The following is a 54,635-nucleotide window of genomic DNA, read 5'->3' on the forward strand; positions in this document are numbered from 1 at the left end:
GAGGTTCTCCCCTTCCGCAACCCCAACACCGCCACCAACCTCCTGACCGGGTACAACTAGATCGTTCCACCGTGGAATCATGGAGAATCTGTGAGCAGCAAAACGCTCGCTCTGCCAATTCACATATGGCAAGAGTAGATAGGGTCCGTGATGTAGGCCGGCCTGCACTCATTTCTATGCTGAAATCTTAGAGGCCAAAGAGTGAAGATAGCGTAATCTTGATGAGTCGGTTATTGACGGCTAATCATCCTTTGTTGGGGGTGTGTTTTCAATATCTTCAGGCCTGAGGAGACTCCTTGCGCCTATTATTTCTATTCCGATAAGTTGTCCGTTGCCGTTGAAGTCAAGATTGATCTCACCTTCCCCCAGAGGGGGAGTTATGCCGGTGGCGGTGTATTCGACGCCGCCGTTCGAGCTTTGGCTCAGGGGGATATAAGCCGCGTTAGCTTCTGGGTCGTATTCGATATTCATCGGCCGTCTGCGCCTCCTCCGACGTGAGATTTCGTAACGGTAATAATTGCGCCAGTTGTGTTGTTCACGACTGCCCGGACATTATACGCCACAAATATCGATGTATTCTTTTTAGTTCCCCTTGAGTCGCTTCCCTTCTTGGAATGTGCTTCTCACCGAGGTATCAGGGATATTTCGCCCCCCGCTGCATCTTCAGCGCACGGGTTGTCCGCTTTGCGGTGAGTCGGAGCACTGGCATCCACCAAGGATCTGCCGCAAGCGGGTACGACTGCTCCAGTCGCGGACCGCCGCTAGTCCCTCCTCGAGCGCGGGCCGCGGCGCGATGAGCGACACCGGCTCCGGGGGAGCGCTGCGAGCGCGTCGATTCGGGGATGCGCCTGTCCCTGAAAGCCGTCCTGCCCGCCGGCATCCCGCTCGTCGTCATGACCGCGATCTGCCTCTTCCTGCTGACGGGCGCGGTGCTGTGGTCCGTGCTCTGCCTCGTCTTCGGGAAGCTCGGGCCGCGGCTCTCGAGCAGCGCCGCCCGGCACGACGGCGAGGGCTGACCGCCGCACCGCCGTCCCGCGACCGGATGACGCCGGGCCGCGCCGGGCGCGTTCTGCCCAGAGCAGAACGCCCGCGGCGTCCCCGGCCCGCCGGTTAGCATCGAGTATGCGCAAGTCAGTCGAAGAAGCCGGCCGGGTCGTGCCGATCCGCTCCGCGCGCGACGACCGTCCCGAGCCGCTCTGGCGGCACCTGCTGGGCGAGGAGCTGCGCCGCCGCCGGCACGAGCGCGGCGAGCGCCTCGAGGACACGGCCTCGCGGGCGGGGGTCTCGCCGCAGTACCTCTCGGAGATCGAGCGTGGACGCAAGGAGCCCTCGAGCGAGATGATCGCGGCCGTGGCCGGCGCGCTCGAATCGACGCTGCTCGACCTCGCCGAGTCCGTCTCGAACCGCCTCCGGGCCGATGCCGGCGCCGCGGGCGCGAGCCCGCAGACGGGATCCGCCCGGGTGCTCGCACTCGCGGCGTAGCGGCCGCGCTCAGCGGTGCTCGATCACGTGGTCGAGCAGCCCGTACTCCTGCGCCTGTGCCGCGGTGAACACGCGGTCGTGGTCGGTGTCGGTGCGCAGCCGCTCGGCGGGCCGGCCCGTGTGGCGGGCGAGGACGCCCTCGAGCTCGGCGCGGATGCGCACCGCCTCGTCGGCCTGCAGGATGAGCTCGGGGATGGTGCCGCGCCGCCCCTGGTTGCCGGGCTGATGCAGCACGATGCGCGTGTGCGGCAGGGCCATCCGCTTGCCGGCGGCGCCCGCCGCGAGGAGCACCGCGCCGACGCCCACGGCCTGGCCCACGCACGTGGTCGCGACATCGGCGCGGATGAACCGCATCGTGTCGTAGATCGCGAGCATCGCGCTCGGATCGCCGTCCTCGCAGTTGATGTAGAACTGGATGTCGCTGTCGGCGCCGGTCGACTCGAGGTAGAGGAGCTGCGCGATGATCGTGTTCGCCACGCCGGCGTCGATCGCGGTGCCCAGGTAGATGATGCGCTCGGTGAGCAGGTGCGAGTACACATCCATGATCCGATCGCCACGGGGGTGCTGCGAGACGACGTTGGGAATCGTGTAGCTAGTGCTCATCGGTCTGCTCCTGCTCGGTACCGGCCCGATCGGCGTCCGCGTCGGCGACGGCGAAGCCGGTGCTGCGCAGGCCGCGGGGCAGGATCTCCTCGAAGCGCTCGACGATCGCGTCGACGAAGCCGTACTCCCGGGCCTCCTCGGCGCTGTACCAGTGGTCGTGCAGCGAGTCCTCGAAGACCTGCTCCACGGGCCGCCCCGTGTCGGCCGCGGTCAGGGCGAGGAGCGTGTCGCGGGTGTGGCGCAGGTCGCCGGCCTGCAGCTCCACGTCCACGGTCGAGCCGCCGATGCCCGCGGACCCCTGGTGCATGAGGATGCGCGCGTGCGGCAGCGCCCGCCGCTTGCCGGGCGCGCCCGAGGTGAGCAGGAACTGGCCCGCGCTGTACGCGATGCCGAGGGCCAGCGTGGCGACGTCGTTGGGGATGAGCCGCATCAGGTCGCGGATCGCGAGCATGGCGGGCACGGAGCCGCCGGGGGAGTGGATCCACAGCGCGATATCGGCGGCCGGGTCCTCGACGGCGAGCGCCACGAGCTGCGTCGCGAGCAGCGTGCCGTTGTCGTCGTCCAGGGCGCCGTCGAGCACGAGGATCCGCTGCTCGAAGAGTTCGCGCCGCACGGTCTCGGTGAACACGGGAGGCTTGGGTGCATCGTTCATGCCTCGAGCCTGCGGGAGCGGGCGGGCCGGCGGGCCGGATGCTGCTCACGGCGGATCCGCTGCGGGCAGCGGCACGGCCGGCGGATGCGGTCAGCGGTCGCCGGGGCGCACGGCCCCGGTCTCGTAGGCGAGGACGATCAGCGCGGCGCGATCCCGGGCGTCGAGCTTCGCGAGCAGGCGGCTCACGTAGGTCCGGGCCGTGGCCGGGCTGAGGAACAGCGCCTTCGCGATCTCCTCATTGCTGAGGCCCCGGCCGACGAGCGCGAACACCTCCGCCTCCCGCTCCGTGAGCTCGGCCGGGAGCGCGGCGCCGCGGCCCGCGGTCGCGGCGCGCATCACGCGGCCGGCGACGGCGGGGTCGAGCAGCGAGCCGCCCGCGGCCACGGCGCGGATCGCCCTGCGGAGCTCGGCGGGGGAGACGTCCTTGAGGAGGTAGCCATCGGCGCCGGCGCGGATGGCGTCGAACAGATCGGCGTCGTCGTCGAAGGTCGTGAGCACCAGCACCCCGGTCGACGCGAGCTCCGGGTCGGCCGCCAGCTCGCGCGTCGCCTCGACGCCGTTCATCCCCGGCATGCTCAGGTCCATGAGCACCACGTCGGGGCGCAGCTCCCGGCAGCGGGCGATCGCGCTCCGGCCGTCCGCCGCCTCGCCGACCACCGAGATGTCGCCGTCGCGCTCGGCGAGGGGCCGCAGCCCGGCGCGCACGAGCTCCTGATCGTCGACCAGCAGGATGCGGATCACGGCGCCGCCCCCTCGCCGGCGCCGGAGCCGGAGCCGGCGCCGGCGCCGAGCGGCAGCCTCGCCCGCACCGCGCAGCCGCGGCCGGGCCGGCTCCGCACCCGCAGGGCGCCGCCGAGCAGCTCGGCCCGCTCGCGCATCCCCGGCACGCCGCTGCCGCCGCGCAGCGAGGAGGCCCCGGCGCCGTCGTCCACCACCTCGAGCTCGAGGCCGCCTTCGGCTGCGCGGGCCGCGATGCGGAGCTCCCGCGCGCCGGCATGGCGCAGCACGTTCGTCACGGCCTCGGTGAGGATGCCGCGTGCCGCCGCGGCCAGCTCCGGCGGCAGCGGCGGCAGTGCGCCGATGTCGACGGTCGCGAGGATCCCGGCCTGCTCCGCGGTGCGGACGAGGGGCGCCGCGCCGAGTGGATCCGTGTCGAGCGGGTCCGCGCCGAGTGGATCCGCGTCGGGCGCGCCCGCGCCGGGATCGTCCTCCCCGGACGGGTCCGCGCTCGACTCATCCAGCCCCGGGTCTCCCGCGCCGGGCCGGTCGGAGCGCAGCGTCCGCACCGCGTGCCGCAGCTCCCGCAGCGTGCCCGCGTTGGCGGTCCGCACCAGCTCGACCGCCTCGCGGGCCGCGGCGGATGCGTCCGCCGTCTCGAGCTCCTCCGCGGCCACCGAGGCGTGGAGCGCCGCGACGGTGAGGCCGTGCCCGACGCTGTCGTGCAGGTCGCGGGCGATGCGCAGCCGCTGCTCGTCGAGCTGTCGCTCGACGGCATGGGCCTGCTCGGCGGCGACCAGCTCGGCGATGCGCTGGGCCTGCCTGCGGCGCTCGCGCGCGAGCCTCGTGGCGAGGCCGAGGGCGATCGCGGCCGCCGCGAGGGCCACCTCGGTCACGTACTCGTAGGGCGCGAAGCGGGCCGAATCGTCGCCGCCGGTGAGGCGGAAGTAGGTGGCGATCGCCAGCAGCACGGCCGCGCCGCCGGCGGCCCAGATCGTGCGCCCGCGGGCAGCGGCGAGGTAGAGCGAGGCGGTCGCAGGCAGCACCATGCCGAGCGGCGGCAGATCGACCGTGTAGTAGGCGAAGATGCCGAGCACGGTGAGCACGAGCGCGAGGCGCGGCAGTCGCGCGCCGAGCACCGCCAGCGCCCCGAAGCCGGCCACGGCCAGGAAGGCCGCGGGGGTGGCCTCGGGCTCGGCGGCGAGCACGAGCACGCACAGCACGAGCAGGGCGCCGCAGGCGAGCAGCGACTCCACGAGCCGGTCCCGCAGTCGTCCTTCCGCATCGGTCATGCCTCCACCCTAGGCAGCCCGGCGGCGCGACTCGCGGGATCGGGCGCCGCCTCGCCGCATCGTCGCCCCGGGGCGACACCGGATGTCGTCCGCGGGCGACACGAGCCGCGCCCCGCTCCGGATGCGCGGGGCGCGGCGCCGGACGGAGGGTGGCAGCATGCACGACACCGCACCGAACCAGAACCCGAATCCGCACCCGAATCCCCGTCCGATCCGGACCGGGAAGCGCCCGAACTGGCCGCTGATCCTCGGCCTGTCGGCGCTCGGCCTGCTCTGGCCGCTCGCCGAGCTCACCGGCATCCCCCAGGGCCCCGTGCGGGCCGCGCTCGTCCTCGGCATCACGGGCCTCTGCTGGATCGGGGTCGTGGGCCTCGGCGGCTTCCCGCGGCCGGTGCTCACCCTCACCCTCGTGGGCGTCGCGACCGGGCTGCTCTGGCAGCTGGTGGCCCTCCTGCTCGGCGGCGGGGCGCCGGGCTGGGCGCTGCCCTTCGCGATCGGCACGCAGGCCGGCTGGGGAGCGCTGGCCGGGCTCGCCGCCTGGGGGCTGCAGGCGATCCGCGGCGGGGAGCGGCGATGACGGTCCGAGGCCTCCGGGCGCTCGCCGGCCCCGTCGCGCTCGCGCTGCTCGGCGCGGCGGCGCTGAGCGGCTGCGGCGTCATCCCCGGCACCGGCCCGGTGCGACCCGTCGTCGAGCACGGGTTCGAGCGGCCGCTGCCGATCCCGCCGCTCGCCGAATCCCGCGTCGAGGACGGCGTGCGCGTGTTCAGCCTGACCGCGCAGGCGGGGGAGCAGGAGTTCGCCCCGGCGACCGAGCCGGGCACGGCCACGCCCACCTGGGGCTTCGACGGCGATTTCCTGGGCCCCACGCTGCGGGCCGAGCGCGGCGAGCAGGTGGCCGTGGAGGTCGCGAACGCGCTCGACGAGCCCACGAGCGTCCACTGGCACGGGATGCACCTGCCCGCGGCGATGGACGGCGGCCCGCATCAGGAGATCGAGCCGGGCGGCGACTGGCGGCCGGAGTGGACGATCGACCAGCCCGCGGCCACGCTCTGGTACCACCCGCATCCGCACGGCGCGACGGAGGCGCACGTGCACAACGGCCTCGCGGGCATGTTCCTCATCGAGGACGACGCTACGGCCGAGGCGGCGCTGCCGCGGGAGTACGGGGTGGACGACGTGCCCGTCATCGTGCAGGACCGCTCCTTCGACGAGGAGGGCCGGTTCCGGTTCGAGCAGGACGGCGCGGAGCCCGGGGAGCTCGGCGACACGATTCTCGCCAACGGCGCCGTGGGCGCCTACCACGAGGTGACGACCGAGCGGATCCGGCTGCGGCTGCTCAACGGCTCGACCGCGAGGACGTCCCAGTTCACGGTGCCGGGGCACGAGATGACGATGATCGCCGGCGACGGCGGGCTGCTGCCGGAGCCGGTGGGCCTCGATGCGCTGCGGCTCGCACCGGGCGAGCGGGCCGAGATCGTGCTCCGGCTCGAGCCCGGGGAGACCGTCCGCCTGCGCTCCGCCGAGGCGGACCTCGGCGGCGTCGCGGTGCCGGGGGTCATGGGCGGCGAGGCGGCCTTCGACGTGCTCGAGCTCCGGGCCGACGAGGAGCTCGCGCCCTCACCTGAACCCGACTGGCCGGAATCCGCGCACGCGGAGGAGGACGCGCTGCACGAGCAGGACGTGGCGCGCATCCGCGATTTCACGCTCTCCGGCCGCGAGATCAACGGCCGGCGGATGGACATGGAGCGCATCGACGTCGTCGCCCGGCTGGACGAGACCGAGCTCTGGGAGGTGCGCAGCACCGAGCCGATCCCGCACAGCTTCCACGTGCACGACGTGCAGTTCCGGATCGTCTCGGTGGACGGGGAGGCGCCGCCGCCCGAGCTGGCGGGGCGCAAGGACACGGTGTACCTCGAGCCGAACCGCCGCTATCTGCTGCTCATGCGGTTCGAGGACTACGCCGACGCCGAGCACGCGTACATGTTCCACTGCCACATGCTGCTGCACGAGGACGAGGGGATGATGGGCCAGTTCGTCGTGATCGCGCCCGGCGAGGACGCGCCCGAACGGCTGCCCGACGCGGGCGGGCACCAGCACGGCGGAGAATAGGGTCGGCGGCGCCCGAACCGGGGCGCCCGGCTCGCGAACCTTGAAATAGTCATATTGCAATTTGTTTATATGTATGATGGAGTGGGGGTATGGAGATGGAGGCAGGACTGCCCGAGGCGGCGCAGCTCTTCAAGGTGCTGGGGCACGAATCGCGCCTGTGGCTGCTGCGGCTGCTGGGCGAGGAGCCCCGTACCGTCGGCGCCCTCGTCGCCGAGACGGGCATGTCGCAGCCGCTCGTGTCCCAGCACCTCCGCACACTGCGGAGCGCCGGGCTCGTGGCGGTGAGCCGGTCCGGCAAGGAGTCGACCTACTCGCTGGCCGACCTGCACGTCTCCCATGTCATCTCGGATGCGCTGGTGCACGTCCGAGAGCCCGCCTCGGAGCCCGACGGCCCCGAGGTCGATCCCACCCGACACGATCAAGGAGCAGCACGACCATGAGCGCAACCGACACCCACGACATCCACCACGACACCGCCGAGCACGAGCACGGCGAGGCCTGCGGGCACGAGGCCGTGCAGCACGGCGACCACGTGGACTACCTGCACGACGGGCACCGCCATGCCCTGCACGGGGACCACTACGACGAGCACGACGCCCCGGCGGAGCACACGCCCGCGGAGCACGAGCACGGCGAGGCCTGCGGGCACGAGGCGGTCCGGCACGGCGACCACGTGGACTACCTGCACGACGGCCACAAGCACGCGGTCCACGGCGACCACTACGACGAGCACTAGTCCCGTTCGCGGGGCCGCATCGCCGGACGGCGGGGCGCGAGATCCTTCTCGCCCCCGCCGTCTACGCGTTCAGCGGCGCTCGAGCAGGCGGAACGTCGACGTCTCGTCGAGGGGTCGGGCCTCGAATCCCGCCCGCTCGGCCTCGGCGTCGAACGTCTCGGGCGCCGGGTGGTGGTACACGTGCTCGGTGGTCTCCTCAGTGAGCACCCGGTCTCCGTCCAGGGCGATATAGGTCATGCGCCACCGCATCGCCTCGCCGCCGATCGGCCTCGCCTCCGCGATGCCCCGATAGGCGATCTCGCCCACGGTCGCCGCCGTGAACTCGTACGGCTCCACGGGGGCCGGCCGCGCGGGCGCCTGCAGATCGAGCACGACGCCGCCGCCCGCCGGGAGGCGCGCCGCGAGCTCCGCGAGCACCGCGGCGCGCTCCCCGACGTCGAAGTGCCCGAGCACGCCGAGCGCGACCGCGCCGCCGAGCTCGGCCGGGAGATCCCGGTCGAAGAACCCCTCGGGGCGGACGGTGATGCGCGGATGCCAGTCCGGGCGGCCGGCGATCCTGCCGAGCGCCAGGCTGCGCATCGCGGCGCTCGGCTCGAGCGCGAGCACGTGCGCGGCGGGGAGGCGATCGAGCACCCAGCCGGCGTTCGCGCCCGACCCCGCGCCGATCTCGAGGATCGGCCCGCGGTCGGGACGGAACAGCGGCACGGCGGCCTCGAGCGCGCGCTCGATCTCGGCGCGATAGGGGAGGGCGTAGAGGTCGTAGGCGCTCGCGGTCGCCAGATACGGGTCGGTCATCGCTGCGGTGTCCTGTCTGCGGTGGGTGCTGCGGTTGGCGGATCGGGCGTCCGAGCCGCTACTCTACTGATAATAGTTATCATTTCATGACGCTTCGGCGTCTTAGAAAGCGCTCCCATGCAGACGCAACCGCGCGCACTCGACGCGCTGGTGATCGGCGCGGGCCCGGCGGGCATCGGCACCGCCCTCGCGCTCGCGGCGGTCGAGGACCTCCGCTTCGGCGTGATCGACCGCGGCGAGATCGGCCAGACCTTCCTCGACTGGCCCCGGGCCCAGACCTTCCTGACGCCCTCGTTCACCGCGAACGGGTTCGGCGCCACCGATCTCAACGCCATCCATCCCAAGACCTCTCCCGCCTACACGCTGGGCGTCGACTACCCGAACGGCCGGCAGTACGCGAAGTACCTCCGCAGCGTGGCGCATCACTTCGAGCTGCCCGTGCTCCGCAGCACGGAGGCGACGCACGTGCGCCGTCGGGACGCCGGCTTCGAGGTCGAGACCTCGCGCGGGCCGGTGCTCGCGCGGACCCTCGTCTGGGCCGGAGGCGAGTTCCACGCGCCGGAGCCGCCCAGGATCGCGGGCCTCGGCCTCGTGGACCACTCGAGCGACGCCGACGCCTGGCGTCCGCGCGAGGGGCGCCTCGTCGTCATCGGCGGGTACGAATCCGGCGTGGACATCGCCTGCCACCACGTCGAGCGGGGGAGCCGCGTCGCGATCGCGGACCGCGCGACGCCGTGGGACGCCGCAACGGGCGCCGACCCGTCCTTCCGCCTCGCTCCGCGCTCGCGCATGCGGCTGGAGGCGGCCCTCGCGACGGGCCGGCTCGAGCTGCTGGCCGCGAACGCCCTGCGGGTGAAGCCCGACGGCGACGGATTCGCGGTCGCGCTCGACGACGGCACGAGGGCGGCCTCGGACTCCCGGCCCGTGGCCGCGACCGGATTCGGGCCCGGGCTCGGCCCGGTCGCGGAGCTCTTCGAGCGCCGCGAGGACGGCTGGCCACTCGTCGACGAGGAGGATCAGTCGACGATCGCGCCCGACCTCTTCCTCGCCGGCCCCTCGCTGCGCCACGGCGAGGCGAAGTTCTGCTTCGTCTACAAGTTCCGGCAGCGCTTCGCCCACGTGGCGCGCGTGATCGGCGAGCGCCTGGGCCGGAACGTCGACGCCCTCGAGGCCTGGCGCGAGGCGGGGATGCTCACCGAGGATCTCGCGAGCTGCGACGCGGACTGCGAATGCTGATCGACCGGCCGCGCACCTGGCCGCTCACCGTCCTGCTCGCGGCGTCGATCGCCGCGGGGGTCGCGATCGGCGTCCTCCTGCCCTCCGCCGGCGAAGCGCTCGGCGCTGCGGTGGATCCGCTCGTGCTGCTGCTCGTCGCCGCGATCGTCTTCGCGCTCCGGTTCGACGGCGTCGCGGGGCTGCGGGGCGCTCCGAGAACCGTGCTCGCCGCGGTCGGCGTCAACTTCCTCGTCGTCCCCGTGGTCGCGCTCCTCCTCTCCCGGGTCGTGCCCGACGAGGCGCTCCGGCTCGGCGTGCTCGTCTACTGCCTCGCGCCCTGCACGGACTGGTTCCTGGGATTCATCCGCCTCGCCGGCGGCGACACGCGGGCGGGAGCCGCGCTGATCCCCGTGCAGATGGGCCTGCAGCTCGCGCTGTACTCGTTCTGGCTGGCGCTCTTCGCGGGCGAGCAGGCGGGGATCGGGCTCGGCGACGCGCTCGGCACGATGCTGACGTGGTTCGCGCTGCCCGCGGGCGCCGCGCTGCTCGGGCGGGCCCTACTGCGGATCGCGGCGCCCCGCGTGGTGCGGGACCGGGTGATCGCGGGAGCGGATGCGGCCGCGCCGTTCGTGATCGCGGCGCTCATCGTCTGCCTGTTCGCGGCCAACGTCGGGGTGATCCTCGAGGATGCGCGGGCGTTCGGCTGGGTGCTGCTGGTCGTGTTCCTCTTCTTCCTCGCGATCTTCGCGATCGGGGAGGGGGTGACGCGCGGGCTGCGGCTCGAGGGCCCCGCCGCTACGACGGTGGTGATGACGACATCGGCGCGCAACGCCCCCATGATGATCGGGCTCACCGCGGTCGCGCTGCCCGACCAGCCGGCCGTGGTCGCCGCGATCGCCATCGGCATGCTCGTGGAGTTCCCGCACCTCACGGCGCTCACCGCGCTGCTGCGGCGCCGCGCCCGCCGGCGGAGCGACGCGGGGAGCCCGCCGGGGGATCGAGCGCCGGCGGAGCGCTCACGCGTCTAGCCGCGTCGATCGGGATTGCGCGCGCGGCGTCCGATTCCGGCACGGCGGACGACCTCGTCGACGCCTGTCGCGTCGACGAGAACGTAGAATCGGTCCGGATGAGTGAACGCCCCCAGAACGCCGCGAGTATCGACGTGACGCCGTTGTCGCTGCACGTGTCGAACGACGATATCGAGGCGCGATTCGGGAGGGACGCGGGCGAGGACCCCGCCGTCGCCGCGCACGTCGAGTCGCGCCGGAGCATGTTCCGCACGGTCGCGGTCGTCGGGACGATCCTCGTCGCGATCGGCGTCGCGATCATCGCGGTCGACGCGATGACAGGGCTCGACGGGACGGCATGGGGCGGCTCGCTGGCCGTGATCGGGGGCTTGCCGGCGGCGATCGCGGGTACGCTCGCGCTGCGCCGCATGTCGCCGGCGACGGCGTATCGGATCGCACGGTTCGCGGAGGCGAACGGGCTGTCGTTCCGGCGCTGGAAGGCGGGCGCCGGATACACGGGCATGCCGTTCGCCTACGGGCACGGGCACAGCCGGTTCCTCGTGCTGAACGGGCGCCGGAAAGGGCTGCCGGTGGAGTTCGGGAACCTCTCGTTCTCGGAGGGCGCGGGACGGCACGTGTGGCGCCGGTGCGGGTACGTCGCAATCGGTCTGCCGGGCGCGCTGCCGCACATGATCCTCGACGCGCGGCATTCGCAGGCGCTGCTGGGGCTGACGCTGCCGAACCCTCCGCACAAGGACCACCGCGTGGACGTGGGCTCGGGGCGCTCGTTCGCGCTCGTGGCGGCGGAGGGGGCGGAGCCGATCGCACGGGCGCTGTTCACCCCCGAGGTCGTCGAGCGCTTCGCGCGCCTCGCGAAGCGATTCGACATGGAGATCAGGGGCGACCGGCTGTTCCTGTACTCCCGTCGCGACGTCTCGACGGGGTCAGCAGATCGGTGGCGCGAGACGATGGGCATGGTCGACGACGTGGCGGGATCGGTGTCGACGTGGCCGGTGTGGCCGATGGTGCGGGGGATGCGCGGCGTCGCGGACCATCCGCCGATGCGGACGGGGCGCGTGCGCAAGTACCTCCTGCCGACGATCATCGGCGTCGTGCTGTTCGCGCTCCTGCTCTGGTACGGGCTGACGGGAGGCGACGTCGGCGCATAGCGGCGATGGGGCCCGCTACGAGCTCCCGCGCGGCGGCGGTCATCCGGCGGTGAAGCGAGCGCCGTTCAGGCGAGCCACCAGACCGCCGCGCCGATGAGGGCGCTCGACCCGACGAGCACGGCGAGCGCTCGAGGCCGGAGCTGCTCGTCCACGTGGAAGCGGTAGTCGCCCCAGCCCTCGCAGTCCTCTGTGCCGGGGTACACGAGTCGGCGGGGTCGCCAGGTGCAGATGACGAGCCAGTCGACGACGAGGATGTCGAAGAGGGCGAACAGGACGCTCACGACGAGCGCCATGAGCGACAGTTCGAAGAACCCTGCCCCGAGGTGCGTCGCGCCCCAGGACCAGGTCACGCCGCCGACGCCGCCGAGCAGGGCGAGCACGAACAGGATGCCGCCGATCCTCCCGGCGAGCTTCTGCCCGGGGCTCGGCTCGGGCGCGGCCCGTCGGATGTCCTCGGGATAGTCGTCGAGGAACGCGTAGGGGGCCAGGAACTCCACCGCGATCAGCACCGCCCCGCAGGCGAGCGCGGCGAGCAGTCCGAAGCCGAGCGCATGCGCCCACCACTCCGCCGCTGTCGCCGTGCCGATCACCCCTCCGCCTCCCCGGTGCGTCTCCCGGGCTCAGCCTATGCGCGCCGGCCGAAGCGGCCCCGCAGATCGGCCGTGGAGGGCACCCGCTGCCAGGCGCGGAGACCGTAGAGCGGACGGCCCTCGCGCGGGCGCCGCTATCGGGCGCCGGGCGCCGCCTTCGCCCGCCGCGCGCGGGCCTGCCACCGGCCTTCCCGGTGCTCGATCCCGATGGGGTAGTCGAAGCACTCCGTCACGAGCTCGGTGGTGAGCACGTCGGTCGCGGCGCCCGCGGCGAGCACGCGGCCCTCCTTGACGAGCATCGCGTGGCTGGTCGTCTCGGGCAGCTCCTCGAAGTGGTGCGTCACGAGCACCGTCGCGAGCTCGGGCTGCGAGCGGTGCAGCAGGTCGACGGTCTCGAGCAGCTGCTCCCGCGCAGCCACGTCCAGGCCGGTCGACGGCTCGTCGAGCAGCAGCAGCGGCGGATCGGTGAGCAGCGCGCGGGCGATCAGCGTCCGGCCGCGCTCGCCCTGCGACATCGTCGGCCAGGTCGCGCCCTCGAGGGCGCCGAGGCCGAGCATCTCGATGAGGCGGTCGGCGCGCTCCACCTGCTCGTGCGTGGGCTCCCAGCGCATCATCCGCTCGGTCGTGCCGGTGGCGCCGGTGAGCACCACGTCCCGCACCGTCAGCGGCGAGCGCACCGGATGCCGCGGGTTCACGTGCCCGATCGACTCCCGCAGCCTGCGGATCTCGACCCGGCCGAGCCGGTGCCCGAGCACGGATACGGTGCCGCTCGTGGGATGCCGCTCCGCGCCGCATATGCTGAGGATCGTGCTCTTGCCGGCCCCGTTGGGGCCGATGAGCGCCCAGTGCTCGCCGGAGCGGACCGTGAACGCGACGTCGCTGAGGATGCGGCGGGAGCTCCGGACGAAATCCACCGCCTCCAGCCGAAGAATCTCTGCGGAAGTCATGCTGCTGCCACCCTAGCCCCCGCCGTCCGGTTCGCCGCGACCATCACCGCCGCCAGGCTCGCGGACAGCACGGAGCGGTCGCTCGCCGCGGCCCACCCGGTTCCGCCGCCCGCCCGGTCCCGGTACTCGATGATCGTCAGCGCCTCGCTGTCGCTGCCCGCGGCGACGCTGGTCTGGTGCAGCGCCAGCACGTCGAGGCCGACGCCGCGATCGGCCAGCGCCGCCGTGAGCGCCTCGACCGGTCCGACGCCGTCGTGGACGCTCGACCGGGTCTCGCCGTCGATGCGCAGGTCCAGGCGCGTGCGGGGCGCTCCCGCGACGTCGGAGGACTCCGCGCCGACGAGGGCGATCGCCCCATCCGCGGCCGCATACGCGTCGCGGAAGAGCCGCCACAGCTCCTCCGCGGAGACCTCGTCCCCCGTGCGGTCGGCGTGCCGCTGCACGTGGCGGGAGAAATCGATCTGCATGCGCCGGGGGAGCTCCACGCCGTACTCCGCCTCCAGCAGGTAGGCGATACCGCCCTTGCCCGACTGCGAGTTGACGCGGATCACGGCGTCGTAGCTCCGACCGATGTCCGCCGGGTCGATGGGCAGGTACGGGACGCGCCACGCGATCTCGCCCTCCGGGCGGCCCTCGGCCGCCGCGCGGGCGCGGTGCTCGGCGAATCCCTTCCTGATCGCGTCCTGATGCGTGCCGCTGAAGGCGGTGTGCACGAGGTCGCCCACGTAGGGGTGCCGGGCCGGCACCTCGGCCCGGTTGGCGTACTCGACGGTGCGGCGGATCTCGTCGATGTCGGAGAAGTCGATCATCGGGTCCACGCCCTGGGCGTGCAGGTTCAGCGCGAGGGTCGCGATGTCGACGTTGCCGGTGCGCTCGCCGTTGCCGAACAGGCAGCCCTCGATCCGCTGCGCCCCGGCCAGCATCGCGAGCTCGGCGCACGCGATGCCGGTGCCGCGGTCGTTGTGCGGGTGCACCGAGAGGATGACGCTCTCGCGCCGGGCGAGGCGCCTGTGCATGTACTCGATCTGGTCGGCGTACACGTTCGGCGTCGCGATCTCGACCGTGGCGGGCAGGTTGAGGATCACCGGGCGCTCCGGGCGCGCATCCCACAGGTCGGTCATCGCATCGCAGACGTCGAGCGCGTAGCCGGGCTCGGTGAGGTTGAACACCTCGGGCGAGAACTCGAACCGCACGTTCGGCAGGTCGCCCGCGAACTCGAGCACGTCCCGCCCGCCGTCGAGGATGAGCCGGGTCAGCTCCTCGGCGTCGCGGCCGAGCACGGTCTCGCGCCAGACGGGCGCGGTGGCGGTGTACATGTGGATCACGACCGGATTCGCGATGCCGCGGATCGACGCGACCGTGCGCTCGATGAGATCCCGCCGGGCCGGGGTGAACACCACGATCGTCACGTCCTCCGGCGCGAGGCCGGTGTCGGCGATGAGCCGCACGAAGTCGTAGTCCGTCTGCGAGGCGGACGGGTAGCCCACCTCGATCTCCTTGTAGCCCATGGCCGCCATGAGCTCGAAGAGGCGGCGCTTGCGGGCGGGGTCCATGGGCTCCGGCAGCGCCTGGTTGCCGTCGCGCAGGTCGACGGGCACCCAGAGGGGAGCGCGCTCGAGCCTGTGCGTCGGCCATTCGCGCTCCTCGGCGGCGAGCGGCACCTCGACCCGCGAGTAGGCGTCGGCGTATCGGTGTGAGGGCATCTGCGAGCCCCGCTGGCGGTTCCAGGACGGGGCGGCGGCCGGGATGGCGCCGGCGGGGGTGGAGATGCTGGGGAATACTGAGGTGGTCATGGTTCGAGACTTTCTGCTTCGCCGCGCGGGGATCCGCGGCGCCGGGGCGACCGGCCGAGGCGGGACTCCACGGCGGGCAGCCGGTCGGGCTAGGCCCCGCCGTGGCGGCGAAGGAGAAGGAGCTCGGATGGGAACATGGAGAGACCGTATCACAACTCCTCAGACAAGTAGAGGTGCACTATGGCGCAGGTGAGGCGCACCCCGCTCGCGGATCAGGCCGCGGAGCTGCTGCTCGACCGCATCCGCTCGGGCGAATGGGAACTCGGGGCCAGGCTGCCGGGCGAGACGACGCTGGGGCCGCAGCTCGGCGTGGGCCGCTCCACCGTGCGGGAGGCCATCCGCCAGCTCGCGGGCCGAGGCGTGCTCGAGTCGCGGCAGGGGGCGGGCGTGTTCGTGACCGCCCTCGACGTCGCGGAGGAGTGGGGCGAGGTGCTGCGGCGGGCGGCCGTCGCGTCGGTCATCGAGGCGCGGATCGCGATCGAGGCCGAGGCCGCCTCGCTGGCCGCGGAGCGGCGCTCGCCCGCCGCGATGCGCTCGATCCGCCGGGCGTTCGCCGACCGGCGGAGCGCCCCGGAGGAGATCGAGGGGCTCGTGGACGCGGACATGCGCCTCCATCGCTCGATCGTCGCGGCGGCCGAGAACCCGGTGCTGCTCGAGCTCTTCGACTCCTTCGTGCCGAGGCTGCGGCAGGCGATGATCGACATGCTGCGCCTCGGCCGGCACCTCGAGGCGGACGCGGACGACCGCATCCACGCCGAGCTCGTCGAGGCGATCGCCCGGCGGGATGCGGAGGAGGCCCGGGCGATCAGCCGCGCGCACCTGGACGGGATGCGTGCCGGGCTGCGCTAGCACCGGATCCGTCGAGCGCCGAGCTCCGCGTCAGCCCTCCGAGCGCCGGACACCGGGTCCGGGCCCCGTGACGAGCGCGGAGAGGCGGGCGATGGCGGCCTCCAGCGGTCCGCGGCCGATGAGGAGCGTCCACGCCATGCAGCCGATCGCGATGCCGATGGTGAGCGGCCAGAACGGCTCGGTGGCGCGGAACCCGTCGAGGGGGCTCGCGAATCCGGTCTCGCGCAGCTCGGCGGAGATCCAGAGCTGCCAGACCACGAGATGCGCGGTGTACGCGGTGAGCGGCATGGCGCCGACCGCGCGCAGCGGCCAGGAGAGCCATCGGAGGGGCCTCGGCGCGGCGAGGAGCACGCAGAGGCCGATGACGGCGAGGGCGAAGCCGCCGGAGCCGATGGCCTCGCCCATCCCGGAGGAGTGGGGCGCGTCCTGGAGCGCCGCGAGCCAGGATCCCTCCTCGGCGCCGTTGCCGATGGGGCCGATCGCCCCGTAGCCGATCACGGCGAGGACGGCGCCGATGCAGAGCAGCCCCGGCGCGTTCCGCTCGGGCGCGCGCCGGAGCAGGCGCCCCGCGGCGATGCCCGCGGCGAGGAACGCGGTCCAGAGGAGGAACGGGTAGTGCCAGCCGGCGAGCGTCGAGAGCATCTGGCCCCACTGCGAGCCGCCCTCCGGTCCGCCGGTGCCGTCGATCGCGGCGACGGCGAACGGCCCGAGGACGGCGATGCCCGCCGCCGCGCACCAGAGCACCGCATCCGAGAGCCTGACGAGCCCGATGCCGATGAGGAAGAGGATGCCGTAGGCGGGCAGGATGACGTAGACGGGGGTGTCGAGGAGCAGCAGCGCGGCGCCGAGCAGCCACACGAGCAGCGCGCGGATCGCGAGCCGGAAGCCGAAGCCGGTCCCCGGCGGGACGCCGGCCCGGTCGTCCGGGTCCGACGGCGAGGTGAGCGCGAGCGATACGCCCGCGAGCGTCGCGAAGAGGATCGAGGACCTGCCGTCGACGAGGCCGCCCCAGGTCGAGGGCTCCGACCAGAGCAGGTCGGGGACGACGGCGACGTGCGCGGCGAACATCCCCACCACGGCGAGCCCGCGGGCGAGGTCGACGCCGGGGATGCGCTGCGCGGGCCCCAGTCTCGCGAGATTGCGCCGGATGCGGTCGAGGAGCCCCGTCCGCTCCGCCCTCGGCGCGCGGGTCTCACTCGACATAGCCGGTGGCGTGCTCGGCGACGTCGCGCGCATAGAACTGCGGCAGGTTGTAGGCGGTGATGGCGCTGTTCCAGCCGTCGTCGTCGGTGAGATCGCCGCCCTGGCCGCACAGGTACAGGGCGGCGGTGAGGACCGCGTCGTCGATCTGATGCGGATCGGAGACGCCGTCGAGGTTGCCGTCCTGCGCGTTCTCCTCCCACGTGGTGGGGATGAACTGCATCGGCCCCACGGCGCGGTCCCATTCCGTGTCCTCGTCGAGCTCGCCGCCGTCCGTGTCGGGGATCTCCAGCACGCCGTCCGAGCCGTCCAGCGGGATGCCGATGATCGGCGGCTCCACCTGGCCGTCCTCGTCGGTCTGCGAGCCGTCGATCTGGCCATGGACGGATTCCACGGCGCCGATGCCGGCGAGCGTGTTCCAGCCGATGCCGCAGTCGGGGTGCGTCTCGTCGAGGCGGATCGAGGCGCCGGCGTAGGCGGCCAGCACGCGCTCGGGGATGCCGGTGCGCTCGGCGGTCTCGGCCAGCCAGGCGGCGTCGGCGAGCTGCCCGATCGGCACGAGCGCGACGTCCTCGTGGGCGGGGTCCGCGGCGGCGATCTCCTGGGGCGGGGCGACCGGGTAGCCCTGGTCGGTGAAGCTCGGCTGCTCCTCCTCGCCGGGGCCGCAGGCGGACAGGAGCAGGGCCGAGACGCAGCCCAGCGCGGGGACGGCGGCGCGTCGGGCGCGCGGGGGACGGGTGCGTGCGCGGGTGCTGGGCAGAGCCATGGGTGTGCTGCTCCTCGTCTTCGCGGTCTCGGTGGGGCCGTCTGCCGGCGGGCACTCTCGCATCCGCCGGGCCTCCCTCGTGCGGCGCCGGGCCGCATGGGAGGCCTCGACAGTACCCGCCTCGCATCCGAGGCGTCTTGGCGCGGGGCGTCTTGATGCTGGTTCGCGCTACAGGTGCAGGCGCTTGGCGAGCTCGTGGCGGGCGACGTGGCCGCCGGCGACCTGCAGCGCGGTGATCGTCACCGCGCTGAGCGCCACGCACGCCACGCTCGGCCAGGCTGTGTCCACCCAGCCGAGCACGAGAAAGAGGATGGGCACGAGCCCCAGCAGCACGGTGAGCCCGCTGTAGACGATGTGCTCGCCCGTCTCGATGCGCATCACCCACACCGTGATGAGCAGCGCCACCACCGAGCACGCGCAGATCGCCGGCACCGCGAACGTCAGCGCCCAGCCGTGCCATCCCGTGAGGTAGTCCCAGTACACGCAGACCAGGCTCACGATCACGACGAGGTACGCGGTGCCCTTCGCGAGGTTCCTGCGCTTGCGGGCGGCCATGAGCACCACGAGCCACATGGCGCTCACGCCCAGCCAGATCGACCGGAAGACGCCGATGTCGGCGCGATCCCGGCTGAAGAGCAGCTGCGCCGCGAGCGAGAGCACGATCACGGCGAGCGAGGAGAGGAACAGCACCTTCAGCACCCTGCGGCGCGAGAAGCTCAGCGGCACGGCCGGGAACGGGCTCGGCACGGAGCCGCCCGCGAGCGGGGCCGAGCACAGGGGGCAGCGCGCCCAGTTGCCCTCGACGTCGATCCGGCATGCCTCGCAGCGCCTCATGATTCCCTCTCCGCCAGCTCCGCCTCGGTGACCCTGGCCGCGGCGACCGAGACCTCGACGCCGCGCTCGGCGAGCGCTCGGGCGAACTCCCGGATGTGATCCGTCTCGACGAACGGCGAGGTGAAGCTCACCGTGAGCAGGCCCGCGTGCGACATCGCGCAGAACTGCGGCCGCACGGCCGAGACGTGGAAGAGCATCCGCCCCACGTGCGCCTCCGCCGGGTCCGGCAGCGTGACGCGGCCGAGGTTCGAGACCGCCACGGTGAGGCCGCGGTTGTTCGCGAGGTTGATCCAGCCGAGGATGAGGTCCTTGAGCGGCCGCGGCACGATGCGCAGCCCGGGCATCCGCTCGAAGCGGATGAGCCGCCGCAGCTTCTTCTCGAGCGCCTGCGGGGTGGCCTTCGGCTTGAACTGCCGCTCGAGCTTGCGGGCGATCTCGCCGAGCTCCTCGGGCTCCTCGCCGTAGGTGTGGGCCACGCGGATGGTGGCGAAGAAGTTGCGGGCCGAGGTCGAGGGGAAGAACTGCCGCAGGTTCACGGGCACGGAGGCGGCGATGGTGGGGCGCGTGCCGAGCCCGCCCGAGGCGAGGCGGATCGATTCGAAGAAGAGGGCGGTGAGGTACATCGTCAGCGCGACGCCCTCCGCGCGCGCGAGCGCCAGCACCTCCTTCGCCGGCATCGTCAGCTCCACCGCGCGCGTGCGGTTGTCCGGCGTGCGGGTGCCGCGGACGCGGTGGACCCGCTGCGCCGGCCTGCGGCGCCGGGAGCGCGCGGGGCCCTCGGGCTCGGGATCGTGCACCTCGTCCTCGACGGTGAGGGCGGCGGGCATCGCCTCCTCGCTGAAGCTGCTCGGCGCATCCGACCCGCGGCGGCGCGTGCGGCGGAAGTACTGCGCGAAGCTGTCCACGGTGAGGTCGTGCGTCACCGGCGCCGTCCGCTCCTCCGGCTCGATGACCGCGGCGGGGGAGCGCCGCTCCTCCGGCCGTCCCCCGGGGCGCTCCTCCTCGACCTCGCGCAGCCGGATGTATGCGGTCACGAGGTCGGTGAGGAACCACAGCGCGCCCGTGCCGTCGGAGAGCGCGTGGAAGAGCTCCAGCGTGATGCGGCGCCGGTGGTAGAGGACCCGGAACAGCAGGTTCCGGCGGTCGCGCTGATAGATGGGCGCGCACGTGTGCTGCGTCTCGGGCTCGGCCGCGGGCCGCAGGTCGCTGTCCTGCAGGTAGTACCAGAACACGCCGCTGCGCAGCACCGCGTGGTAGAGCGGGTACCGGTCGTACGTGGCGTCGAGCGCCTCCTGCAGCAGCGCCGGGTCGACCTCGTGGTCGACCTCGGCGGTCACGCGGAAGACCTTCGGGTCGACCTCCGTCCGCGCCGCGAGGAAGATGTTCGAGGCGTTGTCGAGGCGCACCCACGCCCGGCGGATCACGATCGCTCCTCCGACGGGCGCTCGGCGGCGGAATCATCGAGGAAGGCGTTGATCACCTCGTACGCCTCGCGGAGCGGCCGGGCGAAGCGCGGCAGCGCGATGAAGCCGTGCAGGGCGCCGGGCACCCGGTGGGTCCGCACCCGGGCGCCCGCCTCCTCGAGGGCGCGCCCGTAGGCCTCGCCCTCGTCGCACAGCAGGTCGAGCTCGGCGGTGAGCAGCAGCGTGTCGGGCTGCCCGGAGAGGTCCTCGGCCAGCAGGGGAGCGACGAGCGGGTCGCGGCGGCGCTCCGGATCCGGCACGTAGAGCTCCATGTAGTCGCGCACCTCGCTGTTCGTGAGCCGGTAGTCGGAGCCGTGCTCGCGCACCGAGGCGAACGGGGAGGTCTCGGGGTCGTGGTCCCAGTAGGTCACCGGGTAGAGCAGGATCTGGCGGCTCGCGCCCCGGTGCCCGCGGCGGCGCAGCAGCAGCGAGACGGCGGCGGCGAGGTTGCCACCGGCGGAGTCGCCCACGAGCACGATCTTCTCGGCGTCGTCCACGCTCGCCCGCTCCGGCTCGTCGAGCAGCAGCGAGGCGACGCGATAGCAGTCGTCGAGACCCGCCGGGAACGGATGCTCGGGCGCGAGCCGGTAGTCCACCGAGGCCACGACGCAGCCGGTCAGCTCGGCCATCGTGGCGCAGGCCGGGGTGTAGCTCTCGATGTCGCCGGTGACCCAGCCGCCGCCGTGGAAGAAGAGGAGGAGCTCCTCGCGCCGCTGCTCCTTGGGGCGGAAGATGCGCACGGGGATGCGGTGGCCGCCGTCCTCCGAGACGATCTGCCGGTCCATGAAGCGATACAGCGGCGCGGGCAGCACCGCGAGCTGGCGCTGCAGGCGCCGCACCTTCGCGTAGTCCTCCCGCATGTTGACCCTCGGGGCGGCGAACAGGCGGAGCACCGCGCGGAACAACCGGTTCATAGGGCGTGGCCGATGCCGGCGGCGGTGAGATCCCATGCCTTTCAGGGTAGGGGGCGCTGCTGTAGCCTGGATGCATGTTCATCCTGCTCTTCCACTAGGCGGCGGACCGGGCCGACCCCTCGTCGAGACGCTCCGAGGTGCGACGGCCACGGCACTCCGGCCTCTCGAGGCCGCCGTTTTCGCGCGCCCGATCCACCGGCATTCCACGCCGCGGGCGCGCCCCAGTGGAGAAGGACGAATGCTGATCACCACCCATCGAACCGCTGCGCGCGCGGACGCGCAGCTCACCATCAAGAACGCCTCCATCGCGCGGGGCGGACGCCCCGTGCTCGACCGCCTCGAGCTCACGGTCGGCCCGGCCTCGCGCATCGCGATCGTCGGCGAGAACGGCCGGGGGAAATCCACCCTGCTGCAGCTGCTCGCGGGCGCGCTGCCCGCCGACTCGGGCAGCGTATCCCGGGTCGGGACGCTCGGATTCGCGGAGCAGGAGATGCCCGCCGGCGAGAACCGGACGGTGGGCGAGGCGGTCGCCGACGCCATCGCCGAATCCCTCGCCGCGCTCGAGGCACTGGATGCCGCCGGAGCGGCCCTCGCGGAGGGCGGAGCCGGGGCGGAGGCGCGTTACGCGGAGGCGCTCGAGCGCGCCGAAGCCCTCGACGCGTGGGACTCGGAGCGCCGCGTCGACATCGCCCTCGAGGCGCTCGGTGCGGAAGCCGACCGGTCGCGCCGGCTCGCCGAGCTGTCGGTCGGGCAGCGCTACCGGGTGCGGCTCGCGTGCCTGCTCGGGAGCGACGCCGACTTCCTCGTGCTCGACGAGCCGACCAACCACCTCGATCGGGAGGCGCTCGCGTTCCTCGCCGAGCGGCTCCGTGCCTGGAGGGGCGGGGTGGTGCTCGTGAGTCACGACCGCGCGCTGCTCCGCGACGTCGCTGAGACCTTCGTCGACCTCGATCCCTCGCACGACGGGCGGGCGCGCGTGTACGGCGGCGGATTCGATGGCTACCGCGAGGGCCGCCGCGCCGAGCGCCTCCGCTGGGAGCAGGCCCATGCTCGGGAGCAGGCCGAACGGGCGCGGCTCGAGGGCGATCTGGCCGCCGCGCAGGATCGGCTGCGCACGGGGTGGCGGCCGCCGAAGGGCACTGGCAGGCACACGCGCGCCACCCGGGCGGACGGACTCGTGCAGAGCGTGCACCGCAGGCGGGACGCGCTCGAGGCGCACGCCGTGCGCGTGCCCGAGCCGCCGCAGGAGCTCGCCGCGCCGGCGCCGGCGCGCGTGCCGAAGGGCGTGCTGATCGAGGCCGCCGGCGTCGCCGTCGCGGATCGGCTGCGGCGACCGGTCGCCCTCGCGCTGCGAGGAGGGGAGCGGCTCCTCGTCACGGGGCCGAACGGGGCCGGCAAGTCCACCCTGCTCGCGGTGCTGGCCGCGCGGATGGCGCCGACCACCGGAACGGTGCGCCTCGCCGAGGGGGTCCGGGCGGGACTGCTGCGGCAGGAGACGGCGCTGCCGCCCGACCTGCGGGCCGCCGAGGCCTACGAGGCGGCGATGAACCGGCTCATCGCCTCCGGCGGGCTCCACCCGGGCGAGGCGGCGAGCCTCGGATCGCTCGGTCTGTTGCGCGGCGTGGAAGCGGACAGGCGGGTCGGCGAGCTGTCCATGGGGCAGCGGCGGCGGCTCGACCTGGCGGTGCTGCTCGCCTCCCGCCCGCACGTGCTGCTGCTCGACGAACCGACGAACCACCTGTCGATGGCCCTCGTGGACGAGCTGGGCGAGGCGCTCGCGACGAGCCCCGCGGCGGTGATCGTGTCGACGCACGACCGCCAGCTCATCCGGGACCTCGACTCGTGGCCGCGGCTCGAGCTGGGCCGGCCGGTCACCCGGGCCGCGGCAGCCGGGCCCGAGTGATGGCCAGCCGCACGAGCGCCTTCGATCCCCACTCCGAAATCGTCGGCGAGGTCGGTCGCGTCCAGCATCGCGTCGACGGCCTCGGCCCAGGGATGCTGCCGGGCGTAGACGCGCATGCGATGCCAGTCCTCGAAATCGCCGCGCTCGAGCGCCGTGACGGACCCCTCGAGTCCCCAGGACTCGACGGGGTCGTCCGGCGTGATGTCGAGGTTGCGGAACCTGAGCTCAGACACCGCTCGGCTCCATTCGCTCGAGTACCGTGGCGATGCGCTTGAAGCTGAGATAGTCGGTCATCGCGATCATATCCAGGTAGTCGCGCATTTGGCCCCGAGTCACGAGCGGGAACGCTTTGCTGCTCAGCAACTCTTGTCGGAACTCGGCCGGGCACTCCTCGATGGGCTCGACGGCCGACGGGACACGCGGCGGCGGATCACCCGGACCCGACGAGTCGTCGGGGAACTCTCCGGGCTTTCGGCGACGGCCTGCATCGGCATCCATCAGGGCACCTTCTTTCCCGTGGCTCCGTTCGAGCTCGATTCTCTTGTCAACCGGCTAGACAGCATCGTCTACCGGCTAGACGGCTGCGGCACGCGGCAGTGCGATCGGAGCGCAGCCCCGAGCCTGGAGCCGTTCGCATCTCGTCGAGACCAGCACGCTGCCGACGAGCAGGGCGACGGACGCGCCGCCGGCCGGCAGCGAATCCATGCCCGCGAGGAGCGCGGTCGATGTGCCGGCGATCGCCATGAGCACGGCGAGCGCGCAGGCCGAACGCCGCGCGAGGGAGGGGAGCCGAGGCCGGAGCCGGGGCGCCGAGGCACGCCGAGGCGGACGGGGTCGCGAGCCGTACCGCGTCGCGAGCACGGCGACGGGCAGGACGCAGACCGCGATCGCCAGCAGCCACGGCAGGCGCGTCGCCCACCAGGCGCCCGAGTGCGGGGCGGGCATCGGCAGCTCGCCGAGCCACATGAGCGCCACGAGCACGAGGATCACCGGCATGTGCCACAGGTACACGCTCATGGAGTGCCGGCTCGCGGCGCCGACGCACGCGGCCACGGCCGGCACCGCGGTGAGCCGGGCGAGCCCGGGGCGGGTGCGCTGGAGCACGAAGAACTGCGCGACCCCGAGCAGCGCGATGGCCGCGGTGGGCGGGTTGAGGTTCTCGATCATGTCGGCCGACCAGCCGCAGCCGATGAGCACGAGGATCGCGGCCAGCGGCACGGCCGCGGCGATCGTCAGCCGGCGGCGCGACCACGCCGCGCACGCGCCGTCGCGCATCGCGAACCCGAGCTGCTGCATGAGCAGCCAGACGAAGGCGAGGTTGAGGTAGCCGAGCGGCTCCGCAAGGGTGCGCGCGAGCACCTCGACCGCGATCACGCCACCGGCGAGGGCGAGCAGCACCGCCCGCGGCGCCCGCTCGTGCAGCCGCGTCATCGCGGGCACGAGCGCCGTGGCGCCGAGATAGACGGCGAGGAACCAGAGCGGCTGCCCGATGCGCAGGCTCGCCTCGGCGAGCAGCGCGGGATCGGCGCCGAGCGCTCCCGCGAGCAGCAGCGCCCCGCTCACCGCCGCGATCATCATCGCCGCGGGCGCCGCGAGCCGCCGCACCCGGCCGAGCACGTACTCCCGGGCAGTCGCGCCGCGGGCGCGCATCGCCCGCCACTGCGAGAGCGCCGCGAAGCCGCCCGCGATGAAGAACATGGGCATGACCTGCAGCAGCCAGGTGATGGGTGCGAACCAGGGCTCGCCCGAGAGCGCGACGCTCGTGCGCAGCGCGCCGTGCGCATCCGGCTGCGCGCCCACCATCAGCGCGTGCAGCACGACGACGGCGAGGAGGCACGCCGCGCGGACCGCGTCGATGCCCGCATCCCGAGGGGAGCCGCCGCGCCTCGTGCCGGTCGGCGTTGCCGAGCTCTGGAACAGCGTCGTGGTCATCAATCCTTCTCCTTCTCCTTCTCCGGAACTGCCGAGGACGCTACGGAGCGGGTCGGCGGCGCGGAGTCACCCGCAGGGGTGAACCGGCGCGAGCCGATCGGGGGAGGGCGGCAGGCGTCTGTGCCACACTCGAGGCATGTCGTGCACCGTGATGACCCCGGCCAGGATCCGCAGAGCGGTCCGCGCGGCGCCCGCCGCGGACCCGACGACCGCCCCGACCCGGATCCTCGACCACGACCATCCCGACGTGCGCCGGTTCCTGCGGAGCATCGACCGCGAGGCCGGCCCCCGGGAGCGCGACCCGCAGGAGTATCTGCGCGCGGCGCACCGACGGATCCGCGACGCCATCCGTCCCGTGTACTCGATGGCCGATACGCGCAGTGTCTCGGGCACGCTCCGCCGGGGGCGGGGATCCTGCAGCCAGCGCTTCGCCGTGCTCGAGGCCGCGGCGCGGGCGCGGGGCATCCCCACCCGCTCGCGCGGGCTCGTGATGGACGGCGAGTTCTGGTACCCCCGCTTCCCGATGCTCCGCCGCGCGGTGCCGAGGTTCGTGCTGCTCGCGTGGCCCGAGCTGCGGCTCGACGGCGAATGGGTCAGCGTCACCAGGGCGCTCGCCGGCCCCGGCCGGGCCGACGCGGGGCCCTCCTTCGGCAACGCCGGCGCCGAGACGCTCTTCGACGCGGTCGGCCGCGGCGCCGCGGACTGGCGCGCCGCCGGCGTGCAGGGCTGCGCCTGCGACGACGCCGCATTCGCGCGCTTCGTGCGGCGCGACCTCGGCACCCACTCCTCGCGCGACGAGCTCTTCGCCCGCTACGGGCAGAACCTCCCGGGCCCCGTCCGGCTCGCCGTCGAGCCGCTGTTCGGGCGATGGTCCGCCGGGGCGACGAGCCGCTGACCGCGATCCGCGGGGCGGAACGCGCCGGCGGGCCGCCCCGGAGGTGGAACGGTGCGGGGATCCGCCGCGATCCGATGGCGAGTGGTGTCCGCGGACGCGGCGCGACGACGATACGCTAGAAGCCATGTCCAAGGTTCTTTCTTCTCTTCCCGTCGGCGAACGCGTCGGCATCGCCTTCTCCGGTGGCCTCGACACCTCCGTCGCCGTGGCCTGGATGCGCGACAAGGGCGCGATTCCCTGCACCTACACCGCGAACATCGGCCAGCCCGACGAGCCCGACATCGAGGCCGTCCCCGGCCGCGCCAAGGAGTACGGCGCCGAGATCGCCCGCCTGGTGGACGTGCAGGAGCTGCTCGTGCAGGAGGGCATCGTCGCGCTGCAGACCGGCGCCTTCCACATCCGCTCGGGCGGCAAGACCTACTTCAACACGACGCCGATCGGCCGCGCCGTCACGGGCACCATGCTCGTGCGCGCCATGAAGGAGGACGGCGTCGACATCTGGGGCGACGGGTCGACCTACAAGGGCAACGACATCGAGCGGTTCTACCGCTACGGCCTCATGGCCAACCCGAACCTGCGCATCTACAAGCCCTGGCTCGACGCGGAGTTCGTCGCCGAGCTCGGCGGCCGCAAGGAGATGTCCGAGTGGCTCGTGGCCCACGGCTTCCCCTACCGCGACTCCACCGAGAAGGCCTACTCGACCGACGCCAACATCTGGGGCGCCACCCACGAGGCCAAGGATCTTGAGTTCCTCGACAACGGCGTGACGATCGTCGAGCCGATCATGGGCGTCGCCCCCTGGGACGAGTCGGTCGAGATCAAGGCCGAGGACGTCACCGTCACCTTCGACGCGGGCCTGCCCGTGGCGATCAACGGTGTCGAGTACACCGACCTCGTCGCGCTCGTCCGCGAGGCCAACGCGATCGGCGGCCGTCACGGCCTCGGCATCTCGGACCAGATCGAGAACCGCATCATCGAGGCGAAGTCGCGCGGCATCTACGAGGCCCCCGGCATGGCGCTGCTGCACGCCGCCTACGAGCGCCTCGTCAACGCGATCCACAACGAGGACACGATCGCGACCTACCACAACGAAGGGCGCAAGCTCGGCCGCCTCATGTACGAGGGCCGCTGGCTCGACCCCCAGTCGCTCATGCAGCGCGAGGCGATCGTCCGCTGGGTGGCCTCGGCCGTCACCGGCTCGGTCACGCTACGCCTGCGCCGCGGCGACGACTACTCGATCATGAACACCGAGGGCCCCAACCTCTCGTACCACCCCGAGAAGCTCTCGATGGAGCGAGTCGGCGACGCCGCCTTCGGCCCCGACGAGCGCATCGGCCAGCTCACCATGCGCAACCTCGACATCGCCGACTCGCGGTCGCGCCTCGAGCAGTACGCGAGCCAGGGCATCGTGGCGGGGGAGACCGCCGAGCTCGTCGGCAAGATGGAGGCGGGCGGCGCGCAGGCGATCGTCTCGGGCGGCGAGCGCGACAACGAGGCGCTCGACGCCGCCTCGAACCACGCGGCCTTCGACGCCGGCACCGACTAGCGGCGCGCGAGAGATCCCCGGCGGGGCATCCGCCGGGGATCTCCCGCGTTTCCGGGCGGGCCTACTCGGGCGCCGCGGCGGTGGTGCGCAGCCAGCCCCGCACCGAGCGCGCCGAGGCGTAGACGGCGAGGACGGCGACGCCCGCGGTCAGGAGGAACACCGTCTGGCGGTTCTCGCGGACGGTCTCGCACCATGCGGGGCCCTCCTCGTAGACCTCGCCGGCGCGAAGACCGTCGACGCCGGTCCACGCGTCATACGCGTCGAGGGCATCGCCGGCGTGCATCGTCACGGCATGGCTCTCGGCGGGCAGTATCGCCCCGTGGTGCAGCGCAGGACAGGCGATGCCCTCGTCGACGGAGGGGGAGATCTTCACCACGGGGCTCGAGAAGTAGAGCCAGCCGCAGAGCACGAGCAGCGCCAGCGCCGCGGTCAGCGCGACGCCGGCCCGCCAGGAGCTCGCGATGACGCGGCGGCGGTGCCGCTCGCGGCGGATGCGGATGTCGTCGGGGTCCATGCGGGCTCCATTCGCGCGGGTGCATCGTTCCCCACCAGGCTACGTGCCGCCGAAGGCTCAGGCCCGCGCCGCGAGCTCCTCCGCCCGGGCGACGGCCGCGTCGAACTCCGCCTGCGCGCGCTCGACGCCGAGCGCGGGCAGCATCGGCGCGAGCGTCCGACTGGTCACGACGGGGACCACCGGGATGCCGAGCCCCTGCTCGAGCACGATGCGGATGGGCGGGATGACGTGGTCCATCGCCTCCTCCGGGCTGCCCGGGTCGTAGGCGGCGCCGCGCGCCGAGACGACGTACGCCGTCCTTCCCCGGTACGGCTGCGTGTCCGAGTCGAAGGGCGCGGTGAGGCCCGGGACGTGGACGAGATCGATCCAGGCCTTGAGCTGCGAGGGCATCGAGAAGTTGTACATCGGGGCGCCGATGAGCAGCGCGTCGGCCGCGCCCAGCTCCTCGAGGACGGCCCGCTGCTGCGCCTCGAGCTCCGGCGGCGCCGTGCGCCCGTCGCGCAGCCGCTCGGGGAAGTGCAGGGCGAGCGCCGAGAAATGCGGCAGCGGGTCCGCCACGAGGTCCCTCGCGACGGTCGAGTAGTCCTCGCCGCGGGCCTCCCAGACGCGCTGGAACGCATCGCCGATGCGTCGCGTGCGGGAGTCGTCGCTGATGGAGGAGTCGATGCGGAGCAGACGTGGCATGCGGCAAGGGTACGCGACCGCGCGATCCGCGCAGCGAACGATCTCCCAAGAATTCCGTCCGCGCTGTCGATATCGCCCCGCCCCGTCCGTCATCATGATGTCGAGCCGCCCGGTTCGACGATGGAGTCCCGCACCGAACGGCGCGACCGCGCTCGCGGGAGGACGAGGAGGAATCATGAAATACGCACTGCTGCTCATGGGGCACAAGCAGGATCCGAGCTGCGGCGCCGAGGGCGGGGCCGACCCCGAGGCGTTCTTCGCCTTCGACCGGGAGATCACCGAGGCCGGCATCGTCGTCAGCTCCTTCGCGCTCGAGGACCCGGACCAGGGCGTCTGGGTCGGCAGCGACGACCGGGGCGAGCGCATCGTCTCGTCGGGGCCGTTCGCCGAGGTGCAGGAGTTCGTCGGCGGCACCTACATCATCGACGTCGCGGACCTCGACGAGGCGATCGAGTGGGCGCGCCGGAGCCCCGGCTCCGAGCCCGGCGGCCACGTCGAGATCCGTCCCGTGGCGCCCTACTGATCCTCATGGATCACCGCGACCCCGCGGGCTCGGGAGCGGGACGCCCCGGGCCCGCGGGACATCCCGAGCGAGGAGCGCGCGGGCGCGATGCGACCGGAGCGGATGCGCGGGCGCGGCGGGCGCTCGCGGGCCTCGGCCGCGACGGCCGAGGCCGCATCCTCGCCACCCTCGCCCGCCGGTTCGGCGATCTCGACCTCGCCGAGGACATGACCCAGGAGGCGATCGCCCAGGCGCTGCGCACCTGGCCGGAGACCGGCGTGCCGGACTCCCCGGAGGCCTGGCTCAAGACCGTCGCGAAGCGGAAGGCGCTCGACGCGGTGCGCAGGGACGCCGACCTCGCCCAGAAGCTCGCCCGGCTGCGGGTCGAGGAGGAGCGCGCCCCGGTGCCCGCCGCCTTCCGCGACCCCGCGCTGCAGGACGACGCCGGGCCGCTCGTCGGCGACGACCGGCTCGAGCTGTGCTTCGCCTGCGCGCACCCCGCGCTGCGGCTCGAGGACCGGGTGGCGCTCACCCTCCGCTTCGTCGCCGGGCTGGGCACGGAGGAGGTGGCGCACGCGCTGCTCGTGCCCGTCCCGACGATGCAGCAGCGCATCGTGCGGGCCAAGAGGCGGATCCGCGCCCTCGGCATCCGGTTCGGCGCGCCGGGCCGCGATGCGCTGGCCGAGCGGTTCGGGGGCGTGCTCCGCGTCGTGTACCTGCTCTACGCGGAGGGCTACGCGCGCCTCGCCGGCGAGCGGCACGTGCGCGACGACCTCACGGCCGAGGCCATCCGCCTCGCGGCGCTGCTGCGCGCCCTCGCGCCGCGATCCGCCGAGGCCCGGGGACTGCACGCGCTGCTCCTGCTCACGGAGGCGCGGCGCGCGGCGAGGACGGACGACGAGGGCCGCCCCGTCCCGCTCGCGCGGCAGGATCGGGGGCGCTGGGATCGCGCGCTCATCGCCGAGGGGATCGGCCTCGCGGAATCCGCCGCCGGGGCCGCGGACGCCGGCCCGTTCGCGATCCAGGCGGCGATCGCCGCCGTGCACGCGGAGGCGGGCTCCTTCGACGCGACCGACTGGGCGCAGATCGCGGTGCTCTACCGATTGCTCGAGGAGCGCGAGCCCGGACCGGTCGTGCGGCTCGGCCGCGCCGTGGCGATCGGCCGCCATCGGGGCGCCGAGGAGGGCCTGCGCAGGCTCGACGCGCTCGGCGGCGATCCCGCCCTGGACCGCTTCCGGCCCTTCCACATCGCCAGGGCGATCACGCTCGAGGAGCTCGGCGAGGCGCGTGCGGCGCGCGAGGCCTACCGCCGCGCGCTCGAGCTGCCGGGCAACGACGCGGAGGACGAGTTCCTGGCCGCAGCGATGGCGGGCATCGAGCGGGAGGCGAGGGGCGCGGGCGGCCCCGGTCCGGCTCCAGCGGCCTCGCCGTAGGATCGGCGGACGAAGCCCGGCCCGGCCAGGGCGTAGCGGGGCGCTGCGCGGCCGCGAATCACGATTGGACACCGATGCACACGACCGGAACGGCGCGCGCCGAGCTCCTGAGCCCCGCCGAGATCGAGGCCCGCCTGGCCGAGGCGTCGATCGCCTACCTGCCGCTCGGCACGCTCGAGTTCCACGGGCCCCATCTGCCGATCGGCCTGGACGCGCTCACGGCGCACGGGGTGTGCCTCGAGGCCGCGCGGCGGATCGGGGGAGTCGTGCTGCCGCCCGTGTACCAGGGGTTCGGCGGCGACCACGCGCGATACCCGTGGTCGATCATGATGCCGGGCGGCGAGGGGATCGCCGGTCACGTGCTGGCGACGCTCGAACGGCTCGACGCGCTCGGCGTGCGCCGCGCCGTGCTCTTCAGCGGCCACTGCGCGCACGAGCAGCTCGAGCTGATCGACGACCTCGAGCGGCGCTGGTCCGGGCTGACCGGCCGCGCGCTCGAGCTGACGGCCACCTCCGTGGACCGATGCGCATCGACGCCGATCGCGCCCGACCACGCGGGGCGCTTCGAGACGACGCTGCTGGCCGGCATCGATCCCGGACTCGTCCATCTCGATCGGCTCCCGCGCGGCGCGGCGCCCGATCCCGACGAGGACCCGTACGGTGAGAGCCGGTTCGCGCCGGGCCATCCGCTCCGGGGCATCCTCGGGGAGGACCCGCGGGACGCCGACCTCGCGGAGGGAGCGGCGCTGCTCGAACGGCTCGGCGCCTGGCTCGCCGACATCGCGGAGCACGGAGGAGGAGCGGGATGACGACCTGGGCGAGGTATCCGTACGAGGGGCGCGCCGTGCTGATCACGGGCGGCGGCTCGGGGATCGGCAGGGCGATCGCCCGCGCCTTCCTCGAGCAGGGCGCGACCGTGGCCGTCTGCGGGCGGCGGCGCGAGCCGCTCGAGGAGACGCTCGCCGGCGCCGAGGCCGGCCGCGGCATCGCGCTGGTCGGCGACATGGCCGAGGCGGACGAGATCGAGCGGGTGGTCGGCGAGGCGCGGGAGGCGCTCGGCGGCATCGACGTCGTGATCGCCAACGCGGGGCTCTCGGAGCCGGGCACCATCGAGGACCTCGACGAGGCCTCCTGGGAGCGGATGCGGTCGATCAACCTCGACGGCCTCATCCGCCTCGCCCGGGCGACGGTCGGCGAGCTCCGCCGCACGAGCGGCGCGTTCATCGCCGTCTCGTCGATCGCCGGGCTCGGCGGAGACTGGAACCAGACCGGCTACAACGCGACCAAGGGCGCCGTGAACACGCTCGTCCAGTCGATGGCGCTCGACCTCGGGCGCGACGGCGTGCGGGTGAACGCGATCGCGCCGGGTTTCACTACGACGAAGCAGACGCGGGAGCGGCTCGAGGATCCGGTGTTCTGGGAGCGGCTGCGCGACCGGCTCGCGCTCGATCGTGCCGGCGTGCCGGAGGACGTCGCGAAGGCCGCGCTCTTCCTCGCGAGCCCGGACGCGTCGTACATCACCGGCGCGGTGCTGCCGGTGGACGGCGGCGTCACCGCCTCCTGCGGCACGCCCCGCCCGCTCTGAGGACGATCGCCATGGCACATGCGACCGTCCGAAACGCCTACTCCGCCCGCGCCGAGGAGTACGTGCAGGCGCTCGGCTCGATCGAGGCGACGGCGGAGGCCGACCGGGCGCTCATCCGGGGGTGGGCCCGCGGCGTCGACGGCCGCATCCTCGACGTCGGCTGCGGACCCGGCCACTGGACGGCGCTGCTCGAGGCCGACGGCGCCGAGATCGAGGGCGTCGACCCGGTGCCCGACTTCGTGGAATCGGCCCGCGCCCGCCATCCGGGGGTCCGCTACCGGCTCGGCCGCGCCGAGCGGCTGGACGCCGAGGACGGCGGCCTCGCCGGCATCCTCGCCTGGTACTCGCTCATCCACATCGAGCCCGAGCGGCTGGGCGCCGCGATCGACGAGTTCGCGCGGGCGCTGCGTCCCGGCGGCGGCCTGCTGCTCGGGTTCTTCGAGGGCCCCGCCGTCGAGGCCTTCGATCACGCGGTGACCACCGCCTACCGCTGGCCGGTGCCCGCCCTCGAGGCCGTGCTGGCGGAGCGCGGGTTCGCCGTGACGGCCCGCGAGACGAGGGCCGATCCGGGCGCCCGCCCCCACGGGGCGATCACGGCCGTTCGGGCCGCGGGGGAGGCCAACCTCCCGTAGCATTGCTGAGGCACCGCACGCATCGACTTGAGAAGGCAGCGCATGAAATTCGTCTCGACCCGTGGCCGGATGACCCCGGCCGGCTTCTCCGACGTCCTCCTCGACGGCCTCGCCTCCGACGGCGGGCTCGTGGTGCCGAGCGAGATCCCCGCCATCCCGGCCGAGCGGCTCGAGGAATGGCGCGCGCTGCGCTACCCCGAGCTCGCCCTCGAGATCATCGGGCTGTACGCGACGGACATCCCGCGGGAGGACCTCGAGCGGATCGTGCGGGCGGCGTACTCCGCCGAGCGGTTCGCCGCGCCCGAGACGGTGCCCGTGACCGACCTCGACGAGCGCATCTCGCTCGTGGGGCTCTCGGAGGGGCCGACCATGGCCTTCAAGGACCTCGCGATGCAGTTCCTCGGCGAGGTCATGCCGTACGTGCTGCAGCGCGCCGGACGCACCCTGAACATCCTCGGCGCGACCTCGGGCGACACCGGCTCGGCCGCCGAGCACGCGTTCAACGGCAAGGAGAACATCCGCGTCTTCATGCTCTCGCCGCAGGGGCGGATGAGCGCGGTGCAGCGCGCGCAGATGTACAGCCTCGACGACGAGAACATCCACAACATCGCCGTGGACGGCAACTTCGACGACTGCCAGAACCTCGTCAAGGCGATCAACGCCGATGCGGAGTTCAAGGCCTCCCACACGATCGGCGCCGTCAACTCGATCAACTTCGGCCGCATCTGCGCGCAGATCGTCTACTACTTCTGGGCCTGGCTGCGGGCGACCGACGACGAATCCCGCCGCGAGGCGCCCGTCTCGTTCGCGGTGCCCTCCGGCAACTTCGGCAACATCTTCGCCGGCCACCTCGCGCGGCGCATGGGGCTGCCCGTGCACCGCCTCGTGCTCGCGACGAATGAGAACAACGTGCTCGACGAGTTCTTCCGCACCGGCGTCTACCGGCCGCGCTCGCGCGAGCTCACCCTCGCGACGAGCAGCCCGTCCATGGACATCTCGAAGGCCTCGAACCTCGAGCGGTTCGTGCGCGAGCTCTTCGGCGAGGACGCGGAGGGCTTCGCCGAGCGCTGGGCGGAGCTCGACCGCGAGGGCGTGCTCGACCTCTCGGATCAGCGCGAGGCGCTCGAGCGCGAGCACGGCTTCCTCAGCGGCACGAGCACCCACTGGGACCGGGTGAACACCATCCGGGCCGAGTTCGAGGCGAACGGGGTGATCGTCGACCCGCACACGGCCGACGGCCTCGCCGTGGCGCGCCGGCTGACCGACCTGCCCGGCCGCATCCTCGTGCTCGAGACGGCGAAGCCCGAGAAGTTCCGCGAGACGATCGAGGAGGCGCTCGGGGACCGGACCCCGCCGCTGTCCGCGGAGCTGCTCGAGCTGCTCGAGCGGCCGCAGCGCACCGTGGACATCGAGAACTCGGCGGAGCAGCTGCGCGACTACATCGACGCGGCCTGCGAGCAGTAGCCCGCCGGCAGCCCCGGCACGGCGACGCCGAAGGGGCCGGGACGTGAGAACCTCTCTCGCGTCCCGGCCCTTTCGGCCTCTCGGGCTCAGGCCGTGGCAGGCGCGGCGGCGGCCCGGCGCTTCGGCGCCCACATGACGTACACCGAGGCGATGATCGAGACGACGAGCACGCACACGCTCACGATGAGCATCGAGGTGAACTGGCCGCCCGAGCCGTCGATGAGGCCTCCGGCCACGAGCGGGCCGATCGCGAGTCCCGTGCCGATCATCAGGTTGGCCGCGTTCATGCCCTGCGGGCCGCCGACCTTCGAGACCGCCGACATGAGGAACGGCAGCAGCCAGCTCCACGCGAACTTGAACATCATCGCGGAGATGGCGAACACGAACGCGGGCACGCCGCCGAGGAGCAGGAGGATGCTCGAGATCATCAGCCCGTAGCCGATGAGCACGAACCAGCGGTACAGCCTGTGCTCGCCGACGATCGTCGTGAGGAGCGCGGAGACCACGCCCACGAGCGTCGCGAGCGACAGCATCGTGGAGGCCTCGTCGAGGGTCGTGCCTCCGGCCACGGCCACGTCGGCCATGTACGTCCACACGCCGCTGAGGCCGATGTAGAAGGTGAGCAGCGCGGCCATGCCGCCCAGGAGCGGGCCGATCTGCAGCGAGCCCGTGGCGGCCGGGGCCTCGGGCCGCGGCTCGCCGGCGGTCTCGGCCGAGGACCGGCCGCGGCGCAGCTCGTCGCCGCGGAGCAGCCAGGCGGCGGGGATGATGAGCACGCACAGCACCACGAGCGTCCAGTAGATCGCCGAGACCGGCTGCGCCGAGAACAGCGCGGGGAAGATCGCGAGGATGAGCGCCCCCATCGCGAGCTGGGAGGCGACGAACACCCCGTAGGCGCGACTGGGGTTCGCGGTCTTCGCGCTGATCGACAGCACGATCACCATCACCGAGCCGGCGCCCAGCGCGGTGAGCCCGCGGATCACGACGAGCAGCGCGTAGCTGTCGATCATCGCGGTCACGGCGTTGCCGAGGATGACGATGCCGAGGCAGATGAGGCTGACGACCCGGAGGTCGGTGTTCCTCAGCCAGAGGAAGGCGGGGATGGTGGCGAGGCTGAAGCAGCCGAGCTCCACCGAGAACACGGCGCCCACCTGGAGGGCGTCGAGCGAGAACTGCTCGCCGAGCTTGGTCGCGATGACGGGCGCGACGAGCAGTACTGCGTTGAACACCGCGGAGAAGGCGGCGATGTAGCCGTAGGCCCTCCGGTCGGAGAGGCGGGGAGCGGTAGTGGTCATGGGAGAACTCCTAGGAGCGGTCGAAGACCTTCTCGCCCGCGAACCAGGTCTGCAGCGCCTGCGCCTGCAGCAGTTCGTCGAGTTCGCAGGTCATGGGGTCGAAGTCGAGCACGAGGAAGTCGGCGGACTTGCCGACGCTGATGCTGCCCGTGACGTCGTCGATGCCGAGCGCGCGGGCGGGGTTGATGGTGGCGAACTCGAGCGCCTCCTGGCGGGTGACCGCCTGCTCGGGCCAGAGGGCGCCGGGCATCGTGCGGGTCGGGTCCTGCCGGGTGATGAGCGAGTAGATGGCGGGCCACGGGTCGGGGGAGACCGCCACGGGCCAGTCGGAGCCGGCAGCCACGAGCGCGCCGTGGTCCAGCAGGTCCCGGTTCGGCTGCACCTTGGCCGCCCGCTCGGCGGGCATCACGGATTTGAAGGACTCGGTGATGACGTTCGGGTACCAGAGCGCCGGGCTGATATCCGCGACGACGCCGAGCTCGCGGAAGCGGGGCAGATCGGAGGGCTCGATGAACTGCCCGTGGGCGATGTGATAGATCGGCTCGTGGTATCCCGCCCGGCGCACCTGCTCGACGGCGTCGAGCACGGCGCGCGCCGAGGCGTCGCCGGTGGCGTGGATCTTCGCGGAGATGCCGCGCTCGGCGGTCCTGAGCAGCCAGGACGCGAGGTCCTCCTGCGGCATCGTCATGTAGCCGAAGTTGCAGTCCGAGCATCCCGAGTCGTCGAGATAGGGCTCGAGGAAGGCCGCCGTCTTCGCGGGCGGGACGCCGTCGAGGAAGATCTTGATGAAGTCGGGCCGGTGATGCGTGCTGCGGGTCTCCTCCATCGCGAAGATCACCTCCTCGCCGATGGGCTCGATGCCGAAGATGAACTCCTCGACCGGGCTCGCCGTGACCACCCAGGCCTTGAGCCGGCCGCGCTCGTCGAGCGACTGCAGCGCCTGCTGGGTCTGGAAGGAGGTCGCGGCGTCCTGGAAGGCGGTGATGCCGTAGCCGTGCAGCATCTCGATGGCCCGCTCGGAGGAGCGCTCGAGATCCTCGGACGAGAAGGGGGCGATGCGCTCGCGCGCCTTCTCGACCATCATGCCGCCGGCCTCGTAGAGGATGCCGGTCGCGCGGCCCTCCGCGTCGCGGGCGATCGAGCCGCCGCGGGGGTCGGGCGTGCCGTCGCCGATGCCGGCGATCTCGAGCGCGAGGCTGTTGGCCCAGCGGTTGTGCAGGCTGTCGTCGGTGAGCACGGCCGGATGGCCGTGGGCGACCTCGTCGAACCGGCGGAGCGCCTCGGGGGAGTCGAGCTCGGGGAAGAGCCCGGAGCCGACGGAGCCGCCGGTGATCCACGCGCCCTCGGGAAGCTCGCGGGCGTAGGCCTCGACGGCCTCGAACAGTGCCTCGGCCCCGAGCGTGGGGGCGGCCTTGAACTCGAAGAGGTCCTTGCGGCCGGCGATCATGTGGTGGTTGTGCACGTCGATGAGGCCGGGGATGACGGTGCGGCCGAGCAGGTCGACCCGTTCGTGGATGTCGGTCAGCCCGGCGACCTCGTCCTCGCCCACGGCGACGATGCGGCCGTCGCGGACGGCGAAGGTTGATGCGGTCGGCCGGTGCGCCTCGAGCGTGCGCACCGTTCCGTTCTCGAAAACTGTGGTCATTGGTGTTCCTCGATGAGTGCGGATAGCGGCTGGTCGGCGCCGAGGCGCATCCGTCATGCGGAGCCTCGGAGCGAGCGTGCGTTGTGTCTACTAGTGGTTTACGAATGCTCCCATCAGTTGCTAACTGTTGGGGCCACCCTAGGCCGGACGGCGGGCGTCGGGAATACGGATGCGAATTCCAGACTCGCCGTCTGGTGATCGGAATCAGTGTTCGAATTCCGGATGCGCCCATCGCGCCCGCGACTCGGGGCCGCGCGCGGCGCGCGCGTCAGGCGGGGAAGGAGGAGCGCCCGGTGTAGCCGAAGTCGGAGAGCAGGTTGACCCCGTTGACGGCTCGCGAGCGGGGGGATGCGAGATAGGCCACGCTCCACGCGATGTCCTCGGCGCTCTGCACCGGGTAGTCGACGTGCTCGAAGGACTCGACGCCGAGACCCTCTCTGGCCAGCGGCGTGTCGACGATGGAGGGGCAGACGCTGTTGACGCGGATGCCGTGCGCGTCGTGCAGCTCGACGGCCAGGGCCCTGGTGAGCTGGACCAGCGCGCCCTTGGAGGCGTTGTAGGCGAGCATCCCCGGCACGGAGACGAATCCCGAGTCGGAGCCGATCAGGACGACGCTGCCACAGGGCGACTCCTTGAGGAACGGGATCGCGGTCCGCACGGCGACGAACGCGCCCACGACGTTGACGTCGAGCACCTCGCGGAAGGAGTCCGTCGTGACCTCCTCGCAGGCGGCGCCCATCTCGCCGTCGATGCCGGCGGAGCAGACGAGCAGATCGATGCCGCCGAGCTCGTCGCCGAGATCGCGGACGGCCGCCGTCAGGGCGGACTCGTCGCCGACGTCGGCGGCTGCGGTGCGCACGTCCCCGGGCTCCCCGGCCAGCTCGGCCCGCGCGCGGGCGAGCCGTTCGTCGCTCCGTCCGATGATGCCCACGACGGCGCCCTCCGCGGCGTAGTGCCGGGCGACCGCCAGGCCGATGCCGGAGGAGCCGCCGGTCACGACGATGCGGCTCGGGGCGGTGGTGGTGTTCGCGAGTTCTGCCATCGGTCGGGCCTCTTTCTCGAATGCGTCCTCGTTGACGCGGATACCGTACCCACGTCCGGCGGGGGAAAAGGAATACGAGTTCATTGACCAGACTCCGAGTCTGATGAATAGACTCGTCTTCCGGACATCGGTCTCCGGGAACAGGATGGGTCCACGCCAGAAACGCTCGCGAAGGCTCCCGAAAGGAACCAGCATGACCAATCTCTCCCGCAACGAAGCGCTCGAGCTCGCAGCAGCGGCCCTGCCCTCATTCGGCCTCGCGCCCGACTCCGCCGTCGAGTTCGTCAAGTACCGCGAGAACGTCGTCTTCCGCGTCGTCGACGGCGAGGACGCCTATGCGATGCGCGTGCACCGGCTCGATCACCGCACCGAGGCGGAGGTGCGGACCGAGAACGCCTACATGCAGCGGCTCGGCGAGGCCGGATTCCCGGTGTCGGAGGTGGTGCCGGCGATCGACGGCGAGCTCTTCGCGGTCGTGGGCGACGGCCGCGGGCGCGAGCACCAGATCGACGTGCAGCGCTGGGTCGCGCAGTCCGCGCCCCTGGGCGACATCGCGGAGGCCTGGGAGGGGACCGCCGAGCACGACCCGGAGTTCTTCGCGGAGCTCGGCGAGCTGTGCGGCGGCTTCCACGCCGTCTCGGCCGAGCTCGGCCGCATCCCGGGCTACTCCCGCAAGCCGTGGGACCTCGACGGCCTCACGGGAGCGGAGCCGCTCTGGGGCGACCCGCGCCGATTCGCCAAGACCGAGGAGGACCGGGCCGTCATCGACACCGCGCTCGCGAACGTCAGGGCTGAGCTCGAGGCGCTGGGCACGGGGCCGGAGGCGTACGGCGTCATCCACTCGGACTTCACGCCGGAGAACGTGCTGCTCTCGCCCGGCGGGATGACCCTCATCGACTTCGACGACTTCGGGGAGGGCTGGTGGCTCTTCGACCTGGCCACGGTGCTGTTCTGGTACCACTGGCATCCGCGCGGCGAGGAGTTCGCCGAGGCGCTCATCGAGGGTTACGAGCGGCGCTTCCCGATCCCCGAGGCCGCCCGCGCCGCGCTCGGGGGCCTCGTGGTGGCCCGCGCCCTCACCTACTTCGGCTGGGCGGCGGACCGCCCCGGCGATGAGACCAGCGAGTTCCACCGCATCGAGCAGTACCCCGCGGTGCTCGAGCTGTGCCGCGAATACAACGACCGCCGGGCGGGCGACCGCGCCGGCGAGAACGGAGCAACGATGATGACCGACAGCAGCAACGACGACCTCATCGAGCGCCGCAACCGGACGCTCGGCCCCTATTCGCCGCTGTTCTACCGCGAGCCGCGCCACTTCGTCGAGGGCGACGGCGTATGGCTCACCGACGTGCACGGCGAGCGCTACCTCGACGCCTACAACAACGTGCCGCATGTCGGGCACGCGAACCGCCGGGTCGCCGACGCGGCCGCCGAGCAGCTGCGCACCTACAACGTCCACACCCGCTACCTCAGCGAGCCGGTGGTGCGATACGCCGAGGAGCTGCTCGCCACCTTCGAGTCGCCGCTGGACCGGGTGTACTTCACCAACACGGGCTCCGAGTCGAACGAGCTCGCCCTGCGCATCGCCCGCCACCGCACCGGCAGCAGCGGCATCATCGTCACCGACCACAGCTATCACGGCAACACCATCACCCTGGCCGCGCTCACCACCGGGCTCCAGGTCTCGGAGCCGCGGGGCGCGAACATCCGCACGATCCACGTGCCCGACGCCTATGAGGGCGACGAGGCGCAGCTGCTCGAGGCGGCGCTGCGCGAGGTCGACGAGGCGATCGATTCGCTCGTGGCCGAGGGCTTCGGGGTCTCGGCGCTGCTGATCGAGCCCGTGTTCTCCACCGAGGGGCTGCCGACGGTGCCCGAGGGCTACCTCGCCGGGCTCGTCGACCGGGTGCGCGCCGCGGGCGGGCTCATCATCTCCGACGAGGTGCAGGCCGGGCTCGGGCGGCTCGGCGACGACTGGTGGGCGCACCAGGCGACGGGCTTCGTGCCCGACCTCGTGACGCTCGGCAAGCCGCTCGGCAACGGCTACCCGCTCGGCGGGGTCGTGACCACCGAGGCGCTGCTCGACGACTTCAGCTCGCAGAACGAGTACTTCAACACGTTCGCCGGCACCCCGGCGGCGGCCGAGGCCGGGCGCGCCGTGCTCGCCGAGATCCGCGACCGCGACCTCGTGAACCGCACCGGGGAGCTCGGCCGGCACGTGTCCGAGCGGCTGCAGGACCTCGTCGCCCGGCATCCGAACGCGGCCGCGGCCAAGGGCCGCGGGCTGTTCTTCGGCCTCGCGATCGTGGATGCGCAGGGCCGCCCGGACGGCGCGCTCGCGAAGGAGATCGTCGAGCGCCTCGTCGCCCGGCGCATCCTCATCAGCAAGATCGGCCCCGCCGACAACGTGCTGAAGATCCGCCCGCCGATGGTCATCGAGCGCGAGGAGCTCGACCTGATCCTCGACGCCCTCGACGAGGCGCTCGCCGAGATCGAGCGCTCCGCCGCGCGCTCATGACTCCCTCGGCAGCCGGTCCCGGCACCGGCGGCGTGCCGCTGTCGCTGCGCGAGCGCCAGCTGCAGCGGACCCGCGAGGACCTCATCCGCGCGACGATCGACGTCATCGCGGAGGTGGGGCTCGAGCAGGCGACCGTGCAGCGCATCACCGCGCGGGCCGGGACGTCGCGGGCGACGCTCTACGCGCATTTCCCCGATGGCCGGGACGACCTGTACGCCCAGGCGTACCGGGCGCTGGGGCGCGGGCTCATCCAGCGCTCGGAGCAGCTCGCGTCGGAGTGCGAGACGAGCGTGGACCGGCTGTGCGCCTACACGCAGGCGATGATCGAGCTCGCCGCGCAGCGGCAGCTCGGCCTGTTCTACAACGTCTCGGGGCCGCGGCTCGCGGGCATGAAGTTCCGCGGCAGCGGCTCGCAGCGGACGCTGGACGCCTTCATCGTGGAGCTGAAGGGGGCGCAGGAGCGCGGCGAGATCGCGGAGTCGCTCGACATCGAGGCCGTCTCGGCCCTGCTGGTCGGGGCCATCCGCGAGACCGGCATCGATACGGCGCGCAATCCGTCGGTCGCGCGCCGCTCCCTCGCGGCCTTCCGGCAGCTGATCGAGGCGCTCTGGAACCGATGAGCCGGCCGCGGCGTCACAGCGCCGCCAGCGCGGCGACCGCGTCCCGGACGAGGGCGCGGTCGGGCGGAGCGGACTGCAGCGTGCGGTGGATCGTCCAGCCCTCGATGAGCGCGTCGATCGCCACGCGAGCCCGCTCGCCGAAGTGGGGCGCGAGCGACTCGTAGCTGCGCGCGATCAGCTCGGCGGCCATCGTCCCGACGGCCTCGTCGTGGCCCGCGTACGCGTACATCTCGTAGATCAGCTGCTGATCGCCGCGGTCCGCGACCTCCGGGCCGCAGATGATCGTGGTCACCGCCTCGACGGCGCCCTCGCGGTCGAGCGTCTCGGGGAGCAGGGCGGCGTAGCGCGAGGCGAGGGTGTCGCCGAGCAGCGCGAAGGCGCGCTCCAGGATCTCCTGCAGATCGGCGAAGTGGTACGTGCACAGCCCCGGCGAGACGCCGGCCGCGGCGGCGATCTTCCGATGTGTGGTCTTGTGCACGCCCTCGGCGGCGATGACCTCGAGCGCGCCGTGCAGGATCGCGGTCGGGCCCTCCGGCTGGGGATTGGCGGGCATCGTCCTCCTCGGGTGCGTCCTCCGCCGGCGGCGGAAGGGGTTCTCCCGAAGGGTAGTGCCTGTACAGTTGTCCAGGCTGTACTGACGTACAACGCCTGTCCGGGCCGCGCCCCTCGACGATCGGAGCCGATTTGGAGTTCACGCCGCACGTCCGCCGCAACGCCGTCTTCGCGCTGTTCATGATCCCCGGGCTCGCGCTGTCCACCTGGGTGACGCGCACGCCGGACATCCGGGATCTCGTCGGCGCGAGCACCGCGGAGATGGGGCTCATCCTGTTCGGGCTGTCGATCGGCTCCATGATCGGCGTGCTCTGCTCCGCGCCGCTCGTGCGACGGTTCGGGACGAGGTCGGTGATCGGCGCCGGGACGACGCTGGTCGTCGCCGGCCTGGCCGGCATCGGCCTCGCGGCGGCGCTCGCCTCGGGGCCGCTCGTCGCGGCTGCGCTGATGCTGTTCGGCCTGGGCATGGGCGGCGGCGAGGTCGCCATCAACGTGGAGGGCGCCGACGTCGAGCGGGCGCTCCGGCGGCCGGCCATGCCCGCGATGCATGGCATGTTCAGCGTGGCGGTCACCATCGGCGCCTCGCTCGGCATCCTCGGCAACGCGCTGCGGGTGCCCATCGCCGTGCACACGGCGGTGCTCGCCGCGGTGTCGGCGCTCGTGCTCGTCGCCGCGCTGCGCCGGGTGCCGCCGGGCACGGGGCGCGCCGGCCGGAACTCGATGCCAGGGGGCTCCCGCTCGCTCCTCCGGGAGCGCGCACTGCTGCTCATCGGCGTCGTGGTGCTCGCGATGGCCTTCACCGAGGGCGCCGCCAATGACTGGCTGCCGCTCATCCTCGTCGACGGCCACGGATTCAGCGCGACCGCCGGCGCCTTGGCCTACGCGGGGTTCGCAGCGGCGATGGCGATCGGGCGGTTCGCGGCAGGGCCCCTGCTGCGTCGGTTCAGCAGGGCCGCGGTGGTGCGCTCGAGCGCGCTCGCAGGCGCGGTCGGCCTCGTGCTGGTCATCTTCGCGGAGTGGCCGCCCGCGGTGCTGTTCGCCGTGCTGCTGTGGGGCCTTGGCGCCTCGGTCGGCTTCCCTGTCGCGATGTCCGCGGCGGGGGATTCCGGGCCGGACCCCACCGCCCGGGTGTCGCTCGTTGCGACGGTGGGCTACATCGCGTTCCTGGTCGGACCGCCGGCGCTGGGATTCCTGGGGGAGGCGTTCGGGCTGCGGCCGACGATGCTCGTGATCGTGGCGCTCCTCGGACTGGCCTTCCTCGCGGCCTCCGCGGTGGGGCGCGGGCGGAAGGATTGACCTCGGCCTCCCAGAGAGTTAGGGTCACCTTAGTTATTGGCCCTAACTCGGGAGGCGCGTGGTGACGAACATCGGCGGGAGACCGCGTCGCATCGATCGGCGGGATATCCTCCGCGTCGGTCTCGGCATCGGACTCCGGGACCTCAGCCTCAACGCCGTGGCCTCAGCGCTCGGCGTCTCCGCGGCGGCGCTGTACCGGCACGTGGACGGGCGATGGGGGCTCGAGCAGCTGGTGGGGGAGCACCTGCTCGCCGAGCTGCGCCTGCCCGACGACCCGGAGCGGGACGCGGCGGGGCACCTCGTCGACTTCGGGCTCGCGCTGCGCGAGTCCGTGCTCGGCCATCCCGGCCTCGCCGCGTACCTGCAGACGCTCTTCCCGCGCGGGGACGGCGGCCGGGCGCTGCTCGTCGCCGAGATCGAGGCGCTCGGCCGCCGCGGCTACGCGCCGGCGACCGCGCTGGTGCTCGCGAGCGCCGTCGCCTCGCACACCATCGGCTACGCCGCCGGCGAGGAGATCCAGCGGGATCGGGGCGCGGAGCTCGAGCAGCACCGCGATCGCGTGCTGTCCGGGATCATGGCCGACGAGCGGCTCCAGCTCGCGCACACCGACCTGCCGCAGGTCGACTCGGCGGGCTATTTCCGGCTCGTGCTCATGGCGGTGGTCGACGGGCTCGTGGCCGCCGCGCCGAAGGATCGATCCGTGCACGAGGTGGTGGCCGCGCTCGAGGCGCGCCACTGCCGAGAGGCGGTGCGCTGATGGCGAAGCGGGGCTTCCAGGGCGCGATCATGCGCGGCTTCGGCGCCCGCGACCACATCGCGGTCGTCACGGGCAGGGAGTACCTCGCCGAGCACTTCGTGCGCGTGCGCATGACCTCCGAGACGCTCTTCGACGAGGCGGTGACGGGGCCGGCGGCCTGGGCCCGCTTCTGGTTCCCCGACCCCGACGGGGGCGAGGCCGAGTACCAGCGCGGCTACACCTTCAGCGAGGCCGATGCGGCCACCGGCGAGTTCGCCGTCGACTTCGTCCTGCACGAGCCCGCCGGCCCGGCCTCGATCTGGGCCAGGACGGCCGAGCCGGGCTCGGCCGTGCCGGTGCAGGCCGTCGCGACCACCCGATTCGACCTCCCGGCCGAGACGCCCGAGGGGTTCCTGCTCATCGGCGACTCCGCGTCGATCCCGGCCATCGGCGGGATCCTCGAGGCGCTGCCCCGAGACGTCCCGGTCGAGGTGTACCTCGAGCAGCACGAGGACGCGGACGCGACGATCCCGCTGCCGCGGCATCCCCTCGCGCGCATCCACCGACTGCCGCGGGAGGGCGCCGACTCGCTGGCCCGCGGCATCGAGGCGCGCGACTGGTCCAACTGGTACGCCTGGATCACGCCGGAGTCCGGCTCCCTCAAGCACCTGCGCACCCGGCTCCGCGACGAGTTCGGGTTCCCGAAGTCGGAGATGCACCCCCAGGCGTACTGGATCGAGGGCCGCTCCATGGGGAAGATGCGCAACGAGGACGCCGCGGATGCGGTGCCCGCGGCCGCATCCGTGTCCGAAACCGCGACCGTTCCCGGCGTCGCCGCGGGGGCCGACGGCGCGCGATCGCCCGAGCCGCAGCCCGAGTCCCGGCCACAGCCCGAGCCCGCCGCCTCCGCGCCCAGGGGCGAGTGGCGGGCGAACGCGGCCGGGCGGCTGCTCGCGCCCCTGCGGATCACCTTCTGGCTCGCGGGGATCCTGCAGGGCATCGTCACGCTCGTCGAGCTCGCGCCCTTCGTCCTGCTCGTCGAGCTGTCGCGGCTGCTGCTCGAGGGCGCCGAGCCCGCGCGGCTCTGGACGGTGGGCCTGTGGGCGGCGGGGCTCATGGCCGCGGGCGCGCTGTGCTCGGCGGGGCTGCTCCTCTGGCTCCACGCGGTGGATGCGCGGCTCTCGAGGGACCTCCGCCGCCGACTGCTCGGCAAGACGGCCCGCCTGCCGCTCGGCTGGTTCGACGCGCGAGGATCGGGCGGGGTCAAGCAGCTCATGCAGGACGACACGCTGTCGCTGCACTACCTCGTGACCCACGCGGTGCCGGACGCCGTCGCCGCGGCGCTCGCGCCGATCGCCGTGCTGGTGTACCTCTTCGTCGTCGACTGGCGGCTCGCGCTCGTCCTGCTCGTGCCGGTGCTCGTCTACGTCGTGACGATGTACGGCATGATCGTGCGCAGCGGGACGCGGACGCGCCAGGCGGTGGCCTGGTCCGAGCGCATGAACGAGGAGGCCGGCGCGTACCTCGAGGGGCAACCCGTGGTCCGCGTCTTCGGCGGGGCCGCGGCCTCCGGCTTCCGAGCGGCGCTGGGGGAGTACATCCGCTTCCTCGACGCCTGGCAGCGGCCCTTCACCGGGCAGAAGACGGTCATGGACCTCGCGACCCGCCCGGCGACCTTCCTGCTGCTCATCCTCGGGGTCGGCGCCCTGCTCGTGACCGGCGGCTCGATGGATCCCATCGCGCTCCTGCCCTTCCTGTTCCTCGGGACCACCTTCGGCGCGCGGCTCCTCGGCATCGGCTACGGACTCTCGGGGCTTCGGGAGGGGCTGCTCGCGGCCAAGCGCATCCAGGTGGTTCTCGACGAGCCCGAGCTCGAGACCCGTCCGGCGGAGGCGCCCGCGGCGAAGGGGCCCGTGGGCGAAACGGCCCCGGGGCTCGTGGAGTTCGAGGGCGTCGGATTCGCCTACCGCCCCGGGGCGCCGGTGCTGCAGGGCATCGATCTGCGGCTCGAGCCGGGCACCGTCACCGCGCTCGTCGGCCCGTCCGGCGCGGGCAAGTCCACCCTGGCCGCCCTCCTCGCGCGCTTCCACGACCCCGTCGACGGCGCCATCCGCGTCGGCGGCGCGGACCTCCGCGAGCTCGGCGCCGACGAGCTGTACTCCCGCGTGGGCTTCGTCTTCCAGCAGACGCAGCTCGTCCGCGGCACGGTGCGGGAGAACATCGCCCTCGCCGTCCCCGACGCCGACGACGACCGGGTGGTCGCGGCGGCGCGGGCCGCGAACATCCACGAGCGGATCCTGCGCCTCCCGGACGGGTACGAGACGGAGCTCGGCCCCGGAGCCGCGCTCTCCGGCGGCGAGCAGCAGCGGCTCACCATCGCCCGGGCGATCCTCGCCGACTCGCCGGTGCTCGTCCTCGACGAGGCGACCGCGTTCGCCGACCCCGAGTCCGAGCACCTCGTGCAGCAGGCGCTGAGCCGCCTCACCGCCGGTCGCACGGTGCTCGTCATCGCCCACCGGCTGCACACGATCACCCGCGTCGACCGGATCGCCGTGCTCGAGGAGGGGCGCCTCGTCGAATCCGGGACGCACGACGAGCTGCTCCGGCGCGACGGCACCTACCGCAGACTCTGGCACGCCGGCGGCTACGAGGAGCGCCCCGCCCGGGCATCCGAGCCGGCGGCCACCGGGAAGGAGACCCGCGCATGATCCGGACGTTCCTCGACCTGCTGCCGAGCGGCAGCCGCGCGCGCCTCGCAGCGCACCTGGCACTGACCCTGCTGAGCGTCGCGCTGCGCGCCGCCGGCATCGTGCTCCTGGTGCCCGCCCTCGCCGCGCTGTTCGGCCCCGAGCCCGCAGGAGCCTGGCCGTGGATCGGCGCACTGGCGGCCGCGACCGTCGCGGGCTGGATCGTCGACTGGGTCGTGGCCCGCATCGGCTTCGACCTCGGCTTCGGACTCCTCGAGCACGGGCAGGCCGCCGTCGCGGAGCGCATCGCCCGAATCCGGCTCGGCTGGTTCGACGTCGAGCATGCGGCGGCCGCGCGACGCGCCGTGGCGGCCACCGGCCCGGAGCTCGTCGGGCTCATCGGCTATCTCGTGACCCCGCTGCTCAGCGCCGTGCTGCTGCCGATCGCGATCGGGGTCGCGCTCCTCCCGATCGCGTGGCCGCTGGGCGTCGCCGCGCTCATCGGCGCACCGCTCCTGCTCGGCGCCTTCTGGGCCTCCTCCGCCCTCGGCCGGCGGGCGGACGCCGAGGCGGCGGCGACGAACAGCGATCTCACCGAGCGGATCGTCGAATTCGCCAGGGTGCAGCAGGCGCTGCGGGCCTCGCGTCGGGTCGAGCCGGCGCGCAGCAGCGCGGGCGAGGCGCTCGCCCGCCAGCACGGGGCCGGCATGCGCCTGCTCCTGATGCAGGTGCCGGGGCAGATCGTCTTCAGCCTCGCGACGCAGCTCGCGCTGATCGTCCTGGCCGGCACGACCGTGCTGCTCACCACCGGCGGAGCCGTGAGCATCCCCGAGGCGATCGCGCTCATCGTCGTGATCGTCCGCTACCTCGACCCGTTCCTCTCGCTGGGCGGGCTCGCCCCCGGCCTCGAGTCGGCCTCGCGCACGCTGCGCGACATCGGGCGCGTGCTCGACGCCGAGCCGGTGCGCGAGGGCGCCGAGCGCGTGCCGGCCGCCGACGCCCCCGCGATCGAGCTCCGGGGGGTCGGGTTCCACTACGGCGACCCGGCGCAGCCCGTGCTGGAAGGGCTCGACCTCCGGATCGAGGCGGGCACGACCACCGCGATCGTCGGCCCCTCCGGCTCGGGCAAGAGCACCGTCCTGGCGCTCATCGCGGGCCTGCACGAGCCGACCTCGGGGCGGGTGCTGGTGGAGGGCGTCGACCTCGCCGCCCTCGATGCGGGCAGCCGCGCCGCGCTCATCACCATGGTCTTCCAGCAGCCCTTCCTCTTCGACGGCACGATCCGCGAGAACGTGCTCGTCGGCGCCCCGGGCGCCCGGGAGGCCGCGCTCGAGCACGCCGCACGGCTCGCCCGCGTGGATGCGGTCGTCGCGGGCCTGCCCCGCGGCTGGGAGACGCGTACGGGCGAGGGTGGCGCATCGCTCTCCGGCGGGGAGCGGCAGCGCGTCTCCATCGCGCGGGCGCTGCTCAAGCCGGCGCCCGTCCTGCTCGTGGACGAGGCGACCAGCGCGCTCGACACCGAGAACGAGGCGGCCGTGGTGGCCGCGCTGGAGGAGGACCCCAGGCGCCGCACCCGGGTGATCGTCGCCCACCGGCTCGAGAGCGTCCGGCGCGCGGACCGGGTCCTGTTCCTCGAGGAGGGCCGGATCGTGGAGGACGGGCCGGTGGAGGCGCTCCTGCGGGCGAGCGGTCGGTTCGCCGAGTTCTGGCGGCGGCAGGACGCGGCCTCGGGGTGGCGGATCCGCGACTAGGCCGTTCCTCCGTCCTTCCGCCGCGCCTCGGCGCCGCTCAAGCGCGGTCGTCGTCCGGGTCGATCTTGAAGTCCTCCGGCTCGACCTGCTCGACGAACTCGCGGAACTCCGCGATCTCCGCCTCCTCGTCGTCGTCCTGCACCTCGGTCTCGACGCCGACCTCGTCAAACACGTCGTCCGCGACCCAGACCGGCGCCCCCACGCGGGAGGCGAGCGCGATGGCGTCGGAGGGCCGCGCATCCAGGGTCTCCGAGCCGGCGGGGGTCACAAGGTCGATCTCTGCGTAGAACGTGTCCTCGCTGAGCCGGGGGATCGCGACCCGCTCGACACGGCTGTCGGTGGCCCGCAGCAGCGAGGCCATGAGGTCGTGCGAGAGCGGGCGCTCCACCGCGGTGCCCTGCACGGCGGCGAGGATGGAGGCCGCCTCCTGCGAGCCGATCCAGACGGGCATCACCTTCTGGGCGCGCACCGGGTCGTCGATCGGCTTGAGCAGAATCACGGGCTGCTGGCGCAGATCGATCGCGAGACCGATGACTTCGACACGGATCACAGGGGGCCTCCCGGGGTCGAACGGCTGGCGTTCCAGTCTAACGGCGGCAGGTCGTCCAAGCCGAGGCCCTCGAGGAGCGCGTCGGCGTGCTCGAGCAGCTCCTCGACCGACCAGGCGTCGGCAGCCAGGAACATCGTGCCGCCTGCGAACCCGGTCGTGGTGAACGCGTCGGCCGCCGCGGGGAGCGGACGGCCCTCGAGCAGATCGTCGCGGAACCACATCCGGTAGCCCCGGGGCGTCTTCTTGGCGTTGCGTCGCGCCCGGGCCAGGCGGGTGTTGCCGGCGACGAAGACGCGGGGCTCGAAGGCCTCGATGGATCGGGCCGCGAGGAAGTCGACGAGCGGGATGTCGGGCTCCTCCTCGGGCGCGACCGGCTGGAACTTGACGAGGAACTGGTCGTGGTTCGGACGATCGTGGTTCCGCCAGAGGTTCAACGTGCACCGGGAGCCGGAGGGGACCTCGAGGCGCAGCGTCGTGGTGAGTGACCACCCCTCGCCGCCTGCCGAGGTCTCGGCCGCGCCCGCGAGGATGCTCCTGAGATGCTGCGAGCCGCCGTCCCACTCGGCATCGGCGAACGTCCACCGCCGGTCGCCGAAGACCGGCCTGACTGCGTCCGTGAAGCGGAGGAGGGGCGCCGCGAGATCCTGGGGCCGGAGGACGCGGCGGCCGCCGAACGAGGTGATGTTGGCGCCGACGCTCCACGGCTCCGTGCCCGCGTCGGCGGCTGCCTCCGCGCGGCTCGGCCCGGGTGCGGGCCTCGGCTCCTCGCCCCGGACCTTCGCGAGGTGCGCGGCGAGGAAATCGCCGAACGTCTCGTGCGCCTCGACCACGCCGAGGCTCCCCTCGATGTATCCGGGAGCGGCGATCACGCGCGGCTGCACCCGGCCCTCCCGGATCGGCATCACGAACACCGCGCCCCACCACCGGTCGATGCCGATCTGCAGGTGATGCCGGGGGTCGAGCCCCAGACGTTCGAGCTCGCCGGCCCGGGCGTGCCAGGGCAGCGCGGTGGAGTCCGTCCCCAGCGAGGCGGGGTCCGCGAGCTGGGCGGCGGACGCGAGCTCGAGCCCCTTCGAGGTCTCGCGCGGAATGCCGTATTCGCGCGGATTCCAGCCGTTCTGCAGCCCGAGATACCGGCGGTGCTCGGGGTCGAGCGTCGCGCCGAGGCGCCGTTCGAGGTCCTCGAGCTCGGCCTCGGAGGCGCCGGCAGGCGGTGCTCCCGCAGACCGATCCTCGAGCATCGAGCGGGTCGCGCGGTCCCATTCGCGGATCACATCGTGTTTCGTCTCCATGCGAAGACGCTAGCGCGGAAGCTTGGCAGGCGGATGCATCCCGGAATTGTCCTCGGATCCGAGCGGCGGCTCGTCGTTCCGCCGGGAAGGGGAGTAGATTCCTTGGGAGACGCGGCGCGCGGTGCGGCTGCGAGACGACTTGCTGTGCCCGGCGCCGTTGCGCGCCCGCGGCAGAGGGAAGGGTAGGAGGAACTTGGAGCCCACCGAGAAGGTCCCCGGACACGAGCTGAGCCCCCCGGTGGAGGGCGGCCGCCCGCAGGCGACGCCGCCGAAGTCGCTCGAGCAGTCGATCGCCGAGAGCACCAGGCAGATGCGGCTCGCGCGCGGGCTCACGCTCGCGGAGCTCGCCTCCCGGGTGGGCATCAGCCGGCAGATGCTGTCGAAGATCGAGAACGCGCAGACCTCCGCGAGCCTCGCCACGGTCGACGCGCTCGCCAAGGGCCTCGAGGTGCCGGTGACGAGCCTGTTCCGCGCGGCCGACTTCGAGACCCAGGCCGTCTTCGTCAAGGCGGGCCGCGCCCCGGAGACGGTGCGACGCGGCAGCAACCTCGGCCATCGGTACCAGCTGCTGGGCGCGCTGTCGGGGCACAACGCGAATCTCGAGCCCCTGCTCGTGACCCTCACCGACGACAGCCAGGCATTCCCGCTGTTCCAGCACACGGGCAGCGAGTTCGTCTACATCATCGAGGGCGTCATGGACTACCAGCACCAGGAGACGACCTATCGGATGGAGCCGGGCGACAGCATCCTCTTCGACGGCGAGGGCGTGCACGGCCCGGCGCAGATCGTCGAGGCGCCGGTGCGCTTCCTCTCCGTCTTCGCCTCGCAGGAGCGCAGGCTCGACACGTTCGGCGACGGCCGGTCGTCGAACGGCGAGAACGGCCACCGCTAGCCGGGGATGGATTCGGCTCCAGCGCCGTGCCGCTGGAGCCGAATCCGGTTCTTCGACGGGGCCCGCTCCCGTCCGCGCGCGGCTAGAGGGCCGCGTCGCCCCGTTCGCCGGTGCGAATGCGAACGGCGTCGTCGACCGTGGTGGACCAGACCTTGCCGTCGCCCACCTCGCCAGTGCGGGCGGAACCCGTGATGACCCGGATGACGTCCTCAGCGGCCTCGTCGGCGACGAGGATCTCGAGCCGGACCTTCACCACGAAGTCGATCGTGAACTCCGCGCCGCGGTACACCTCCCGGTGGCCGAGCTGGCGGCCGTAGCCGGAGCACTCGCTCACGGTCATCCCGGTGATGCCGTGCTGTGCGAGGGCGACTTGGACATCGGTGAGGACGTCGGGCTGCAGGATTGCGGTGATGAGTTTCACTGGGAGACCTCTTCCTTGGTTTCCGCGGTCGCGGGGACCACGATGCTGCTCTTGACATGCTGCTTCGAGTAGGGGAGCAGGGAGAAGTCGTAGCTCGTCTCCGCGTGCTCGGCGACGTCGATGCCGCGCGACTCGTCGTGGCTCGAGACGCGGAGGCGGCCGCCCATGACGCCCTTCAGCACGAGCGCGATGATGCTCGTCATGACGAAGCTGTAGCCGAGCACCGCGCCCGCGCTCAGCGCCTCGGCGCCCAGCAGGCCCAGGCCGCCGCCGAACAGCAGCCCCGCCTCGCCGGCCGGAGCGGCGGGGTCGGCGAGGAGGCCGATCGAGAGCGTGCCGATGAGGCCCGCGACGAGGTGCACGCCGACCACGTCGAGCGAGTCGTCGTAGCCGAGGCGGTTCTTGAGGCCGATCGCGAGGGATGCGCCGACGCCGCTGAGGATGCCGATGACGAGCGCGCCGAGGGGCGTCACGGAGTCGGCGGCCGGGGTGATGCCCACGAGACCGGCGACGATGCCCGAGGCGGCGCCCAGCGAGGTGGGACGGCCGTCGCGGAGCCGCTCCACCACGAGCCAGGCGAGCATGCCCGCCGCCGGCGCGGCGATGGTGTTCACGTAGGCGAACGCCGCGGTCTGGTTGGCGCCGAGCGCCGAGCCGGCGTTGAACCCGAACCAGCCGAACCACAGCAGCGCGGCGCCCAGCATCACGAAGGGCAGGTTGTGCGGGCGCATCGGCGAGGCGCGGAAGCCCAGGCGCGGGCCGAGCACGAGGCAGAGCGCGAGGGCGGCCGCGCCGGCGTTGATGTGGATCGCGGTGCCGCCGGCGAAGTCGAGCGCGCCGATCGTGTTCGCGATGAACCCGCCGTGCTCGGAGACCGAGCCGTCGAAGGCGAAGACCCAGTGGGCGGCGGGGAAGTAGACGAGCAGCGCCCACAGCGCGGCGAAGACGATCCACGCCGAGAACCGCATGCGATCGGCCACGGCGCCGCTCACGAGCGCCACGGCGATGACCGCGAAGGCCGCCTGGAAGCCGACGAAGGCGAGCGTCGGGATGGTGTCGACGACGGCGCCCTCGTCGAGGAGGGCCACGAGGCCGGGGAAGTCGAAGGGGTTGCCGATCACCCCGCCGATCGAGTCGCCGAAGACGAGCGAGAAGCCGACCAGCACCCACAGCACGCCGACGACGCCCATCGTGACGATCGACATCATGATCATGTTCAGGACGCTCTTGGCGCGCACCATGCCGCCGTAGAAGAACGCCAGCCCCGGAGTCATGAGCAGTACGAGCGCGGCGCTGATCAGCACCCACGCGGTGTCGCCCGCGGAGATATCCATATTCACCCTCCCGAAGAGTCGCGGTCGGGGAACTGCCCTCAGTCCCCCTGTGTGGGACAAAGGTAACTGTTGGTGGAACTATGTGTCAACTGAAAAGGGCGCATGTCTACTTGTGGATGCGCTCGACGGTGGGGTATCGCCTAGGATGGACGCATCATGACGGACAGCGTGCGAATCGATGCGTGGCTCTGGTCGGTGCGCGTCTACAAGACCAGGTCGGCCGCCACCGCCGCCGTGCGCGGCGGCAAGGTGCGGGTGAACGACAACCACGTCAAGGCCTCGTACGGTGTGCGCATCGGGGACCGGGTGCGCGTGCGCATCGACGGCTTCGACCGCATCCTCGTGGTCAAGGCGCTGCTGCAGAAGCGGGTCGGCGCGCCCGTCGCCGCGACGGCCTACGAGGACCGCTCCGCGCCGCTGCCGCCGCGCGAGCTGCGCCGGCCGCCGGCCATCCGCGAGCGCGGGGCCGGCCGTCCCACCAAGCGCGAGCGCCGCGAGCTCGACCGCCTGCTCGCGCAGGACGAGCGCGACCTGGATCGGATCCGGGCGGAGCTGCTCGGCGAAGCGCAGCCCGAGGACTGAGCCGCGGCCGTTCGGCAGGGGGGCGCCTCAGCGCCCCGCCGCGGCGTCGATCGCCCGGACGAGCCCATCGGGGAGCAGCGCCTGCCACCAGTGCGCGTCGTGCCCGCCGACGGCGGTGTCGAAGGAGAGCAGGCCGCCCTGCACGCGCAGCAGCTCGGCGGCCTGGCGGATATCCCGGAACAGGTCCCATTCGAGCACTCCGCCCTGGAGGACGAGCGGGGAGGGCCGTGCCGCGGCGGCGCGCTCGCCGAACCAGGTGCCCCGGCCCTCGCCGAACCGGCCGCTGTTGGGCCACCAGAACGACGGGGACTGCGCGACCCCGGCCAGCACGAGGTCGGGGTCGCGGGTCGCGGCGAGCGCGGTGAAGAGCCCGCCGAGGCTCTGCCCCGCGAGGATGAGGCCGGCGCTCCGCGGGGCTCCCGCCGCGCGCACCGCTTCGAGCAGCGCGCGCATCGCCTCGGCGTCGGCCGTGTAGTCGACCGTCCGCTGCCGGGGGCCGCCGGACTCCAGCAGGAGCACGTGGACCGGCTCGCAGCCGCCCGCATCGATGCGTCGCTCGAGCTCCGCGACGATCGGGTACTGCTCGTGCCACACCTCGCCGTCGAGGAGCAGCACGGCGGGCGACTCCGGGGTCGCGCGGGGATGCGACCAGCGGTGCAGCGCGAGCGGCTCGCCGTTCGAGGGGCTCGGGATGCGCACGGGCCCGTCGAGCTCGGCGCGCTCGGCGAGGCGCAGCTCCGGGGCGCCCGGCCCGCGGCCGACGGCCAGGCGCACGGGGCCGAGCTTGTTCGGCGCGTACTCGCGCGCGTGCGGATCCTCGACGAGCCGGGCGCGCAGCCCGGCCGCGAGCGCCATGTCGACCGGCGCGTGGAGCCGCGGCGCGGGCAGCGGCGAATCGGGGAGGACGAACTGATACGTGCCGAGCCAGGCGGACGGCAGCTCGAGCGTCAGCGAGTGCAGCCGGGTCTCCGCGATCGGCGCGAGGGCGGTATCGGCCGGGTCGAGGATGTCGCTGATCTTGTTGGCGAACAGCAGGACTCCGTGGGGCGCCTCGCCGTGCCAGAGGAAGGTGACGAGGACCTCGCCGTCGTCCCCCGCGGCCGGCTCGACGAGCGGGGTCCCCTGGGCGCGCAGGGCCGTCGCGAGCTCCGCCGCCCGCCGCTCGCGCTCCTCCGGGCCGGCGATCACGGCGAGCTCGG

General features: G+C 72.9%; 54 protein-coding genes (1 of these 54 running past the window's edge). 27 read left to right on the forward strand and 27 right to left on the reverse strand.

The features are described from left to right. Positions 1–240: 240 nt before the first annotated feature. Entirely contained in the window at positions 241–471 is a 231-nt protein-coding gene (locus FM112_RS10285) for a DUF2283 domain-containing protein (RefSeq protein WP_087007181.1), read from the reverse strand. Between the two features lie 371 nt (positions 472–842). On the opposite strand from FM112_RS10285, the gene FM112_RS17255 reads away from it, so the two are divergent. Together FM112_RS17255 and FM112_RS10290 are read left to right on the forward strand one after the other, a co-directional pair. Further along, entirely contained in the window at positions 843–1,016 is a 174-nt protein-coding gene (locus FM112_RS17255) for a hypothetical protein (RefSeq protein WP_176386783.1), read from the forward strand. Positions 1,017–1,122: 106 nt separating this feature from the next. After that, the gene (locus FM112_RS10290; protein WP_087007183.1) at positions 1,123–1,482 is read left to right on the forward strand and encodes a helix-turn-helix domain-containing protein; all 360 of its coding nucleotides are present in this window, start codon (positions 1,123–1,125) and stop codon (positions 1,480–1,482) included. 9 nt (positions 1,483–1,491) lie between these two features. Here FM112_RS10290 and FM112_RS10295 read toward each other — a convergent pair whose 3' ends face one another. The 4 genes from FM112_RS10295 to FM112_RS10310 all read right to left on the reverse strand — a co-directional run bounded on the left by FM112_RS10295 (position 1,492) and on the right by FM112_RS10310 (position 4,746). Beyond that, entirely contained in the window at positions 1,492–2,085 is a 594-nt protein-coding gene (locus tag FM112_RS10295) for a ClpP family protease (RefSeq protein ID WP_087007185.1), read from the reverse strand. Next, positions 2,075–2,737, reverse strand: coding sequence for a ClpP family protease (locus tag FM112_RS10300; protein ID WP_087007187.1), 663 nt, complete (start codon positions 2,735–2,737; stop codon positions 2,075–2,077). Before FM112_RS10300 ends, FM112_RS10295 begins: the two co-directional genes overlap by 11 nt. A 90-nt stretch (positions 2,738–2,827) precedes the next feature. Further along, positions 2,828–3,478: a response regulator transcription factor gene (locus FM112_RS10305; protein ID WP_087007189.1), complete on the reverse strand. Its 651-nt coding sequence runs from the start codon at positions 3,476–3,478 to the stop codon at positions 2,828–2,830. Beyond that, positions 3,475–4,746, reverse strand: a complete 1,272-nt coding sequence (locus FM112_RS10310; protein WP_087007191.1) for a sensor histidine kinase — start codon at positions 4,744–4,746, stop codon at positions 3,475–3,477. The genes FM112_RS10305 and FM112_RS10310 overlap by 4 nt, the downstream gene beginning before the upstream one ends. A 157-nt stretch (positions 4,747–4,903) precedes the next feature. On the opposite strand from FM112_RS10310, the gene FM112_RS10315 reads away from it, so the two are divergent. From FM112_RS10315 to FM112_RS10330, 4 genes are all read left to right on the forward strand, one after another. Continuing rightward, positions 4,904–5,323 carry a hypothetical protein gene (locus FM112_RS10315; RefSeq protein ID WP_087007193.1) on the forward strand — a complete coding sequence of 140 codons (420 nt, stop codon included), beginning with the start codon at positions 4,904–4,906 and terminating at the stop codon, positions 5,321–5,323. After that, positions 5,320–6,855, forward strand: a complete 1,536-nt coding sequence (locus FM112_RS10320) for a multicopper oxidase family protein (protein WP_087007195.1) — start codon at positions 5,320–5,322, stop codon at positions 6,853–6,855. The genes FM112_RS10315 and FM112_RS10320 overlap by 4 nt, the downstream gene beginning before the upstream one ends. 89 nt (positions 6,856–6,944) lie before the next feature. Continuing rightward, complete coding sequence (locus tag FM112_RS10325; protein WP_087007197.1) at positions 6,945–7,295, forward strand: helix-turn-helix transcriptional regulator; 351 nt, start codon at positions 6,945–6,947, stop codon at positions 7,293–7,295. Then, entirely contained in the window at positions 7,292–7,591 is a 300-nt protein-coding gene (locus FM112_RS10330; RefSeq protein ID WP_087007199.1) for a hypothetical protein, read from the forward strand. The genes FM112_RS10325 and FM112_RS10330 overlap by 4 nt, the downstream gene beginning before the upstream one ends. A gap of 69 nt (positions 7,592–7,660) precedes the next feature. Here FM112_RS10330 and FM112_RS10335 read toward each other — a convergent pair whose 3' ends face one another. Continuing rightward, complete coding sequence (locus tag FM112_RS10335) at positions 7,661–8,386, reverse strand: trans-aconitate 2-methyltransferase (RefSeq protein ID WP_087007201.1); 726 nt, start codon at positions 8,384–8,386, stop codon at positions 7,661–7,663. A gap of 117 nt (positions 8,387–8,503) precedes the next feature. Here FM112_RS10335 and FM112_RS10340 point away from each other — a divergent pair, with 117 nt between their 5' ends. From FM112_RS10340 to FM112_RS10350, 3 genes are all read left to right on the forward strand, one after another. After that, the gene (locus FM112_RS10340) at positions 8,504–9,622 is read left to right on the forward strand and encodes an NAD(P)/FAD-dependent oxidoreductase (protein WP_087007203.1); all 1,119 of its coding nucleotides are present in this window, start codon (positions 8,504–8,506) and stop codon (positions 9,620–9,622) included. Further along, positions 9,616–10,629 carry an arsenic resistance protein gene (locus FM112_RS10345; RefSeq protein WP_087007205.1) on the forward strand — a complete coding sequence of 338 codons (1,014 nt, stop codon included), beginning with the start codon at positions 9,616–9,618 and terminating at the stop codon, positions 10,627–10,629. The genes FM112_RS10340 and FM112_RS10345 overlap by 7 nt, the downstream gene beginning before the upstream one ends. Before the next feature lie 98 nt (positions 10,630–10,727). Further along, positions 10,728–11,777 carry a hypothetical protein gene (locus FM112_RS10350; RefSeq protein ID WP_140400655.1) on the forward strand — a complete coding sequence of 350 codons (1,050 nt, stop codon included), beginning with the start codon at positions 10,728–10,730 and terminating at the stop codon, positions 11,775–11,777. 65 nt (positions 11,778–11,842) lie between these two features. Here FM112_RS10350 and FM112_RS10355 read toward each other — a convergent pair whose 3' ends face one another. The 3 genes from FM112_RS10355 to FM112_RS10365 all read right to left on the reverse strand — a co-directional run bounded on the left by FM112_RS10355 (position 11,843) and on the right by FM112_RS10365 (position 15,107). Beyond that, on the reverse strand, positions 11,843–12,367 hold the full coding sequence (locus FM112_RS10355) for a hypothetical protein (protein ID WP_087007209.1): 525 nt from the start codon (positions 12,365–12,367) through the stop codon (positions 11,843–11,845). A 134-nt stretch (positions 12,368–12,501) separates the two neighbouring features. Next, on the reverse strand, positions 12,502–13,314 hold the full coding sequence (locus tag FM112_RS10360; protein WP_087007211.1) for an ABC transporter ATP-binding protein: 813 nt from the start codon (positions 13,312–13,314) through the stop codon (positions 12,502–12,504). Then, positions 13,311–15,107, reverse strand: a complete 1,797-nt coding sequence (locus tag FM112_RS10365; RefSeq protein ID WP_087007214.1) for a 2-isopropylmalate synthase — start codon at positions 15,105–15,107, stop codon at positions 13,311–13,313. Before FM112_RS10365 ends, FM112_RS10360 begins: the two co-directional genes overlap by 4 nt. Positions 15,108–15,287: 180 nt before the next feature. On the opposite strand from FM112_RS10365, the gene FM112_RS10370 reads away from it, so the two are divergent. Beyond that, positions 15,288–15,956, forward strand: a complete 669-nt coding sequence (locus FM112_RS10370; protein WP_087007216.1) for a FadR/GntR family transcriptional regulator — start codon at positions 15,288–15,290, stop codon at positions 15,954–15,956. Between the two features lie 30 nt (positions 15,957–15,986). Here the strand turns inward: FM112_RS10370 and FM112_RS10375 are convergent, their stop codons facing one another. From FM112_RS10375 to FM112_RS10395, 5 genes are all read right to left on the reverse strand, one after another. After that, entirely contained in the window at positions 15,987–17,159 is a 1,173-nt protein-coding gene (locus FM112_RS10375; protein WP_087007218.1) for a heparan-alpha-glucosaminide N-acetyltransferase domain-containing protein, read from the reverse strand. Continuing rightward, entirely contained in the window at positions 17,149–17,922 is a 774-nt protein-coding gene (locus tag FM112_RS10380; protein ID WP_087007220.1) for a lytic transglycosylase domain-containing protein, read from the reverse strand. Before FM112_RS10380 ends, FM112_RS10375 begins: the two co-directional genes overlap by 11 nt. Positions 17,923–18,090: 168 nt before the next feature. After that, the gene (locus tag FM112_RS10385; RefSeq protein WP_087007222.1) at positions 18,091–18,756 is read right to left on the reverse strand and encodes a DUF6320 domain-containing protein; all 666 of its coding nucleotides are present in this window, start codon (positions 18,754–18,756) and stop codon (positions 18,091–18,093) included. Beyond that, on the reverse strand, positions 18,753–20,180 hold the full coding sequence (locus FM112_RS10390) for an alcohol acetyltransferase (protein WP_087007224.1): 1,428 nt from the start codon (positions 20,178–20,180) through the stop codon (positions 18,753–18,755). Before FM112_RS10390 ends, FM112_RS10385 begins: the two co-directional genes overlap by 4 nt. Further along, the gene (locus tag FM112_RS10395; RefSeq protein WP_087007226.1) at positions 20,177–21,133 is read right to left on the reverse strand and encodes an alpha/beta hydrolase; all 957 of its coding nucleotides are present in this window, start codon (positions 21,131–21,133) and stop codon (positions 20,177–20,179) included. The genes FM112_RS10390 and FM112_RS10395 overlap by 4 nt, the downstream gene beginning before the upstream one ends. A gap of 238 nt (positions 21,134–21,371) precedes the next feature. On the opposite strand from FM112_RS10395, the gene FM112_RS10400 reads away from it, so the two are divergent. Beyond that, positions 21,372–23,036, forward strand: a complete 1,665-nt coding sequence (locus FM112_RS10400) for an ABC-F family ATP-binding cassette domain-containing protein (RefSeq protein ID WP_087007229.1) — start codon at positions 21,372–21,374, stop codon at positions 23,034–23,036. A 225-nt stretch (positions 23,037–23,261) separates the two neighbouring features. Here FM112_RS10400 and FM112_RS10405 read toward each other — a convergent pair whose 3' ends face one another. Continuing rightward, on the reverse strand, positions 23,262–23,534 hold the full coding sequence (locus tag FM112_RS10405; RefSeq protein ID WP_087007231.1) for a hypothetical protein: 273 nt from the start codon (positions 23,532–23,534) through the stop codon (positions 23,262–23,264). 75 nt (positions 23,535–23,609) lie between these two features. Further along, complete coding sequence (locus FM112_RS10410; RefSeq protein ID WP_087007233.1) at positions 23,610–24,968, reverse strand: acyltransferase; 1,359 nt, start codon at positions 24,966–24,968, stop codon at positions 23,610–23,612. A 136-nt stretch (positions 24,969–25,104) separates the two neighbouring features. Between FM112_RS10410 and FM112_RS10415 the strand changes: the two genes are divergently transcribed. Further along, positions 25,105–25,863: a transglutaminase family protein gene (locus FM112_RS10415; protein WP_087007235.1), complete on the forward strand. Its 759-nt coding sequence runs from the start codon at positions 25,105–25,107 to the stop codon at positions 25,861–25,863. Between the two features lie 124 nt (positions 25,864–25,987). Further along, the gene (gene argG / locus FM112_RS10420; protein WP_087007237.1) at positions 25,988–27,409 is read left to right on the forward strand and encodes an argininosuccinate synthase; all 1,422 of its coding nucleotides are present in this window, start codon (positions 25,988–25,990) and stop codon (positions 27,407–27,409) included. A gap of 61 nt (positions 27,410–27,470) precedes the next feature. Here argG and FM112_RS10425 read toward each other — a convergent pair whose 3' ends face one another. Together FM112_RS10425 and FM112_RS10430 are read right to left on the reverse strand one after the other, a co-directional pair. Beyond that, positions 27,471–27,923, reverse strand: a complete 453-nt coding sequence (locus FM112_RS10425) for a hypothetical protein (RefSeq protein ID WP_087007238.1) — start codon at positions 27,921–27,923, stop codon at positions 27,471–27,473. A 57-nt stretch (positions 27,924–27,980) separates the two neighbouring features. Continuing rightward, positions 27,981–28,607, reverse strand: a complete 627-nt coding sequence (locus FM112_RS10430; protein ID WP_087007240.1) for an FMN-dependent NADH-azoreductase — start codon at positions 28,605–28,607, stop codon at positions 27,981–27,983. A 175-nt stretch (positions 28,608–28,782) separates the two neighbouring features. On the opposite strand from FM112_RS10430, the gene FM112_RS10435 reads away from it, so the two are divergent. From FM112_RS10435 to thrC, 6 genes are all read left to right on the forward strand, one after another. After that, positions 28,783–29,130: a YciI family protein gene (locus FM112_RS10435; RefSeq protein WP_087007242.1), complete on the forward strand. Its 348-nt coding sequence runs from the start codon at positions 28,783–28,785 to the stop codon at positions 29,128–29,130. A gap of 5 nt (positions 29,131–29,135) precedes the next feature. Next, positions 29,136–30,542: an RNA polymerase sigma factor gene (locus FM112_RS10440; protein WP_087007244.1), complete on the forward strand. Its 1,407-nt coding sequence runs from the start codon at positions 29,136–29,138 to the stop codon at positions 30,540–30,542. A 74-nt stretch (positions 30,543–30,616) separates the two neighbouring features. Next, positions 30,617–31,351, forward strand: coding sequence for a creatininase family protein (locus tag FM112_RS10445; protein ID WP_087007246.1), 735 nt, complete (start codon positions 30,617–30,619; stop codon positions 31,349–31,351). Then, complete coding sequence (locus FM112_RS10450) at positions 31,348–32,127, forward strand: SDR family NAD(P)-dependent oxidoreductase (RefSeq protein ID WP_087007248.1); 780 nt, start codon at positions 31,348–31,350, stop codon at positions 32,125–32,127. Before FM112_RS10445 ends, FM112_RS10450 begins: the two co-directional genes overlap by 4 nt. 11 nt (positions 32,128–32,138) lie before the next feature. Beyond that, positions 32,139–32,759, forward strand: coding sequence for a class I SAM-dependent methyltransferase (locus FM112_RS10455; RefSeq protein WP_087007250.1), 621 nt, complete (start codon positions 32,139–32,141; stop codon positions 32,757–32,759). A 42-nt stretch (positions 32,760–32,801) separates the two neighbouring features. Further along, positions 32,802–34,223 carry a threonine synthase gene (gene thrC, locus FM112_RS10460; RefSeq protein ID WP_087007252.1) on the forward strand — a complete coding sequence of 474 codons (1,422 nt, stop codon included), beginning with the start codon at positions 32,802–32,804 and terminating at the stop codon, positions 34,221–34,223. 86 nt (positions 34,224–34,309) lie between these two features. On the opposite strand, the gene FM112_RS10465 is transcribed toward thrC, so the two are convergent. The 3 genes from FM112_RS10465 to FM112_RS10475 all read right to left on the reverse strand — a co-directional run bounded on the left by FM112_RS10465 (position 34,310) and on the right by FM112_RS10475 (position 38,205). Continuing rightward, complete coding sequence (locus FM112_RS10465; protein ID WP_087007253.1) at positions 34,310–35,518, reverse strand: MFS transporter; 1,209 nt, start codon at positions 35,516–35,518, stop codon at positions 34,310–34,312. 10 nt (positions 35,519–35,528) lie between these two features. Then, positions 35,529–37,163 (reverse strand): amidohydrolase, encoded by a 1,635-nt coding sequence (locus FM112_RS10470; RefSeq protein WP_087007255.1) that lies wholly within the window; start codon positions 37,161–37,163, stop codon positions 35,529–35,531. Between the two features lie 268 nt (positions 37,164–37,431). Further along, positions 37,432–38,205: an SDR family NAD(P)-dependent oxidoreductase gene (locus tag FM112_RS10475; protein ID WP_087007257.1), complete on the reverse strand. Its 774-nt coding sequence runs from the start codon at positions 38,203–38,205 to the stop codon at positions 37,432–37,434. A gap of 193 nt (positions 38,206–38,398) precedes the next feature. Between FM112_RS10475 and FM112_RS10480 the strand changes: the two genes are divergently transcribed. Both FM112_RS10480 and FM112_RS10485 read left to right on the forward strand, forming a co-directional pair. After that, the gene (locus FM112_RS10480; RefSeq protein ID WP_176386784.1) at positions 38,399–40,723 is read left to right on the forward strand and encodes an aminotransferase class III-fold pyridoxal phosphate-dependent enzyme; all 2,325 of its coding nucleotides are present in this window, start codon (positions 38,399–38,401) and stop codon (positions 40,721–40,723) included. Continuing rightward, positions 40,720–41,343 carry a TetR/AcrR family transcriptional regulator gene (locus FM112_RS10485; RefSeq protein ID WP_087007260.1) on the forward strand — a complete coding sequence of 208 codons (624 nt, stop codon included), beginning with the start codon at positions 40,720–40,722 and terminating at the stop codon, positions 41,341–41,343. Before FM112_RS10480 ends, FM112_RS10485 begins: the two co-directional genes overlap by 4 nt. A gap of 13 nt (positions 41,344–41,356) precedes the next feature. On the opposite strand, the gene FM112_RS10490 is transcribed toward FM112_RS10485, so the two are convergent. Continuing rightward, positions 41,357–41,896 carry a TetR/AcrR family transcriptional regulator gene (locus tag FM112_RS10490; RefSeq protein WP_087007262.1) on the reverse strand — a complete coding sequence of 180 codons (540 nt, stop codon included), beginning with the start codon at positions 41,894–41,896 and terminating at the stop codon, positions 41,357–41,359. A 131-nt stretch (positions 41,897–42,027) separates the two neighbouring features. On the opposite strand from FM112_RS10490, the gene FM112_RS10495 reads away from it, so the two are divergent. The 4 genes from FM112_RS10495 (at position 42,028) to FM112_RS10510 (ending at position 48,365) form a co-directional block, all read left to right on the forward strand. Next, positions 42,028–43,191 carry an MFS transporter gene (locus FM112_RS10495; protein ID WP_087007264.1) on the forward strand — a complete coding sequence of 388 codons (1,164 nt, stop codon included), beginning with the start codon at positions 42,028–42,030 and terminating at the stop codon, positions 43,189–43,191. A gap of 61 nt (positions 43,192–43,252) precedes the next feature. Beyond that, positions 43,253–43,948, forward strand: coding sequence for a TetR family transcriptional regulator (locus FM112_RS10500; protein WP_087007492.1), 696 nt, complete (start codon positions 43,253–43,255; stop codon positions 43,946–43,948). Next, positions 43,948–46,635 carry an ABC transporter ATP-binding protein/permease gene (locus FM112_RS10505; protein ID WP_087007266.1) on the forward strand — a complete coding sequence of 896 codons (2,688 nt, stop codon included), beginning with the start codon at positions 43,948–43,950 and terminating at the stop codon, positions 46,633–46,635. The genes FM112_RS10500 and FM112_RS10505 overlap by 1 nt, the downstream gene beginning before the upstream one ends. After that, a complete protein-coding gene (locus FM112_RS10510; protein WP_087007268.1) occupies positions 46,632–48,365 on the forward strand; it encodes an ABC transporter ATP-binding protein in 1,734 nt (577 codons plus the stop codon). The genes FM112_RS10505 and FM112_RS10510 overlap by 4 nt, the downstream gene beginning before the upstream one ends. Before the next feature lie 37 nt (positions 48,366–48,402). On the opposite strand, the gene FM112_RS10515 is transcribed toward FM112_RS10510, so the two are convergent. Beyond that, positions 48,403–48,915 carry a bifunctional nuclease family protein gene (locus FM112_RS10515; protein WP_087007270.1) on the reverse strand — a complete coding sequence of 171 codons (513 nt, stop codon included), beginning with the start codon at positions 48,913–48,915 and terminating at the stop codon, positions 48,403–48,405. Beyond that, positions 48,912–50,207: an SMI1/KNR4 family protein gene (locus tag FM112_RS10520; protein WP_140400656.1), complete on the reverse strand. Its 1,296-nt coding sequence runs from the start codon at positions 50,205–50,207 to the stop codon at positions 48,912–48,914. Before FM112_RS10520 ends, FM112_RS10515 begins: the two co-directional genes overlap by 4 nt. A 193-nt stretch (positions 50,208–50,400) precedes the next feature. On the opposite strand from FM112_RS10520, the gene FM112_RS10525 reads away from it, so the two are divergent. Continuing rightward, a complete protein-coding gene (locus tag FM112_RS10525; protein ID WP_254910450.1) occupies positions 50,401–51,099 on the forward strand; it encodes an XRE family transcriptional regulator in 699 nt (232 codons plus the stop codon). An 82-nt stretch (positions 51,100–51,181) separates the two neighbouring features. On the opposite strand, the gene FM112_RS10530 is transcribed toward FM112_RS10525, so the two are convergent. Together FM112_RS10530 and FM112_RS10535 are read right to left on the reverse strand one after the other, a co-directional pair. Next, positions 51,182–51,520, reverse strand: coding sequence for a P-II family nitrogen regulator (locus tag FM112_RS10530; RefSeq protein ID WP_087007274.1), 339 nt, complete (start codon positions 51,518–51,520; stop codon positions 51,182–51,184). Next, positions 51,517–52,854 carry an ammonium transporter gene (locus FM112_RS10535; protein WP_087007276.1) on the reverse strand — a complete coding sequence of 446 codons (1,338 nt, stop codon included), beginning with the start codon at positions 52,852–52,854 and terminating at the stop codon, positions 51,517–51,519. The genes FM112_RS10530 and FM112_RS10535 overlap by 4 nt, the downstream gene beginning before the upstream one ends. 156 nt (positions 52,855–53,010) lie before the next feature. Here FM112_RS10535 and FM112_RS10540 point away from each other — a divergent pair, with 156 nt between their 5' ends. Beyond that, positions 53,011–53,436, forward strand: coding sequence for an RNA-binding S4 domain-containing protein (locus tag FM112_RS10540; protein WP_087007278.1), 426 nt, complete (start codon positions 53,011–53,013; stop codon positions 53,434–53,436). A gap of 27 nt (positions 53,437–53,463) precedes the next feature. Here the strand turns inward: FM112_RS10540 and FM112_RS10545 are convergent, their stop codons facing one another. After that, on the reverse strand, positions 53,464–54,635 hold the 3' portion of the coding sequence (locus FM112_RS10545) for an alpha/beta hydrolase-fold protein (protein ID WP_087007281.1). It continues 121 nt past the right edge of the window; the window shows 1,172 of its 1,293 coding nt (coding positions 122–1,293); its start codon lies off the right edge, out of view; its stop codon occupies positions 53,464–53,466.

Origin of the sequence: Gulosibacter sp. 10, assembly GCF_900163695.1 — a bacterium.
Taxonomy (GTDB): Bacteria; Actinomycetota; Actinomycetes; order Actinomycetales; family Microbacteriaceae; genus Gulosibacter.

Bases quoted from the DNA above. Each gene is read 5' to 3' on its own strand.
- FM112_RS10285 (WP_087007181.1), bottom strand. From the start codon at position 471: ATGAATATCGAATACGACCCAGAAGCTAACGCGGCTTATATCCCCCTG.
- FM112_RS17255 (WP_176386783.1), top strand. From the start codon at position 843: ATGCGCCTGTCCCTGAAAGCCGTCCTGCCCGCCGGCATCCCGCTCGTC.
- FM112_RS10290 (WP_087007183.1), top strand. From the start codon at position 1,123: ATGCGCAAGTCAGTCGAAGAAGCCGGCCGGGTCGTGCCGATCCGCTCC.
- FM112_RS10295 (WP_087007185.1), bottom strand. From the start codon at position 2,085: ATGAGCACTAGCTACACGATTCCCAACGTCGTCTCGCAGCACCCCCGT.
- FM112_RS10300 (WP_087007187.1), bottom strand. From the start codon at position 2,737: ATGAACGATGCACCCAAGCCTCCCGTGTTCACCGAGACCGTGCGGCGC.
- FM112_RS10310 (WP_087007191.1), bottom strand. From the start codon at position 4,746: ATGACCGATGCGGAAGGACGACTGCGGGACCGGCTCGTGGAGTCGCTG.
- FM112_RS10315 (WP_087007193.1), top strand. From the start codon at position 4,904: ATGCACGACACCGCACCGAACCAGAACCCGAATCCGCACCCGAATCCC.
- FM112_RS10320 (WP_087007195.1), top strand. From the start codon at position 5,320: ATGACGGTCCGAGGCCTCCGGGCGCTCGCCGGCCCCGTCGCGCTCGCG.
- FM112_RS10325 (WP_087007197.1), top strand. From the start codon at position 6,945: ATGGAGATGGAGGCAGGACTGCCCGAGGCGGCGCAGCTCTTCAAGGTG.
- FM112_RS10330 (WP_087007199.1), top strand. From the start codon at position 7,292: ATGAGCGCAACCGACACCCACGACATCCACCACGACACCGCCGAGCAC.
- FM112_RS10335 (WP_087007201.1), bottom strand. From the start codon at position 8,386: ATGACCGACCCGTATCTGGCGACCGCGAGCGCCTACGACCTCTACGCC.
- FM112_RS10340 (WP_087007203.1), top strand. From the start codon at position 8,504: ATGCAGACGCAACCGCGCGCACTCGACGCGCTGGTGATCGGCGCGGGC.
- FM112_RS10345 (WP_087007205.1), top strand. From the start codon at position 9,616: ATGCTGATCGACCGGCCGCGCACCTGGCCGCTCACCGTCCTGCTCGCG.
- FM112_RS10350 (WP_140400655.1), top strand. From the start codon at position 10,728: ATGAGTGAACGCCCCCAGAACGCCGCGAGTATCGACGTGACGCCGTTG.
- FM112_RS10360 (WP_087007211.1), bottom strand. From the start codon at position 13,314: ATGACTTCCGCAGAGATTCTTCGGCTGGAGGCGGTGGATTTCGTCCGG.
- FM112_RS10365 (WP_087007214.1), bottom strand. From the start codon at position 15,107: ATGACCACCTCAGTATTCCCCAGCATCTCCACCCCCGCCGGCGCCATC.
- FM112_RS10370 (WP_087007216.1), top strand. From the start codon at position 15,288: ATGGCGCAGGTGAGGCGCACCCCGCTCGCGGATCAGGCCGCGGAGCTG.
- FM112_RS10375 (WP_087007218.1), bottom strand. From the start codon at position 17,159: ATGTCGAGTGAGACCCGCGCGCCGAGGGCGGAGCGGACGGGGCTCCTC.
- FM112_RS10380 (WP_087007220.1), bottom strand. From the start codon at position 17,922: ATGGCTCTGCCCAGCACCCGCGCACGCACCCGTCCCCCGCGCGCCCGA.
- FM112_RS10385 (WP_087007222.1), bottom strand. From the start codon at position 18,756: ATGAGGCGCTGCGAGGCATGCCGGATCGACGTCGAGGGCAACTGGGCG.
- FM112_RS10395 (WP_087007226.1), bottom strand. From the start codon at position 21,133: ATGAACCGGTTGTTCCGCGCGGTGCTCCGCCTGTTCGCCGCCCCGAGG.
- FM112_RS10400 (WP_087007229.1), top strand. From the start codon at position 21,372: ATGCTGATCACCACCCATCGAACCGCTGCGCGCGCGGACGCGCAGCTC.
- FM112_RS10405 (WP_087007231.1), bottom strand. From the start codon at position 23,534: ATGGATGCCGATGCAGGCCGTCGCCGAAAGCCCGGAGAGTTCCCCGAC.
- FM112_RS10410 (WP_087007233.1), bottom strand. From the start codon at position 24,968: ATGACCACGACGCTGTTCCAGAGCTCGGCAACGCCGACCGGCACGAGG.
- FM112_RS10415 (WP_087007235.1), top strand. From the start codon at position 25,105: ATGTCGTGCACCGTGATGACCCCGGCCAGGATCCGCAGAGCGGTCCGC.
- argG (WP_087007237.1), top strand. From the start codon at position 25,988: ATGTCCAAGGTTCTTTCTTCTCTTCCCGTCGGCGAACGCGTCGGCATC.
- FM112_RS10425 (WP_087007238.1), bottom strand. From the start codon at position 27,923: ATGGACCCCGACGACATCCGCATCCGCCGCGAGCGGCACCGCCGCCGC.
- FM112_RS10430 (WP_087007240.1), bottom strand. From the start codon at position 28,607: ATGCCACGTCTGCTCCGCATCGACTCCTCCATCAGCGACGACTCCCGC.
- FM112_RS10435 (WP_087007242.1), top strand. From the start codon at position 28,783: ATGAAATACGCACTGCTGCTCATGGGGCACAAGCAGGATCCGAGCTGC.
- FM112_RS10440 (WP_087007244.1), top strand. From the start codon at position 29,136: ATGGATCACCGCGACCCCGCGGGCTCGGGAGCGGGACGCCCCGGGCCC.
- FM112_RS10445 (WP_087007246.1), top strand. From the start codon at position 30,617: ATGCACACGACCGGAACGGCGCGCGCCGAGCTCCTGAGCCCCGCCGAG.
- FM112_RS10450 (WP_087007248.1), top strand. From the start codon at position 31,348: ATGACGACCTGGGCGAGGTATCCGTACGAGGGGCGCGCCGTGCTGATC.
- FM112_RS10455 (WP_087007250.1), top strand. From the start codon at position 32,139: ATGGCACATGCGACCGTCCGAAACGCCTACTCCGCCCGCGCCGAGGAG.
- thrC (WP_087007252.1), top strand. From the start codon at position 32,802: ATGAAATTCGTCTCGACCCGTGGCCGGATGACCCCGGCCGGCTTCTCC.
- FM112_RS10465 (WP_087007253.1), bottom strand. From the start codon at position 35,518: ATGACCACTACCGCTCCCCGCCTCTCCGACCGGAGGGCCTACGGCTAC.
- FM112_RS10470 (WP_087007255.1), bottom strand. From the start codon at position 37,163: ATGACCACAGTTTTCGAGAACGGAACGGTGCGCACGCTCGAGGCGCAC.
- FM112_RS10475 (WP_087007257.1), bottom strand. From the start codon at position 38,205: ATGGCAGAACTCGCGAACACCACCACCGCCCCGAGCCGCATCGTCGTG.
- FM112_RS10480 (WP_176386784.1), top strand. From the start codon at position 38,399: ATGACCAATCTCTCCCGCAACGAAGCGCTCGAGCTCGCAGCAGCGGCC.
- FM112_RS10485 (WP_087007260.1), top strand. From the start codon at position 40,720: ATGACTCCCTCGGCAGCCGGTCCCGGCACCGGCGGCGTGCCGCTGTCG.
- FM112_RS10490 (WP_087007262.1), bottom strand. From the start codon at position 41,896: ATGCCCGCCAATCCCCAGCCGGAGGGCCCGACCGCGATCCTGCACGGC.
- FM112_RS10505 (WP_087007266.1), top strand. From the start codon at position 43,948: ATGGCGAAGCGGGGCTTCCAGGGCGCGATCATGCGCGGCTTCGGCGCC.
- FM112_RS10510 (WP_087007268.1), top strand. From the start codon at position 46,632: ATGATCCGGACGTTCCTCGACCTGCTGCCGAGCGGCAGCCGCGCGCGC.
- FM112_RS10520 (WP_140400656.1), bottom strand. From the start codon at position 50,207: ATGGAGACGAAACACGATGTGATCCGCGAATGGGACCGCGCGACCCGC.
- FM112_RS10535 (WP_087007276.1), bottom strand. From the start codon at position 52,854: ATGGATATCTCCGCGGGCGACACCGCGTGGGTGCTGATCAGCGCCGCG.
- FM112_RS10540 (WP_087007278.1), top strand. From the start codon at position 53,011: ATGACGGACAGCGTGCGAATCGATGCGTGGCTCTGGTCGGTGCGCGTC.